The sequence below is a fragment of the Mycobacterium attenuatum genome, assembly GCF_900566085.1.
In the GTDB taxonomy this organism is placed as follows: Bacteria; Actinomycetota; Actinomycetes; order Mycobacteriales; family Mycobacteriaceae; genus Mycobacterium; species Mycobacterium attenuatum.
In genome coordinates this window covers 1-57,671 of record NZ_UPHT01000138.1, presented here as the reverse complement: position 1 = coordinate 57,671, position 57,671 = coordinate 1, and the positions used below count along the sequence as shown (strand labels likewise).

The window sequence follows — 57,671 nt, the reverse complement described above, 5'->3', positions numbered from 1 at the left end:
TCGCGTCGTGACGGTCATGGTGCAGGCCGAGGTCGCCGAGCGGCTTGCCGCCGAGCCAGGAGGCAAGGAGTACGGCGTGCCCAGTGTCAAGGTGCGTTTCTACGGACGGGTGCGTCGTTGCGGCATGGTGTCGCCGACCGTCTTTTGGCCCATTCCGCGCGTCTACTCGGGGTTGGTCCGCATCGATCGGTACGAGGCGTCGCCGTGGCCCACCGACGCAGCCTTTCGGCAGCAGGTATTCGAACTGGTGGACATTGCCTTCGCCCAGCGGCGCAAGACGTCCCGCAACGCGTTTGCCCAGTGGGCGGGCTCCGGCAGCGAATCGGCGAATAGGTTGCTTGCGGCCAGCATCGACCCGGCTCGCCGTGGCGAGACCTTGTCCATCGCCGATTTCGTGCGATTGCTGCAGCGCTGTGGGCAGTCGCCCGGCGAGGTGGCGCGCACCGGCGGCGCAGCCGGCGAACGCCAGGTCTCGGCGGGTTGATGGCGAGCCGCCGGGCGCCATTGCGTGTGGTTCGCCGGTTACAGCGATAGTCTGCTGCGGTGGTCAGGGCGTCGGACGGCAACGCCGCTGAGTTGTGGGTGCCCACCGGGTCGGTCACCGTACGGGTGCCCGGCAAGGTCAATCTGTACCTTGCGGTCGGTGATCGCCGCGATGACGGCTACCACGAGCTGACGACGGTGTTTCATGCCGTCTCGCTGGCCGACGAGGTGACGGTGCGCAACGCCGACGTGCTGTCGCTGGAGCTGGTCGGTGAGGGGGCGGCCGAACTGCCCGTTGACGAACGCAATCTCGCCTGGCAGGCCGCCGAGATGATGGCCGAACATGTGGGCCGGGCGCCTGATGTGTCGATTCTCATCGAGAAATCCATCCCGGTGGCCGGGGGAATGGCGGGCGGTAGTGCCGACGCGGCCGCCGTACTGGTCGCGATGAACGCCCTGTGGGAGCTCAGCCTGCCGCGCCGCGATCTGCGGCTGCTCGCCGAGCGGCTGGGTAGCGATGTCCCGTTTGCACTGCACGGGGGCACCGCGCTGGGCACCGGCCGCGGCGAGGAGCTAGCCACGGTGCTGTCCCGCAACACCTTCCACTGGGTGCTGACGTTCGCACACAGCGGGCTGTCCACGCCGGCGGTGTTCACCGAGCTCGACCGGCTCCGGGAGGCAGGTGACCCGCCGCGGCTGGGCGAACCCGGACCGGTGCTAGCAGCGTTGGCGGCGGGCGATCCGGAGCAGCTGGCGCCGCTGCTAGGTAACGAAATGCAAGCGGCCGCGGTAAGCCTGGATCCGGCGCTGCGTCGGGCGCTGCGCGCAGGCGTCGAGGCCGGCGCGCTGGCCGGCATCGTCTCGGGTTCCGGTCCGACGTGCGCCTTCCTGTGCACCTCGGCGGAGTCCGCGATCGACGTCGGCGCGCAGCTGTCGGGGGCGGGCGTGTGCCGGACAGTGCGGGTGGCCACCGGGCCGGTGCCCGGGGCCCGGGTAGTCCCGGCTCCGATAACGCCCGACTAACGGGTGTGACTTGGCTGTGAAATCCGCCTCAAATGCCGATAGAGTTTGGCAGTTACTTAAGAGTTGCTTAAGATAATCGGCGGTGACGGCTAGCGGTAAGCAAGCGAATGCGATTTCGTCGTCCGCCGGGCAGCACGCCGGGCGGTCCGCGAACCGCCTTCGGTCCAGGCAGGTCCAGATATCGGGCCAGGTTCTTGCGCATCGTGCGGTCCGGCGTTGGATCGTCAGCTCATCACCGAACCGAGACGTAACTGCTCCCCAACTGTGTGCGCGCGCCTGCTACCAAGTGCCGTCCAGCAGGCGGAACATAAGAACCCGGACCCCCGGCCCGGAACCGAGGAGGATGCTTTGAGCAGGTTTACCGACAAGATGTTCCGCAACGCCCGTCAGAGCGCGAAGGGCATGGTGACCGGTGAACCCCACACCCCGGTTCGGCACACTTGGGGTGAAGTCCACGAACGGGCGCGGCGGATAGCCGGCGGCTTGGCGGCCGTCGGCGTCGGCCACGGCGACGCGGTCGGTGTCCTGGCCGGCGCGCCGGTGGAGATCGCCCCGACCGCCCAGGGGCTGTGGATGCGCGGTGCGAGCCTGACCATGCTGCATCAGCCGACCCCCCGCACCGACCTCGCCTTGTGGGCCGAGGACACCACCACTGTGGTCGACATGATCGAGGCCAAGGCGGTCATCATCTCCGATCCGTTCATGGCCGCCGCTCCGGTGCTGCAAGAGCGGGGCATCAAGGTGCTCACCGTCGAGCAACTGCTGGCGTCGGAGCCTGTCGACCCGATTCCGACCGACGAGGACGATCTGGCGTTGATGCAGTTGACGTCGGGGTCTACAGGTTCACCCAAAGCTGTCCAGATCACCCACCGCAATCTGTTCGCCAATCTCGAGGCGATGTACATCAGCGCCGAGTACAACGAAGACACCGACGTCATGGTCAGCTGGTTGCCGTTGTTCCACGACATGGGGATGATCGGCTTCTTGACCGTGCCGATGTACTTCGGCGGCGAGCTGGTCAAAGTCACCCCGATGGACTTCATGCGCGACACGCTGCTGTGGGCCAAGCTGATCGACAAGTACGGCGGCACCATGACCGCGGCCCCCAACTTTGCTTATTCGCTGTTCGCCAAGCGGCTGCGCAAGCAGGCCAAGCCCGGCCAGTTCGACCTGTCCTCGTTACGCTTCGCGCTGTCGGGTGCCGAGCCCGTCGAGCCGGCCGACGTCGAGGACCTGTGCGAGGCCGGCGCACCGTTCGGGCTCAAGCCGCAGGCGATCCTGCCGGCCTACGGGATGGCCGAGATCACGCTGGCGGTGGCGTTCTCCGAGTGCGGCGCCGGCCTGGTGGTCGACGAAGTGGACGCCGACCTGCTGGCTGCCCTGCGCCGCGCGGTGCCGGCCGCCAAGGGCAATACCCGCCGGCTGGCTTCGCTGGGCCCGCTGCTGCAGGGGATCGAGGCCCGCATCGTCGACGAGGACGGCAACATCCTGCCGCCGCGCGGCGTCGGGGTGATCGAGCTGCGGGGCGAGTCGGTGACACCCGGCTACATCACGATGGGCGGGTTCATCCCGGCGCAGGACGCCCAGGGCTGGTATGACACCGGCGACCTCGGCTACCGGATGGAGAACGGACACGTCGTCGTCTGTGGCCGCGTCAAGGACGTCATCATCATGGCTGGCCGCAATATCTATCCGACCGACATCGAGCGGGCCGCCGGCCGGGTCGAGGGGGTGCGTCCGGGCTGCGCGGTGGCGGTGCGGCTTGACGCCGGCCACTCCCGCGAGACTTTCGCGGTGGCGGTCGAGTCGAACGCCTTCGAGGACCCCGCCGAGGTTCGCCGCATCGAGCACCAGGTGGCCCACGAGGTGGTCGCCGAGGTGGACGTGCGTCCGCGCAACGTCGTGGTGCTCGGGCCGGGCACCATCCCGAAGACGCCGTCGGGCAAGCTGCGACGGGCGAATTCGGTCACCCTCGTCACCTAGCTTTCAGTCCGCGAGCAGACACAAAATCGCCCATTTCCCAAGGAAATTGGGCGATTTTGTGTCTGCTCGCGGATGCCAGTGGTGGAATGGTCTTGCCAACCGATCGTGGGTGGCCCGAATGATGTGTGACCGCTGCGGAGTGCTGCGTGCCGAACAGCCGGCCCCATCGAAAACCGAAGGGAGCAGTGCCCATGTTGTTCGCCTCGCAATCACTGATGACGCGAGTTGCCGCTGGCCTTTCCGTCGTGGCGCTGACCGCGGCGGCGTGCAGCAGCACCAAGAACAGCGCTCCGCAATCAACGAATTCGCCTGCTACGAGCAGTGTTTCAAGCCAGCCGCGCACCGTGTCGACAAGCTTCATCAGCTATACCTCGAACCAGAAATTCGAAGCTACCGTCGATGCACTGCAGAAGGCGGCCGCCGACAACGGGATGATGATCGTCGGCGACCTCAACCAGGATGCGGTGCTGGCGGCTACCGGGCTGCAACTGCCGGGGGCGCATAGCTTCTTTGTCGGCAATCCGCGCATCGGTAAGACGTTTTTCGACGCCACGCAAGCGATCGGCGCGGTCATCCCGGTACGTGTGCACGTCTGGGTGGACGGCGACGGTCCGGCCCATATCAGCTACTTCGACCCGGCCCCGGAGTTCACCGCCGTCGACCCGGCTCTCGGCGATGCCGGTCGGCAGGTATCCCAGTCGATCCGCACCATCGCCGAAGCCGCGGTGGGCGCCGGCGCCGCACCTCAGGCAACCCCTCAGGTAACCCCTCAGGTAACCAAAGTCGACACCACATTCATCACCGTCGACACGTCGAGTTCGTTCGAGGGGACCATCGGCGCGTTACACACGGCTGCCGATCAGAACGGCATGACCGTCCTCGGCGACGTGAACCAGGCCAGCAGGCTCGAGGCGATCGGATTGCAGTTGCAGCGGTCGCATAGCTTCTTCGTCGGTAATCCGCAGATCGGCAAGACGCTCTTCGGCGCCACACAGGCGATCGGCGCGGTGGTTCCGGTACGCATGCAGGTCTGGGCGGAAAGCCGCGGACCGGCGCACATCAGCTACTTCGATCCGGCGCCGCTGTTCAGCGTGGTCGACCCGGGTCGCGCCGACGTCGGCCAGCAGGTGTCGCAGGCAATCCGTGCCGTCGCCGACGCCGCGGCGGCGACACACTAAAAGCGATCCGCCCGACGCGGATCACCCCTGCCAGGCATGGACCCGATTCTGCGCGGACTCGAGCCCCATGTCGATGAGCAACTCGGTGGCGTCTGCCGCCTGCTCGCAGATGGTCGGGACTTCGGCGCGTTCGGCGGCGGTGAAGTTCTCCAAGACGAACGCTGCGGGGTCCTTGCGTCCGGGCGGACGGCCGATGCCGATACGCACCCGCTGAAAGTCCTTGGTGCCCAACGCCGCCGCCACCGAGCGCAGCCCGTTGTGGCCGCCCTCGCCGCCACCGAGTTTGAGCCGGATACGACCGAAGTCCAGGTCGAGGTCGTCGTGGATGACGACGATGTCGGCCGGCGCCACCGAGTAGAACGTGGCCAGCGGGCCCACCTGGCGGCCCGACTCGTTCATGTAGCAGCGCGGCTTGGCCAGTACCGCGGCGTGCCCCGCCAGCCGGCCGGTGACGACGTCGGCCCCGGAACGCTTGTGCCCCTTAAATTTTGAGCCCAACCGCGCAGCCAACAGGTCGGCAACCATGAACCCGAGATTGTGCCGGGTGCGCGCGTAGGTGTCTCCGGGGTTTCCGAGGCCGACGACCAGAAACGGCTCGGCCACGTCGCGATCCGCCTACTCTGCTGCCGCGGATTCGGCTTCTGCGGTCTCTTTCTGGGCCTCGTCTTCGGCCGCTAGGCCTTCGGCGGCCTCGCCCGCGCCCTCTTCGGCCAGATCTTCGGCCGTCGGCGCGGTCACGACGTTGACCACCAGCAGCTCCGGGTCGGAGATCAAGTTGATGCCGCGCGGCAGTTCGATCCGTCCGGCGGTGAACTGGGTGCCGGCTTCTGCATCCTCCACCGACACTGTCAGGTGTTCGGGAATCGACAGCGCCTCCGCCTCGATCTCGATGGTGCTGGCTTCCTGGGTCACCAGGGTGCCCGACGCGGCCTCGCCCTCCACCATGACGGCGACCTCGACGACAACCTTCTCGCCACGCCGGACCACCAGCAGGTCGGCGTGCTGAATGGTGCGGCGGATCGGGTGGATGTCCAGCGCTTTGGTCAGTGCGAGCTGCTCTTTGCCGGCGATATCCAGGGTCAGGACCGCGTTGGTGCCCGAGTGCCGCAGCACCGCGGCGAAGTCGTGCCCGGGTAACTCCAAGTGCTGAGGCTCGGCGCCGTGGCCGTACAGAACGGCCGGGATCTTGCCGTCGCGGCGGGCTCGCCGGGACGCGCCCTTGCCGGTCTCGGTCCGCACCGTGACCTTCAGTTGGTTGACTGCAGCCTTAGCCATTGTGTCGCTCCTGTGTGCTCGAAAACCCTGGTCATAGGGGGCACGGCAAGGATCGCGACGAAACTGTCGGTCTCCGTCGATAACGGTGCTGGACCTTCTGCACCCTCGCCGTGACGCCCGGACAGGTTAGCGCATCCGCCTCACTGAGGCGAAATTGCTAGCCAGCCGTCATGACTCGGGTCTGGTCACCGCGACTTCGTCGCAACGGTGAAGCCGCGAATGATCGCCTCGATGTCGGGCGCATTCGCGGCGGCGTCGGTGGCCAGGCTGGTGATCGTGAGCTGAACCAGATACCGCTGATTGTCCGGCGGTGGGCCGGTGGGAATGACGACCCGGTTCCAGCTGTGCAGTCGGGTGCCGTCGAGGTCGTAGCTGCCTTGCATCATCGACGACGGAAAGCCGTTGAAATCCGCCGTGGAGGCGTCCAGCTGCTTGAAGTTCTCGAACAGTTGGGCGTCTTCGTTGCCGCGCCTGGCCACGTCGGCGGGGTTGAAATCGCCCTTGAGCTTGAACACCACCAGCCTGGCGGTCGGGTACTTGCCGCCTTTGGAGATGATCACCGTCTCCGGGGTGACCTTCGGACCGCTGTACGGTGACCAGCCTGGGGGCGTCGGAATGGACACCGTCAGACCGCTCAGTTGGCTCGGCGCTACCTGTTGGCCACTGACACCGATGCTTTCCAGGTACTTCGACAGCGGGACGGGCGGGGTCGTGGTAGCCGGGGTACTGGCGGTCGACCCCGTCGTCAAGATGGATTGAAAGTCCGGCGGCTTGGCCGGGGAGCAGGCGGCCGAGGACAGCGTCACCGCGATAGCGACGACGGCCGCGTTGCGCCGGCCAGCGATCACAAAATCTCGCGAACGGCGTCGAGCGGCCGAGCCAGCCGGGTGCCCTTCGAGGTGACCACAAAGGGCCGTTCGATCAGGATGGGATGCTCGATCATGGCGTCCAGCAGTTCGTCGTCGGTGGCGTCGGCGAGGTTGAGTTGGGTGTAGAGCGGTTCGCGTTGACGCACCGCGGTTCGCACCTCGATTCCGGCGTCGCGGATCAGTTGCACCAGGTGATCCCGCGACGGCGGTGTTTTCAGATACTCGACGATGGCCGGCTCAAAGCCATTGTCGCGCAACAACTCCAGCGTCTTGCGCGAGGTACTGCACCTGGGGTTGTGGTAGATGACGCTCTCATCGGCGGACGCGGCCATCTACGCGTCTCCGTCGAAAAGCCCTGTGACTGAGCCGTTTTCGAAGACCGCGCGGATGGTGCTGGCCAGCAACGGCGCGATGGACAGGACGGTGAGCTGGGGGAAACGCTTGCTCTCGGTGATGGGAAGCGTGTTGGTGACGATCACCTCGCGGGCGCCGCATGCCGCCAGCCGCTCGGCGGCCGGGTCGGACAGCACGCCGTGGGTGGCCGCGATGATCACGTCGGCGGCGCCGTCGTTGTGCAACAGCTGTACGGCGCCGGCGATGGTGCCGCCGGTGTCGATCATGTCGTCGATGAGCACGCAGGTGCGGCCGGAGACTTCACCCACGACGCGGTTGGACACCACCTGGTTGGAGACGCGTGGGTCACGGGTCTTGTGGATGAAGGCCAGTGGGACACCGCCCAATGCGTCGGCCCACTTCTCGGCGATGCGCACCCGGCCCGAGTCGGGGGATACCACCACCATGTTGCCGTCGGGGTAGTTGTCCCTGATGTAGCCGGTCAACAGGTTCTGGCCGCGCATGTGGTCGACCGGTCCGTCGAAGAAGCCCTGGATCTGGTCGGTGTGCAAGTCGACGGTCACAATGCGGTCGGCGCCGGCGGTCTTGAGCAGGTCGGCAACCAGCCGCGCGGAGATCGGCTCGCGGCCCCGGTGTTTCTTGTCCTGGCGGGCGTAGGGGTAGAACGGCATGACCGCGGTGATCCGCTTGGCGCTGCCCCGTTTGAGCGCGTCGATCATGATCAGCTGTTCCATCAGCCAGGTGTTGACCGGTAGCGGACAGGACTGCAGGACGAAGGCGTCGCAGCCGCGCACCGATTCGTTGAAGCGCACGAAAATTTCGCCGTTGGCGAACTCCCGCGCGTCCTGCGCGGTGACGTGGACGTCGAGTTCCTTGGCGACCTGCTCGGCCAGCTCCGGATGGGCTCGGCCGCTGAAGAGCATCAGGTTTTTGCGGTTATCGGTCCAGTCGTGGCTCAACGCGCTGCCCTCGCCGTATCGGGATCGAAATGGATTACCCATCGTACGGGGCCGGTAGGTGTTGCCGGGAAGCCGGGATCCTTATTCACGGTGTCTGGTTGCCTTCGGCTTTCTGCTGGGCACTTTCGGCAGCTTCTGCGGCCTGAGCCGCCGCTGTACCGGGGCGTTTGCGCTGTACCCAGTTCTCGATATTGCGTTGCGGGCCCGCGGACACCGCCAGCGCGCCCGGCGGGACGTCCGCGCGGACGACCGTGCCCGCCCCGGTGTAGGCGCCGTCGCCGACCGTCACGGGCGCCACGAACATGGTGTCGGAACCGGTGCGGACGTGCGAGCCGATGGTGGTCCGCTGCTTGGCGGTGCCGTCGTAGTTGACGAAGACACTGGATGCCCCGATATTGCTGTGGTCGCCTATGTCGGCGTCGCCGACATAGGTCAGGTGCGGAACTTTGGTGCCGGTGCCGATGGTGGAGTTCTTGACTTCGACGAACGCGCCCAATTTGCCGTCGGCTCCGAGCACGGTCCCGGGCCGCAGATAGGTGAAGGGGCCGACCGTGGCCTCGTCGCCGATCGACGAGGATGCGCCGTGGGTGCGGATCACCGTGGCGCCGTTGCCGACAGTCACGTCGGTCAAGGTGGTGTCCGGACCGATGACGCAGTGTCCGCCGATCTGGGTCCGGCCTAGCAACTGGGTGCCGGGGTGGATGACGGTATCGCGCCCGATCGCGACGTCGACGTCGATCCACGTGGTGGCGGGGTCGACAACGGTGACGCCGGCCATTTGGTGCGCGGCGACGATTCGGCGGTTGAGCTCGGCGCCCAGTTGAGCCAGTTGGACGCGGTTGTTGACGCCGGCCACTAGTGCGCTGTCATCGACGTGGCGGGCACTGACGGTGTGCCCGTCGCGGCGCAGGATGGCGATGACGTCGGTCAGGTACAGCTCTTGCTGAGCATTGTTGGAGCTCAGTCGGCTCAGGGCAGACCGCAGAGCGGTGATGTCGAAGGCGTAGACACCGGTGTTGACCTCGCGGATGCCGCGCTGAGACGGGGTCGCATCGGTTTGTTCGACGATCGCCATCACTTCGTTGTCCTGGGTCCGCAGGATGCGACCGTAGCCGTGCGGGTCGCCCAGCGTCGTGGTCAGGACGGTGACCGCGGCCTTGCCCTGGGGGGTCGTCGCGCTGTGGGTGGCGATCAGATCTGCCAGGGTATCCGCGTCCAGCAGCGGCGTATCGCCGGCGGCGACGACCACAATGCCGGCGTAATCGTCGGGCAGCGCCGACAGGCCGCACTGCACCGCATGACCGGTGCCCAGTGGCCGGTCCTGTAATGCCACATCGATGGTGCGACCGAGCGTCTGGGCCAGCTCGGCGACCAGCGGAGAGATGCGCTGGTGATCATGGCCGAGCACCACGACCAGATGCTGCGGGGCCAGTTTGGTCATCGCGTGCAGGGAGTGTGCCAGCATGCTGCGCCCGCCCAGGCTGTGCAGCACTTTGGGGGTGTTCGACCGCATCCGGGTGCCCGGTCCGGCCGCGAGGACCAGGACGGCGGTGTCGCCACGAAACGTCATCGACCCTCCTTACGTTTCGCGCTCGCGAACGCGCCCGCTCGCGGCAACGATCTCGGGAAGATCCCGGGAGCCACGCTCCGTCGCCAGGACTCGAACCTGAACTCTCAGAACCAAAATCTGATGTGCTGCCGATTACACCACGACGGATTGCCGGTCGATGGCGAGCATTTTGCCCGCTCACCACCATGAGACTCTAACGTTAAGCGGATCGACTCCGGAGCCCCCGGCGACGATTGTGGAAACGATTGTGAAGTTGTGGCTTCGGTTGTGCACATTGGGCGGCAGAATCACGGCTTCGTCGGCCCCTGATGCGCACTCGGCGCCGTCGGCTCACACTCGGCACCCTCGACGCACGCTCAAAGCCCTCAGCGCACAGTAGAAGCCCTGAGTGCCCGCGGCTAACCCCCGCGCAACCGGATACCCTAATTGACGTGGCTGTTCCCGATAAGGAGCCGGAAAGGGAAACGCGGGCGCCGCGCGCCCGGATGACCGGCAGCGAACGCCGGCACCAACTTATCGGCATCGCCCGAACGTTGTTCGCCGAACGCGGCTACGACGGAACCTCGATCGAGGAAATCGCGCAACGCGCCAACGTCTCCAAACCGGTTGTCTACGAGCATTTCGGCGGCAAGGAAGGCCTGTATGCGGTGGTCGTCGACCGGGAGATGCAGGCGCTGCTGGACGGCATCACCTCGTCGCTGACCAACAATCGTTCCCGGGTGCGCGTCGAGCGGGTCGCGTTGGCCCTGCTGACTTATGTCGAGGAACGTACCGACGGCTTCCGCATCATGATCCGCGACTCGCCGGCTTCGATCAGCTCGGGCACCTATTCCAGTCTGCTCAACGACGCCGTCAGCCAGGTCAGCTCCATCCTGGCCGGCGATTTCGCCCGCCGCGGACTCGACCCCGACCTGGCGCCGCTATACGCCCAGGCGCTGGTGGGTTCGGTGTCGATGACCGCGCAATGGTGGCTCGACGCGCGGGAACCCAAGAAGGAGGTCGTCGCCGCCCACCTGGTCAACCTGGTCTGGAACGGCCTGACCCATCTCGAGGCCGATCCTCAGCTGCAGGGGGAGTAGGCCGCTACCCGCAATCGCGCGACATCATGTCGGCGATCGTTTCGCGGCGAACCAGCTGCCGGACCCGGCCGCCGTCGACTGCCATCAGCGGCGGCCGCCCGACCATGGTGTAGTTCGACGCCATGCTGTGGTGATAGGAGCCGGTACCCGCCACCGCGAGCAGGTCGCCCGCATGGATATCCGACGGCAGCGCGACATTGCGGGCGATCCCGTCGCCCGTGCCGCACTGCCGGCCCGCCACGGTGACGGACCGCTTGACACCCAGGCCATGTCGGTTGGCCAGGGCGACCGTGTAGTGTGCACCGTCCAGCGCCACGCGCGGATTGTCGCTCATTCCGCCGTCCACTGCGACCACGGTGTGGCCATTCGGCCGGGTCTTCACCGAACAGACGCGATAGAGGGTGACGCCGGCTCGCGCGCTGATAGCGCGACCGGGCTCGACGATGACGGCCGGACGCGGGAAGTGTTCGGCGGCGCAGGCCTCATCCAGCGCGTCTTCGATGCCGCCGGCCAACTCGGCGAGTTCGAGTTCGGGGTCCCCGCGCAGGTAGGGGACGGCATGGCCGCCGCCGATATTGAGTTCGGTGAGGATGACTCCGTGGTGTGCCCGGATGTCGGCCATGGCCGCGATCAGGCGGCGGATCGCTTCGCCGTAGCGGGCCGGGTCGCTGACCTGTGGGCCTAGGTGGCAATGCAGTCCGATCAGGTCGAGGACGGGGTGCGCCAGGACCGCCTTTACCGCCTCGGCGGCATGGCCTCCGGTCAGAGTGAACCCGCCGGGCCGATCGCTGACCCCGGTGGCGACCTCCCGGTGGCCGTGAACATCGACATCAGGGGTTACCCGGACGAGCACCCGCTGGCGTCGGCGTGCCAGGCCGGCCAGATAGGCGATGTCGAGGCTCGAATCCAGGACCAGGCGCCCGACACCGACGGCCACGGCGTCGCGTAGCTCGTCGGGCGAGGTGGCATTGCCGTGCATGATCATGCGTGACGGGTCCACGCCACCGGCCAGGGCGACGGCCAGCTCGCCGGGTGAGCAGACGCCGATGCCGAGTCCCTCTTCGCGGGCCCAGCGTGCCACCGCGGTGGTCAGCAACGACTTCCCGGCATAGATGACCTCGACGTCCCGCAACACCGCGCGGTAGCGACGGGCGCGGCGGCGGAAGTCGCTCTCGTCGATCACGTAGGCGGGGGTGCCGAACTCGTCGGCGATGTCGGTGAGTGGCACGCCGCCGACGCACAGCCGGCCGTCCTCGTCGGAACTGGCAGTGGTCGGCCAGATCGCGGGGTCGAACCGCCGCGGCGCCGCGTGGCCGATGGATGGCAGCAGGTTGAGCAGGGTCATGGCTCCACGATGTGCCGGCGCCGGGGCTGGCATTGGGGTCCTTACGCATTCTTGACGGCGGCAGGCTCGATATTGACGAATCGGCTGCGCCCTAGAATGGCCGCATCATGACCGCACCGGGGGCTGCTAGCCCAGATACCCCGATCGCGGGGCTCGTCGAATTGGCGCTGGCCGCGCCAACCTTCCAACAGCTGATTGCGCGCGCCTCCGATCGACCCGATGACTTGACGCTGGTAGGGCCGGCCAGCGCACGCCTTTTCGTCACCAGCGCGCTGGCGCGGCAGGGGCTGTTGCTGGTGGTCACTGCCACCGGTCGCGAGGCCGACGACCTGACTGCGGAGCTGCAGGGTGTTTTCGGCGGCGCGGTCGCGGTGTTTCCGTCGTGGGAGACGCTGCCGCATGAGCGGCTCTCCCCGGGTGTGGACACCGTCGGGGCCCGGCTATTGGTGCTGCGCCGGCTGGCTTATCCCGCCGACGCCAGGCTGGGCCCGCCGTTACGGGTGGTGGTGACCGCGGTGCGCTCATTGCTGCAGCCGATGACGCCGCAGCTGGGTCGTCAAGAACCGCTCGCCTTGAGTGTGGGTCAGGAGATCGACTTCGACGGGGTGATCGCGCGGTTGGTCGAGTTGGCCTACACCCGGGTGGACATGGTGGGCCGCCGCGGCGAGTTCGCCGTACGCGGCGGGATTCTCGACGTCTTCGCTCCGACCGCCGAGCATCCGGTGCGCGTCGAATTCTGGGGCGACGAGATCACCGAAATGCGGATGTTCTCGGTGGCCGATCAGCGTTCCATTCCGGAGATCGAGGTTGACACGCTGGTCGCGGTCGCCTGCCGTGAGCTGCTGCTGACCGACGACGTGCGGGCGCGGGCCGCCGAATTGGCCGCGCAGCACCCGCCCGCCGAGAACGCGGTGACCGGCAGCGTCTCCGACATGCTGGCCAAGCTGGCTGAGGGTATCCCGGTCGACGGGATGGAGGCGCTGCTGCCGGTGCTGCATCCCACGCAAGACGGGGCAAACGCGACCCACGCGCTACTCACCGACCAGCTGCCCGAAGGCACTCCGGTGTTGCTGTGCGACCCGGAGAAAATCCGGACCCGGGCGGCCGATCTGATCAAGACCGGGCGTGAATTTCTGGAGGCGTCATGGTCGGTGGCCGCGCTGGGATCCGGTCCGCAAAATCAGGCTCCGGTCGACGTCGAACAACTTGGCGGATCGGGTTTTGCTGAGCTGGACGAGGTGCACACGGCGGCCACCGGGTCCGGCCACCCGTGGTGGACGCTGAGCCAGCTGTCCGGCGAGGCCGTTCTCGAACTGGACGTCCGGCCGTCACCGTCGGCGCGTGGGCATCAGCGTGATATCGACGGCATCTTTGCGATGCTGCGTGCGCACGTGTCAACCGGCGGGTTTGCGGTGATGGTCGCGCCGGGGACCGGTACCGCGCATCGGATGGTCGAGCGGCTGACCGAATCCGACATCCCCGCCACCATGCTCGTCCCGGGCGCCACACCCAAACTCGGCCTGGTCGGGGTCTTCAAGGGTCCGCTGCGTGACGGCATCGTGGTACCGGGCGTCGTCCCCGGCGCCGACCTGGTCGTGGTCACCGAATCCGATCTCACCGGCAGCCGGGTCGCCGCGGCCGAGGGTAAGCGGCTGGCCGCCAAGCGTCGCAACACGGTGGACCCGCTGGCGCTGACGGCCGGCGACCTGGTTGTGCACGATCAGCACGGCATCGGCCGGTTCGTCGAGATGGTCGAACGCACGGTCGGCGGCGCCCGGCGCGAGTACCTGGTGCTCGAGTACGCGTCGAGCAAGCGCGGTGGCCAAAACAGCACAGACAAGCTGTATGTCCCGATGGATTCGCTGGACCAGCTGTCACGATATGTCGGCGGACAGGCGCCGGCGCTGAGCCGGCTGGGCGGCAGCGACTGGGCCAACACCAAGACCAAGGCGCGCCGGGCGGTGCGCGAGATCGCTGGCGAACTCGTCTCGCTGTACGCCAAACGGCAGGCCAGCCCTGGGCATGCGTTCGCGCCCGATACGCCATGGCAGGCCGAGATGGAGGACGCGTTCGGGTTCACCGAGACCGTCGACCAGCTCACCGCGATCCAAGAGGTCAAGTCCGACATGGAAAAGCCGATCCCGATGGACCGGGTGATCTGCGGTGACGTCGGCTACGGCAAGACCGAGATCGCGGTGCGGGCGGCGTTCAAGGCCGTCCAGGACGGCAAACAGGTGGCGGTGCTGGTGCCCACCACGCTGCTGGCCGACCAGCATCTGCAAACCTTCGCGCAGCGAATGTCCGGGTTCCCGGTCACCGTCAAGGGTCTGTCTCGGTTCACCGACACCGCCGAATCGCGCACCGTGATCGATGGCCTGGCCGACGGCTCGGTGGACATCGTGATCGGCACTCACCGGCTGCTGCAGACCGGCATGCGCTGGAAGGACCTGGGCCTGGTGGTGGTCGACGAAGAGCAGCGCTTCGGCGTCGAGCACAAGGAGCACATCAAGTCGATGCGCACTCACGTCGACGTGCTGACCATGAGCGCCACCCCGATCCCGCGCACCCTGGAGATGAGCCTGGCCGGCATCCGCGAGATGTCGACCATTCTGACCCCGCCCGAAGAGCGCTATCCGGTGCTGACCTACGTCGGACCGCACGACGACAAACAGGTTGCGGCGGCGCTGCGGCGTGAGCTGCTTCGCGACGGGCAGGCTTTCTACGTGCACAACCGGGTCAGCTCCATCGACCGCGCCGCGGCCCACGTCCGCGAGCTGGTGCCCGAGGCGCGGGTGGTGGTGGCGCATGGACAAATGCCCGAGGAGCTGCTGGAGCGCACCGTGCAGGGCTTCTGGAACCGCGAGTACGACATCCTGGTGTGCACGACGATCGTGGAGACCGGCCTGGACATCTCCAACGCCAACACGCTCATTGTCGAGCGCGCCGACACCTTCGGCCTGTCCCAGCTGCACCAGCTGCGCGGCCGGGTCGGCCGCAGCCGGGAGCGCGGCTACGCCTACTTCCTCTATCCGCCGCAGGCACCGCTGACCGAGACGGCCTACGACCGGCTGGCCACCATCGCCCAGAACAACGAGCTCGGCGCGGGCATGGCGGTGGCTTTGAAGGACCTCGAGATCCGGGGTGCGGGCAATGTGCTGGGCGTCGAGCAGTCCGGGCATGTCGCCGGCGTCGGGTTCGACCTGTACGTGCGGTTGGTCGGTGAGGCCGTCGAAGCGTACCGGGCCGCTGCCGACGGCAAGACGGTTACCACCGCCGAGGAGCCCAAGGACCTGCGGATCGACCTGCCGGTCGACGCGCACCTGCCGCCGGACTACATCGGCAGCGACCGCCTGCGTTTGGAGGCCTATCGGCGGCTGGCCGCCGCCTCGTCCGACAACGAGGTCGCGGCCGTCGTCGAAGAGCTCAACGACCGCTACGGGCCGCTGCCCGAACCCGCCCGCCGACTGGTGGCGGTGGCGCGGTTGCGCCTGCTGTGCCGCGATTCGGGCATCACCGAGGTGTCGGCCCCGTCGGCGGCAACCGTGCGCCTCTCACCGATGACGCTGCCCGATTCCGCCCAGGTTCGGCTCAAACGGATGTACCCGGGGGCGCATTACCGGGCGACGACGGCTACCGTGCAGGTCCCGATTCCACGGGCCGGCGGTATCGGTGCGCCGCGCATCCGGGATGTCGAATTGGTGCAGATGGTGGCCGACCTGGTGACGGCGTTGGCCGGCATACCGCAGAAAGATATTGGTATAACGAGTTCGTCCGGCGACGACGCGGGCCGCCCCGTGTCGAGTAAGGAGCGACGAGCGCGATGATTGTCGTCCTGGTCGACCCCCGCCGCCCGTCGCTGGTACCCGTCGAAGCCATCGAGTTGCTCGGTGGTCCGGTGCAATACACCGAGGAGATGCCGGTCGCGGTACCGTGGTCGCTGCCCGACGCGCACCCGGCGCACATGGGAGCCGACGCACCGGTGTTGTTGTCATCCGATCCCAACCATCCGGCCGTGGTGGCACGACTGGCTGCCGGGGCGCGGCTGCTCTCGGTACCGGATCGCCGGCGCGGGGAACGACTGCTCGACGCCGTGGCCATGATGGACAAACTTCGCACCGACGGACCGTGGGAAAGCGAGCAGACCCACAACTCGCTGCGCCGCTACCTGTTGGAGGAGACCTACGAGCTGCTCGACGCGGTGCACAGCGGCGATGTGAACCAGCTGCGCGAGGAACTCGGTGACTTGCTGCTGCAGGTGCTGTTCCATGCCCGCATCGCCGAAGACGCGGCGTTGCTTCCCTTCACCATCGACGACGTCGCCGACACGCTGATTCGTAAGTTGACCAATCGTGCGCCGGGAGTTCTTGCCGGGCAAGAGATTTCGCTGCTGGAGCAGATGGCTCAGTGGGAAGAGCGGAAGGCGGCCGAAAAGTCCCGAAACTCCGTTTTGGACGAAGTCCACACCGGTCAGCCGGCACTAGCTTTGGCGCAGAAGGTTATTCGGCGGGTCATGACGGCAGGCCTGCCTGCGCAACTGATCCCGTCCAGCATCGCTTCGATCCGTGTTTCAGCGGAGATTGATGCCGAAAATTCCTTGCGCGCAGCTGTTTTGGACTTTATCGACAAGGTCCGCAGCGCGGAGAAGGCGATTGCGGCTGCCCGCCGTGGCGACAGTGTCGCCGAGGAACTCGACGTGACGCCGATCGGCACGATCACCGCAGAGGAGTGGCTGGCCCACTGGCCATCCGGTGCCTCGCCGGTCGATGCGGCGTCAGCCGCGGTGGCGTTCGAGACGGACGAGCCGGCTTTGGGCTCCGAACCTGTCTTCGAAACTGTGGATGTGCCCGGCGAGACGGACTATCCACTAGAAGCCAGCCCCGAAACCGACACGGCGACGGGTAAAGAAACCCGCGGCGCCTCGAAGAAGCGCAAAGGCAGGCGCTGAGCCGCCTGTCGCGGGTGCACCGGAGTTTTGGCCACGCCGGGCCGGTTTGTTCGGTCGTTGTGAGCACTCAGAGCCCGGCCGCGGCAAGCGATCACCGCAAAGTTTGCGACAGATGCGTTTGCTGCCAACAAAACCGGGAACAGCGATAGCCAAACATGCTCCCAGCTAACCGATATCTACGTGATAACAACGGCATGCCCGGGTGCTGAGCCGTGAATCAGAAGGGGCACGCCCCGAACCCGTGGGACGATGATCATGACCACAGCAGTAGCAGACCGGAACAGGACGTAAGGGAAGCGGCGGCCGGGCCAGGGCACATCGGCAAACGCAGCCCCAAACGCAGCCCGCGACGGAGCCCTCAACAGAGCCCCCAAGGAGCCACGAAGGAGCAGTGTGACGCCGAGACGTTGGTTGCGCGCGGTCGCCGTGATAGGGGCGACCGCGATGCTGTTGGCGTCCAGTTGCACCTGGCAACTCAGCTTGTTCATCCCCGAAGGTGTGCCGCCGCCGCCGGGCGATCCCGTCCCGCCCGTGGACACCTATGCCAGCGGCCGGCCCGCCGATCAGCTGCGAGAGTGGGCCGAGCAACGTGCTCCGGCCCTGGAAATGCCGGTCATCGCTCTCGAGGCGTACGCGTACGCCGCCCGCGTCGCGCAGGTCGAGAACCCGAAGTGCCACATCGCGTGGACCACGCTGGCCGGTATCGGGCAGGTCGAGAGCCATAACGGCACCTATCGCGGCGCGACCATATTGCCCAACGGGGACGTGACCCCGCCCATTCGCGGCGTTCGCCTCGACGGCACCGGTGGGACGCTGCGCATCGTGGACAGTGACCGCGGCGCTGCCGACGGCGCGTCCGACGGAGACGGGGTGCAGCGCGCGATGGGGCCGATGCAGTTCATCGCCGAGACCTGGCGACTCTACGGGGTAGACGCTAACAACGACGGCATTGTCAGCCCCGACAACATCGATGATGCCGCGCTCTCGGCGGCAGGTTACTTGTGCTGGCGCGGAAAAGATCTCGCGACACCCCGCGGCTGGATCACCGCGCTGCGCGCCTATAACAACTCCGGTGTCTATGCGCGGGCAGTACGGGACTGGGCGACCGCTTACGCGGCGGGTCATCCGCTGTAGCAGGATTAGGCGCTGAGCCAGGCTTTACGCTAATGGGCGGTCCGGGACCATAAGCGAACCAGAGCGCGAAGGAGAATCCAGTGCCGATTATCGAGCAGGTCGGAGCCCGCGAGATTCTGGATTCCCGCGGCAACCCGACGGTCGAGGTCGAGGTCGCTCTGATGGATGGTACGTTTGCCCGCGCCGCGGTGCCGTCGGGCGCGTCGACGGGCGAACACGAGGCCGTCGAACTGCGCGACGGCGGCGATCGCTACGGCGGCAAGGGAGTGAAAAAGGCGGTGCAAGCCGTCCTCGACGAGATCGGCCCGGCCGTCATCGGCCTCAGCGCAGACGACCAGCGGCTGGTCGACCAGGCACTGGTGGACCTGGACGGCACGCCCGACAAGTCCCGGCTGGGCGGCAACGCGATCCTCGGTGTGTCGCTGGCCGTTGCCAAGGCCGCCGCGGAGTCGGCGGAATTGCCGTTGTTCCGCTACATCGGCGGACCCAACGCGCACATCCTGCCGGTGCCCATGATGAACATCCTCAACGGCGGCGCACACGCCGACACCGCCGTCGATATCCAGGAATTCATGGTGGCACCGATCGGCGCGCCGAGTTTCGCCGAGGCGCTGCGCTGGGGTGCCGAGGTGTACCACGCGCTCAAATCGGTGCTGAAGAAGGAGGGGCTGTCCACCGGCCTGGGCGACGAAGGCGGGTTCGCCCCGGATGTGCCCGGCACCACCGCGGCGCTGGATCTGATCAGCCGGGCCATCGGGTCGGCGGGCTTCGTGCTCGGATCGGACGTGGCCCTGGCCCTGGACGCCGCGGCCACCGAGTTTTACACCGACGGCACCGGCTATATCTTCGAGGGTTCGACCCGCACCGCCGAGCAAATGGCCGAGTTCTACGCCGGGCTGTTGGCGTCCTACCCGCTGGTGTCCATCGAAGACCCGCTGTCCGAAGACGATTGGGACGGCTGGGCCGCGCTGACGGCGTCGATCGGTGAGCGGGTACAAATCGTCGGTGACGACATCTTCGTCACCAATCCCGAGCGACTCGAAGAGGGCATCGAACGAGGCGTGGCAAACGCCTTGCTGGTCAAGGTGAATCAGATCGGCACGCTGACCGAGACGCTCGATGCGGTGGCGCTGGCGCACCACAGCGGATACCGCACGATGATGAGCCACCGCAGCGGCGAAACTGAGGACACCATGATCGCCGACCTGGCGGTGGCCGTCGGCAGCGGACAGATCAAGACCGGCGCACCGGCGCGCAGTGAACGCGTCGCCAAATACAACCAGCTGTTGCGGATCGAAGACGCCCTCGGCGACGCCGCCCGTTACGCGGGCGATCTGGCGTTCCCGCGATTCCTTGTGGACCAAAAATAGATTGCGCCAGGTTGACCGCCAACCTGAAGCGCGGCTGAAGCGACATGCCCGACGCGAAACGACCCGATTCGAAACGCCGCCGGCCTTCCCCGGCCTCGCGGCCGGGGAAGGCCGGCGATTCGTCCCGGGCTCGTCGTTCCGCGTCGCCGTCCCGGCCCGCGTCGTCGCCGGCCACCGCCCAGACGACCCGGAGCCTGCGCGAGCACGTCGTCGAGCCCATCAGGCGCTCGTTCACCGAATCGCTGGAACAGCGGTCCGACCAGCGGCTGGGGTTTACCGCGCGCCGGGCGGCGGTCCTGGCCGCGGTGGTGTGTGTGTTGACGCTGACCATCGCCGGGCCGGTACGTATCTACTTCGCGCAGCGCACCGAGATGGAACAGCTGTCCGCGACCGAAGCCGCGCTGCGCCGCCAGATTGCCGATCTGGAGCGGCAGAAGAACCAGCTGGGGGACCCGGCGTATATCGCGGCGCAGGCGCGCGAGCGACTCGGCTTCGTGATGCCGGGCGACATCCCATTTCAGGTCCAGCTTCCGCCCACGGCGGCGGTGTCGCCGCAGCCTCGCGGCGATGCGCCGGCCGCGGCCAGAAACGAGCCCTGGTACACCTCGCTGTGGCACACCATTGCCGACGCGCCACACCTGCCGCCTGCCGCCGCTCCCGAGCCCGCCCCCGAGCCTGGTCCGCCCGGTGAAGTGCCGCCCAACCCGACGGCGCCCGGTGGTTGACCGCGCCGACCTCCAGGTGGTGGCGGGTCAGCTGGGCCGGGAGCCTCGCGGCGTGCTCGAGGTCGCCTACCGATGCCCCAACGGTGAACCCGGCGTGGTGAAAACCGCCCCGAAACTGCCTGACGGCACGCCGTTTCCAACGCTGTACTACCTGACGCATCCGGTGCTCACGGCGGCGGCGAGCAGGCTGGAGACCACTGGGCTGATGCGTGAGATGACTGATCGGTTGCGATGTGACTGCGGCCTGGCCGCGGCGTACCGGCGCGCGCACCAGTCGTATCTGGCCGATCGTGACGCCGTCGAACCGCTGGGGACGTCCGTGTCGGCCGGCGGTATGCCCGACCGGGTCAAGTGCCTGCACGTGCTGATCGCGCATTCGCTCGCCAAGGGTCCCGGGGTGAATCCACTCGGCGATGAGGCGGTGGCGCTGTTGGCCGCCGATCCCGCGGCAGCCGGTTTGATTGTGGGGGAGCAGTGGCGATGAGTGGATCGGGAAGACGGATTGCGGCAATCGACTGTGGTACCAACTCGATTCGCCTGTTGATCGCCGAGGCGACCGGCGCCCGCCTGCACGATGTGCACCGCGAAACGCGGATTGTGCGGTTGGGTCAGGGAGTCGACGCGACCGGTGAATTGGCCCCGGATGCCATTTCGCGCACCCGGGCAGCGTTGACCGACTATGCCGCATTGCTGAGGCTGCACCGTGTGGAGCGGGTGCGAATGGTTGCCACGTCGGCCACTCGGGACGCCGCCAACCGAGACGCCTTTTTCGCGATGACGGCCGAGGTGCTGGGCGCCGTCATCCCCGGTTCGGTGGCCGAGGTGATCAGCGGCGCCGAGGAGGCCGAGCTGTCGTTTCGCGGCGCTGTCGGTGAATTGGACAGCGCCGGAGCGCCTTTCGTGGTTGTGGATTTGGGCGGCGGCTCCACCGAGATTGTGCTCGGGAAGGCCGGTAACGAGGTGGTCGCGAGTTATTCGGCCGACATCGGCTGTGTCCGGCTGACCGAACGCTGTTTGCACTCCGATCCGCCCACGGCGCCGGAAGTCGCCGCGGCCCGCGAAGTGGTGCGCGAACGGTTGGCGGTCGCATTGCAGGTGGTACCCGTCGAGGCGGCCCGAACCTGGGTCGGTCTGGCCGGAACGATGACCACGTTGTCCGCGCTGGCTCACAACATGACGACCTATGATGCTGCGGCCATTCACCTTTCACGGGTGCCGGGGAATGAGCTGCTGGCCGTGTGTGAGCGACTGGTGAAAATGACCCGCAAACAGCGGGCCGCCCTGCCGCCGATGCACGAGGGCCGGGTGGACGTGATCGCCGGCGGGGCGATCGTGGCCGAGGAGTTGGCGCACGAGCTCCGTGACCGGGCCGGTATCGACGAGCTGACGGTCAGTGAGTACGACATCCTGGACGGCATTGTGCTGTCGCTGTGCCGCTGAGTCACATCACTGCGCCCAGCGTGGCCTGGGCCGCCCGGACCACCGCGGGCACCCGGTTTTGTTGATGCGCCGACACGATCGCAGATATCCGTTCGACTCGGCGTCTTTGCATATCATGCGAACGCCACCGAGCCGAAGCTACGTCAGATAATCTTCACACCGCATCTGGGATGCCACCGTGGCCCACGGGATGGCTGCTCCCAAGACCGAACGGGACATGCACTCGTGCGCAGCATCGAATCAACGTATGACGCAATTGTCGTCGGCTCCGGGGCGGCTGGCTCGTGGGCGGCCAAGGAGCTGACCGAAGGTGGCCTAAACGTTGTCCTGCTCGAGGCGGGCAGGAATCTGGACACTGTGCGCGACTTTCCTGCCCACGCGGCGGCGAAATCCCTCGGGATCGTGCCGCGCGTCAAATCGGCGATTCGGGGCCAACACGTTCAGGCGCGATCCGTAGCTTTTTCCGACGCGACCAGGAATTTTTACGTCAACGACCGGGAGAATCCATACACCACGGCACCGGGAAGCACATTTCGCTGGTATCGGGGCCGACAACTCGGTGGCCGCCTCCACACGTGGTATCGGCATGCGCCGCGCATGTCGAACTTTGAATTCAAAGCTGCAAGTATCCGTGGTGACGGCATCGATTGGCCGTTGTCGTACGAAGACGTGATGCCGTTCTACGACATCGTCGAACAGACCCTTGGCGTCTACGGGGTATCCGCGGGAATTCCCAACTGCCCAGACGGTCAGTTCCTCGGGCCGGCGAAAACGACAAAGATCGAGGAAGCGTTTCTCAGCCAGGTCGAGCGGCGTCTCCCGAGGGTTCGCACGACATACGCCAGGAAGGTCAGATACGACAAAGAGCGGATCGCGCTTCCCGTCCGGCTTGCTTTGGCAACCGGTCGCCTCGACATACGAACGGATGCTGTCGTGAGCCGATTGCTCATCGATGAGCGGTCGGGGAAAGCCGCCGGCGTTGAATATATCGAACGACTGACGGGAAACCTCCGGGCGGTTCATGGGAAAGTGGTGGTCCTCTGCGCGTCGACGATCGAAAGCGTGCGGATCCTGCAGAACTCGGCGTGCGCGCGGCATCCATCGGGTGTCGGCGGATCGTCGGGCCATCTCGGTCGGTATCTGTGCGACCACGTGGTGTGCACGCTTGTCGGTAAAGTGCCTCAGAGCGAAGTCGAGCTGGGCCTGGACGAGGATGGGTTCGACTTCGGAAATGTGGGACTCTACATTCCGAGCTTCTGCGAGAAGGAATCGAAGAACTTTCCGGGCGGCTACGGCATACAAATATCGATCGGCCGTGGGCGTTCGCGGTGGGCTATGACCGCTTTTGGCGAAATGCAACCTCGATACGAAAATCGTGTATCGCTCGACCCGATCGTCAAAGACGCGTGGGGGATCCCCGTAGCTCAGATCGATTGTCGCTATTCTCAGGCCGAGACTAATATGGTCGCCCACATGCGGCAGCGGCTTCCAGAAATTGCGGCCGCCGGCGGCCTACGAGTCGACCCGGTGCTCAATCGCATTCTCCACTCCGGGTTGCCCTACCCGCCGGGAGTCGCCATCCACGAGACCGGCGGCGCGCGCATGGGCGATAACCCGAATAACTCAGTGGTGAACTCATATGGTCAGTGCTGGGACGCCGACAACGTTTTCGTGACGGACGGCGCCTGCTTTGTCCACTCGGGATTCCAGAATCCCACGCTCACGATAATGGCTCTTACGGTTCGAACGTGCCGATACATCGTGCACGATTTCGCGAAATGGTGAGCGGTATGGACTACGGGAAGGTCGCCGGAGTTGATAAACCAGTTTCCCGAATTGTCTTCGGCACCGATCGATTGCGGGGCCGGCTACTGCCGTGGCTGCCCTATCGGGCCCGCGAGCAACACGCCTTCTCGCTACTAGATCAGGCATTCGAACTCGGATGCAATACATTCGATACGGCCCGCTTATATTGGGACAGCGAGAGAACACTGGGGGCGTGGCTTCGGGAACGCCGCAATCGCGACAATGTGGTGATCATCAGCAAAGGGTGTCATCCCAGCCTGCTATCGGGATCGCCGCGGCTCTCTCCGGCTGACGTTACGCACGACCTGCACGCTTCTCTTCAGGCTCTCGGCACCGATTCCATCGATCTTTATCTGCTCCACTACGACCACCCCGCTGCGCAGATCGAACCGATCATGGAACGGCTCAACCGCCACATCGATGAAGGCAAGATCAGCGCCATTGGCGCGTCCAACTGGTCTCATGAGCGAATTGCCAAGGCCAACACGATTGCTGCCGGCAGGGGCCTGCATCCGGTCAGCGCCTCGAGCGTTCAATTCAGCCTCGTCGACTGGACGCGATCGCTGTGGCCCGGTGCCGTCACGCTTGGTGGGGCTGGTCAGCGGGCCGCACGGGAGTGGTATGCGATGCACGGGCTGCCGGTGTTCGCGTGGTCCAGCCTTGCCCGCGGATTCTTTTCACCTCACTACGAGCCGGCCAAGCCCGACCGTAACCGCATCAGCCGTCGGTGTAGCACCTACTTCGGCACCGAAGCGAACATCCAGCGGCGACAGCGCGCAACGACGTTCGCGCGCGAGCACCGATTGACCGTCGCGCAGGTTGCGCTGGCGTATGTGCTGTGCCAGCCGCTCGATGTGTTCGCCGTGGTCGGCTGCAAGACCGTTGAGAAGTTCGCCGAGAACGTGGGCGCGTTGTCTTTGACCCTGGATGAGGCGACACTGCACTGGCTCGCCACCGGCCATGGTCGGTGAAGTGGTCACACCCTTCGATAACGCCCTGGCCGCGGCCGCTCGAAAACATATTCAAGACGAGTCCCCAAACCGGCAACGTTAACAATTGGGGTCGACGACGGCCGCGGGCATCAAACTCTGAACCGGCCGAGTTCATTTTGTGCATTGTTCAACCTATGGCCACGGGTAGAACATAGAATCTCGACGCGCTCCTCCACATTCGTACCGAGGGCGAACCGAAGTTGGTGGGAACGAAGGTATTCCAACCCTAAGCAGAGGGAGGCGACGATTACAGATGGCTCGTCCAGCTTCTTTGTCGGAATTGCTGCAGGACCGAGCGAGTCGGCAGCCCGAAGATGTTGCATACAATTTCATCGACTACGAGGCTGACCCGACCGGCATTTCCGAAACCCTGACCTGGAGTCAGGTTTATCAAAGAGTGCAGGTCATTGCCGAAGAACTCTCGACGTGCGGATCGATCGGTGACCGGGCCGCTATAGTCGCGCCGCAGGGACTTGAATACATCATGGCTTTCCTGGGGGCATTGCACGCCGGGTTCATCGCCGTTCCGCTGCCGCTCCCACAGTTCGGTGTTCACGAAGAGCGGGTCCACTCAGCGCTGCGAGATTGCGCTCCGTCCGTGATTCTCACGACGGCCAGCGCGGCCGGCGAAGTCGCCAAATACGCAGACGGTTGCCACGACGGTGCCGCCGCAGCGGTCATCGAGATCGACTCGCTGGACCCCGAAGCTCAGTGCCGACTGGAGCCCGCGCGCTGCAGACCTGCCCAGCCCGCCTATCTGCAGTACACGTCTGGATCGACCCGTCGGCCCACCGGAGTCATGATCTCGCACCGCAACGTCATGGCGAATTTTCAACAGTGGTCTCGCGACTTGTTCCCGGCGGACACGCAAATGACTGTCGTGTCGTGGCTGCCGTTCTACCACGACTTGGGTTTGATGATGGGGGTTTGTCAGTCGGTGCTGACCGGATTTCCCGCTGTGCTCATGAGTCCGATCGCGTTCGTGCAACAGCCGGCCCGCTGGATCCGGTTATTGGCCACAAATAGAGGCGTTTTCACGGCGGCGCCGAATTTTGCTTTCGAACTGGCGGCCCGGAAAACGACTGACGAAGACATGGCCGGGCTCGACCTTGGCAATTTGCTGATCTTCTGCAGCGGCGGCGAACGAGTGCAGCCAGCGACGCTGCAGCGCTTCACGCGGCGCTTCGCACCGTTCAACTTGCCCGAAGCGGTGATACGGCCGACCTACGGGCTCGCGGAGACAGTGGTGTACGTGTCGACCCGCACACCGGCCCAGCCGCCCGAAGTCGTCGATTTCGGTTCGGAGGAACTGTCCGCGGGCCTTGCGGAGCGGCGCCGGGATGGCGGTACCGCTCTGGTCAGTTACGGATTTCCGGTCTCACCGATGGTGCGAATCGTCGACCCGGACACCCGGACCGAACGGCCGGCAGGGACCACCGGCGAGATTTGGGTGCACGGCGAAAACGTGGCCATGGGTTACTGGCGTAAGGCTGAACAGACAGAGCAAACTTTCCGGGCCAGCCTCGTTGATCCACCAGCCGGCACGCCGGTCGGGCCATGGCTGCGAACCGGCGATCTTGGAGTCATGTCCGAAGGCGAGTTATTCATCATCGGCCGCATCGAGGATCTGCTGATCGTGGACGGTTCCAATCATTATCCGGACGATATCGAAGCAACCATTCACGAAATCACCAAAGGCCGTGCCGCGGCTGTGGCGGTCCCGAATGAAGGGACAGAGCAAGTAGTCGCCATTGCCGAGATTAAGACAACAAACGGTTCCGGCGAAGATCAGCAGGAAAAACTGCGTTCGATCAAATATGAGGTGACCTCAGCGATTTCAAATTCCCATGGCCTCCGCCTCGCGGATCTGGTTTTTGTGGGGCTTGGCGCGATTCCGACCACGACCAGCGGGAAGGTTCGACGTTCCGCCTGTGCCGAGCGTTACCGGCGAGGTGAATTCGAACGTGTCGAGGTCACGCCGTGACGGCGACCTTTACTGATGGTGTCGAACTGAGAAAGTGGTTGATCGGTTACGTCGTTGCCAACATTGATTGCAGCCCCGATGAGATCGACCCCGACCTGTCGCTGAAGGACCTCGGGCTGGGTTCCCGGGATGTCATCAACATGTCAGGAGAACTGGCCAAGCTGCTGGGTCGTGCGGTCTCGCCGGTGGACTGTTGGCAGCACCCGACAATTAACGCTCTCGTAGCTTTTCTCACCGCGCCGGAACCCGATTCTGGAGCCGAAGAGACACATTCGGCGCATCCTCGGGTCAGCGAACCGATCGCAGTTATCGGCATGGGGTGCCGGTTTCCGGGTGAAATATCTGAACCCGAGGCATTGTGGCGGTTCCTCTGGGAAGGCCACTGCGCGATAGGGGAGGTCCCTGCCGAACGCTGGCGGCCCTTCGACGATGGTTCACCAGAGGTATCGGCAACCCTCGCCCGGACAACCCGGTGGGGTTCGTTCCTGGGCGATATCGACGGCTTCGATGCCGAGTTCTTCGAGATCTCGCCAAGCGAAGCCGCGAAGATGGACCCCCAGCAGCGGTTATTGCTGGAGGTGGCCTGGGAGGCCCTCGAACATGCCGGGATTCCGGCGACGTCGTTGCGTCGCTCGCAGACCGGAGTGTTCGCCGGGGCTTGCGGCAGCGAGTACGGGTATTTGGCGGCTGCCGATTTGCCCGCGGTCGATGCGTGGAACAACACCGGCGGCGCGCTGAGCATCATCGCCAATCGGCTTTCGTATTTCCTGGATTTGCGTGGCCCCTCCGTCGCGGTGGACACGGCCTGCTCGTCGTCCTTGGTGGCGATCCATCTGGCATGTCAAAGCCTGCGGATGGGTGACTCCGACCTGGCGATTGCCGCCGGAGTGAACCTGCTGCTGGCACCGGCGGTTTTCCATGGTTTCGATCAAGCCGGTGTCTTGTCCCAGAGCGGTCTGTGTCATGCCTTCGACGCTGCTGCCGACGGCTTTGTGCGCGGCGAGGGCTGCGGGGTCGTGGTGCTCAAACGGCTCAGTAATGCCCTGCACGACGGCGATCGGGTGCTGGCGGTGGTGCGGGGTTCGGCGGTCAATCAAGATGGCCGGTCCAACGGGCTGATGGCTCCCAACCCGGCGGCGCAGATGGCGGTGCTGCGGGCGGCTTATGCCAACGCGGGTGTACAGCCACGCGAGGTGGACTATGTCGAGGCCCATGGGACCGGGACCTTGCTGGGCGATCCGATCGAGGCGCGCGCGCTGGGCAAGGTATTGGGTCGCGGACGGGCGGCAACGTCGCCGCTGCTCATCGGAGCGGTCAAGACGAATCTGGGTCACTTGGAGGCCGCAGCGGGGATCACGGGGTTCATCAAGGCGGTGCTGGCGGTACAGCGAGGACAGATCCCGGCGAGCCTGCACTTCGAGAACCCCAATCCGCATATTCCTTTCGATCAGCTGCGCCTTAAAGTCGTTGCTGAGCAACAGGAATGGCCCGCAGTAGCACGGGCACGGCGCGCCGGTGTGTCATCGTTTGGGTTCGGCGGCACGAATGCGCATGTGGTGCTGGAGCAAGCTCCTGAACCGGCTGCCCCCGTAGGGGACCCGGTTCCCGCGGTGAGCACGCTGGTGGTCTCGGGCAAGACGCCAGAGCGGATCGCCTCAGCCGCAGGCGTTCTAGCGGAATGGATGGCCGGTGCGGGTGCCGAGGTGGAAGTGGCAGAAGTGGCCCACACACTCGCTCATCACCGGGTGCGTCATCCCTTGGTTGCCACGGTATGTGCGCGGGAACGGGCCCAGGCGCTGGTCGGCTTGCAGGCGCTGGCAGCCGGACGGGCGGCGACTGGAGTGGTGGGCCCGCACGAGGGGGAATGCGGGCCGGGCACGGTGTTTGTGTATTCGGGTCAGGGCTCGCAATGGGCGGGAATGGGCCAGCAGCTGCTGACCGACGAACCGGCGTTTGCGGCAGCGGTGGCCGAACTGGAGCCCAGCTTCGTTGAACAGGTGGGCTTTTCACTGCAGCAAGTACTGGCCGAGGGACAACCGGTGGCCGGCGACGCGCGGGTGCAGCCGGTGATTGTGGGCCTGCAGCTGGCGTTGACGCGGCTGTGGCGGGTCTACGGGGTCGAACCGGATGCGGTGATTGGCCATTCGATGGGGGAGGTTTCCGCGGCGGTGGTCGCCGGGGCGTTGACACCCGCCGAGGGATTGCGGGTAATCGCGATTCGATCGCGGTTGATGGCGCGGATGGCCGGCCAGGGCGCGGTGGCCCTGCTGGAGCTCGACGCTGATGCCGCGGCCAGGTTGCTGCACACCCTTCCCGGGGTCAGCGTGGCGGGTTTGCTCTCGCCGCGCCAAACCGTGATCGCCGGACCCCCCGCTCAGGTGGCTGCGGCGATCACCGCTGTGCAGCAGCAAAACCGGTTCGCCCGCCGGGTCAACATGCAGGTAGCCTCGCATACTGCGTCGATGGATCCGATCCTTGCCGAATTACGTTCGTCCCTAGCCGGTTTGGCGCCGAAGCTGCCCGTGATTCCGTTGCTGTCCACCGTCACCGACACCGGCACACCACGGTTGGACGCCGACTACTGGGTGGCCAATGTGCGCCAGCCGGTGCGGCTGAGCCAAGCCGTTGCCGCTGCCGGGCAAGACCACACGACCTTCGTCGAAATCAGCCCCCACCCGATGCTGACGCAGGCGATCACCGAGACGCTGGGCACGGCAACCCACCACCACAGCATCGGCACACTGCGGCGCGACGCTGATGACACACTGAGCTTCCACACCAACCTCAACGCCGCCACCACAAATCACCCACCACGCATGCCGCACCCGCCCGGGCCGCACCAGGTGCTGCCGGCCGCCCCGTGGCGGCACCGTCGGCACTGGATTTCCGCCAAGCCGACGGCCGCTGCTGCGGTGGCTGGTCATCCGTTGTTGGGCACTGGTGTCACTGATCCCACGACCGGGATTCGGGTGTGGGAGCGCACGCTGGGTCCCGACTCCTTATGGCTTGACCATCACCGTATTGATGGCGCGTGTGTGCTGCCGGGCGCGGCGTATGTCGAGTTGGCACTGGCTGCGGCGACGGAGGCGTTCGGCGCCGAGGTCGATAGGCCGTGGGCGGTTGCCGAGTTGCTGCTGCACCAGCTGATGCCGATTCGCGAAGGCACGGTTGTCGTCACCAGGCTGAGCGGTGCCGCATCGGGGCCAAGTGTGGAAATCCGTTCGGGCAGTGCTGATTCAGGCTGGACGTTACATGCCAGCGCGGCGCTGGAGCGCCTTGCGGCCACCGCCGCTGAGCCGATCGATGTTGACGAGTCATCGGTGAGGATGCTGGATGCCGACGATCTCTATCGACGGTTACGCAGTGCAGGTCAGCAGCACGGTCCTGCCTTTCAGGGAGTCGTCGGGCTGCGCGTTTTCGGCTGCGGCGCGGCGCGCGCCGAGGTGCGGTTGCCGGTGCAGGCCAGTCAGGGCGCGCGACGGTTCCTTGCGCATCCGGTGATGCTGGATGTTGCGGTGCAAGCCCTTGGTGCGACGCGGCTGGCCACCGAGCTCGCCGGTGCCGGGGACGCGGGAACGGTGGCGGTGCCGGCGCGGTTTTCCGGAGTACGCGTCTACGGGGATGTGACGGAGGGTGTTACCGCGCACGCAGTGTTGCGGCCCACGCCGGATCCGGATCGGTTCGTGGGCCGGGTGGTGCTTAGCGGCGCCCAGGGTCAGACGCTGATGGTGATTGATGAGATCGACATGGCGGTGCTGCGGGCGGCAGCCGAGACCGCGCTGGCCAGTCACGCGTTCGACTTGCGTTGGGAGCCGATCGATTCGGGTCATCCGGCCGCGGAAACGGGCCCGGTGTTGCTGGTCGATGAACAAGGCGTCGGCAACCGCGGCTCGGATGAGCTGTGGGAAGCAGTATGTGCCGGCCTTTCGCGGCGGGCGTCGCGGTATCGCGTGGTAAGGGCACGGGATCAGGCCGGGCTGCTCGACGCGCTGACTCATGAGTCGTGGCACGCAGTCGTTCTGGTATGCCCGCCACGGTCGGCAGATGAGGCGTTGGCCGATGGCGAGCAGTTGGAGTTGGCTCAGTCGCGCACATTATTTGTCGCTGGCATGGTGAAGACCTTGTCGCAGCGCGATGTTGGCAGCGGTCCGCGGTTGTGGATCGTGACGCGCGGTGCTCAGCAGGTAAGTTTCGGTGAGTCGGTGACGTTGGCGCAGGGCACGCTTCGGGGAATCGCTCGGGTGTTGGCGTTTGAGCATCCGGAGCTGGCGACCACCATTATTGATGTCGAGGCCGAGGGCAGCGGGTCAGCCGGCGCGCTGGTTGACGAGTTGTGTGCCGAAAGCAGCCATGACGAGGTGGCTTTGCGCGATGGGCAACGATATGTGCATCGCCTTGTGCCGGTGGCTGTTTCGGCGCAGGGTGAATTTCCGGTTGAGCGGCGTCCGGTGCGTGTCGATCTCGATAGCGGCGGCGCGGTGAGGTTGCAGATCGACCAACCCGGACGGCTTGACGCGTTGGCGGTACATGCGATGAGACATGTTCCACCGGCCGCGGATCAGGTCGAGATCCGGGTGGTGGCCGCGGGGGTCAGCGCCGGCGACGTGCTCAAGGCGACGGGTGGGTATCCCACGGGGGCCGACGGCGCGGCGGTCCTGGGCAGTGAATGCGTGGGATACGTGACCAGGCTGGGCGCGGCAGTGGATTCAGTGCGGATTGGGCAGCGTGTCATCGCGTTCGGGCCCGGCACCGTCGCTTCGCATGTCACGACGTCGGCCGATTTTGTCGTGCCGGCGCCGGAAGCGCTATCGGATCACGAAGCCGCCGCGGTGGGAATTGCCTATCTGACGGCATGGCACGGGTTGTGCGAGGTGGGGCGGCTGTCGGCTGGTGAGCGGGTACTGATTCATTCGGCCGCCGGCGACGTCGGGTTGGCGGCGCTTTGGATCGCCAAGGCGACGGGGGCTCGCATCTATGCCACCGCCAGTTCGGCGGTCCAGCGAAAGATGTTGGCGCAGTTGGATGTCGAGTATGTCGGCGATTCGAGCAGCAGGGAGTTCGCCGACGAGATTCGTGTGGCCACCGACGGTCAGGGTGTCGATGTCATTCTCAATTCGCTTGCTGGCGAAGCAATTCGACGCGGCCTGCAGATGCTGGCGCCGGGTGGGCGGTTTGTGGACCTGGGCAGAAGCGACGTCTGCGCCGACGCTCAGTTGGGGCTGGCGTTGTTGGCCAGGAGCGCGTCATTTGCGGTGGTCGACCTGGATTTGAACCTGCGCCTGCGGCCGCGGCGTTACCGCGAGTTGCTGCAGAAGCTTCTGCACCAACTGGTGGCCGGCCAGCTGCGGATGCTCCCGGTCACCGCGTTCAGCCTCGATCACGCCATTGACGCCTTCGAGCTGATGGCTTCGGACGCTCATGTCGGAAAAGTCGTCATCTCGATGCCGAGCACGGGCCGCATCGCCGCGCTCGCGCAGCCGCCGGCGCAACCGCTGGTCCGTCGTGACGGTGGCTACATCGTGGTGGGCGGCATGGGCGGGTTGGGGCTTGTCGTGGCGCGTTGGCTGGTGGCGCAGGGCGCGGGTCTCGTTGTGCTCAACGGACGTTCGGTGCCCAACGCCGACGTTGGCGCGGCGATCGCAGCGATGAACGCCGCGGGTATCCGGGTGCAGGTCATCACCGGCGACATCGCCCAACCCGATACGGCGGCGCGGTTGGTGGCGGCGGTCGAGCAGGCCGGAGCGCGACCGGCCGGTGTGGTGCACAGCGCGATGGTGTTGGCCGACGAGATCGTGTCGAACATGTCGGAGTCGGCGGCGCAGCGGGTATTCGCCCCGAAGGTGGCCGGCCACTGGTGGTTGCACACGGCCACCGCGCACCTCGATCTGGATTGGTGGCTGAGCTTTTCGTCGGCTGCGTCGATGCTGGGTTCACCCGGGCAGGGGGCCTACGCGGCCGCCAACTCATGGGTGGACGGGCTGGTGGCCTACCGGCGCGCCCACGGCCTGCCCGCGATTGGCATCAACTGGGGCCCGTGGGCGCAGGTGGGTCGTGCCCAGTTCCTGGCCGATCGGGGGCTCTCGATGCTGCGCCCCGAGCTGGGGCTGGCCGCCATGCAACAGCTGCTCATCGCCGATCGGGGCCGCACCGGGGTGTTTAGCCTCGACGCCGGCGAATGGTTCCGGTCCTTTCCGGCCGCGCAAGCATCTTCACTGTTCGCCGGGCTGGCCGACACGAGCGTGGGAGAGACGAGCCTCATCGACACGCTGCGCCGCGCGGACCGGCAGCAGCGCCGGCGGCTGCTCGAGTCATACCTGTGCGAGTTAGCGGCCAGCAAACTGGGCCTGACGCCGTCGCGCCTGGACACTCAGGCGGCTCTGGACCGCCTCGGAATCGATTCGCTCACCGCGCTGACGCTGCGCAACCAGATTCAGCATGACCTGGGCATCGCTGTTCCGGCCGTCCAGTTGCTCGACGGCGGCAGCATCGCGGGCCTCACCGACTGGCTCACCGAGCAGCTGTGCGGCGCAGGCCCCGATCACCCCAACCCGGTCGCGGCAGTCGACAGCGCGGCGCAGCCCAAGGAGGACGCGACGGCCGATGTGGCCGGCTCACCGTGGATCGACCTGCTGACCCAGGTGCCGCAGGTTTCAGACGACGACGTCGACGAACTACTTCGTCAGCTCATAGCCGCCAAGGGAGAACCAGGATGACAGATAGTTCCAGGGACCCGTCGATTGACATCGCCGGACTGTCCGCGCAGGAGAAGCGGGCGCTGTTGTCTCGACTGCTGATGGAGCGCGCGGCGGCTTCGGCGTCGGCGCATCCGCTGTCCTACGGGCAGCGCTCCCTGTGGTTTCTCTATCAACTCGCGCCCGACAATCCCGCCTACACCCTCACCTATGCCGGTCGGGTCAGCGGCGACCTCGACGTGGCGGCGCTGGAACGCGCCGCCCAAGCCCTTGTTGAACGCCATGCGATTCTGCGCACCACCTTCGCCGTGCGCGACGGGCAGCCGGTGCAACTGGTCCATCCGCACTGGCCGGTGCGCATCGCCCGACAGGACGTCGGACCGCACGACATTGACGAATGGATACGCCGGGAATCCGATGGCGCGTTCGACCTGCAAACCGGACCGGTTTTCCGTTTGACGCTGCTGCGCCAATCACCGCACGAGCATGTCCTGGTGCTGGCCGTCCACCACATCGCCGCCGATTTCTGGTCCATTGACGTCATCCTGGACGAGCTGTGCAAACTGTATGCCGCACAGCGTGGTTCGGACGTACCTCCGGTTTGCCCGGAGCGTTACGTCGGCTACGCGGATCGGCAGCTGCAGCTGATGTCGGGCGCCGAGGGGGATCGCCTCTGGCAGTATTGGCGTGACCAGCTGGCCGGCGAGCTGCCCAAACTCGGTCTGGCTACCGACCGGCCGCGATCGGCGTCGCCGACGTATCACAGTGCGCTGCAACGTTTCAGTGTTGACGGCCGCCTGGCGTCGGGACTCAGGGAGGTGGCCCGCGGTGCCGGCGCGACACCGTACATGACCTTTCTGGCTGCCTACGCCACGCTGTTGCACCGCTACACCGGCCAGGACGACCTCCTCGTCGGCTCACCATTCGCATGCCGCGATCGGGTCGGGATGGAGGGTCTGGTCGGCTACGTCGCCAACACCGTCGTCTTGCGTACCGACTTGCATGGTGATCCGGCCTTCTCGTCGCTGCTGGGACGGGTCAAGAAAACGGTTCTGGGTGCGCTCGCGCATCAGGATTACCCCTTTGCGTTGCTCGTCGAGCGGCTCCGCCCGTCCCGCGACTTGAGCTACACACCGCTCGTCCAGGTTTCGTTTGCGTGGGAACAGGCCCGCCGGTTCCAGGGCGGTGCCGCGGATCCGGAAGCGCTTGAACTGAACACGATTCACGTCGGGCAGGGCGGTGCGGCGTTTGACCTGATGATTCAGGTGGCCGATGTGGACGGGAAGTTCAGCTGCGATCTGCACTACAACGCGGACCTTTTCGACGCCGCGACAATAGCGCGGATGATCGGGCACTTCACCACGCTGCTCGACGGCATCGTCACCGATCCGGCCCGCCGCTTGTCGCAGCTGCCGCTCCTCACCGAGTCGAAGCGCCGTCAACAGGCTGCGTGGAACGACACCCGCGTCTGCTACGACGCCCCCGACTGCCTGCACGACATGGTGGCCGAAACCGCCCGGCGCACCCCAGACGCCGTCGCCCTCGCGTTCGGCAACCAGGAGATGACCTACGCCGAGCTCGATGGGCGAGCCAACGCGCTGGCCGCTCAGTTGCAGCGCCTCGGAGTGGGCGCCGACGGCATCGTTCCGGTCCTCCTGGACCGGTCAACGGAGCTGGTCGTGGCTCTGCTAGGGGTACTGAAGGCCGGTGGTGCCTTCATGCCGCTCGATCCCGCGCAACCCGTCAGCCGCATCGCGGCCATGATCGGCAACGTGCCCGACGCGCCCGTGTGCGTCACGCACCAGCGGCATTCGGACAAACTGCGGGGGTTCACCGGTCACCGCCTGTGCCTGGACCTGTCGTCGGCGCCCGCGCCATCGAACGGGTTCGTGGCGCTCGACCGCCGCGGCCGGTCGGTCGGCCTTGCCTACGTCGTCCACACCTCCGGTTCCACCGGGACGCCGAAGGGTGCGCTCAATACCCACGCCGGGATCCGCAACCGCCTGTTGTGGATGCAGGCGGCCTACCAGCTCACGCCGGCTGACCGGGTGCTGCACAAGACTCCGATAACCTTCGACCCGTCGATCTGGGAGATCTTCTGGCCGCTGATCGTCGGCGCGCGGCTTGTCATCGCCGAACCGGAAGCGCACAAGGACCCCGCGGGCCTGGTTCGCACCATCGTCGATCAGGCCGTCACGACGGTGCATTTCGTGCCGTCGATGTTGCGTTCCTTCCTCGCCGAGCCCCGGGTGACCGACTGTTCCGGGTTGCGCCGGGTGTTCTGCAGCGGCGAGGTGCTGCCGTATGACGTGCAGGAGCGCTTCCTGGCGACGTTGGACGCCGAGCTGTACAACCTGTACGGCCCCACCGAAGCGGCGATCGACGTCACCCATTTCCATTGCAGGCGAGGTGAATCCCGCTGTCCCGTTCCGATCGGGCGACCCATCGCCAACATTCGCATTCACCTGCTCGACGCTCATCTGCAACCGGTGCCGGTCGGAGTGCCGGGCGAGCTGTTCATCGGCGGGGTCGGGGTGGCGCGCGGCTACCTCAACCAGCCCGACGCGACGGCGGCTGCCTTCCTTACCGATCCGTTCGCCGCGGATCCGGATCAGCTGCTGTATCGGACCGGCGATCGGGCACGCTACTTGCCCGACGGCAACATCGAATACCTGGGACGCCGCGACGACCAGGTGAAGATCCGCGGCGTGCGGATCGAACCGGCCGAGGTGGAGGTCGCGCTGCAACGGCACCCCGGGATCGTGGAGAACGCGGTGGTGGCCGACAACGACGGCCGCGGCAACACCCGGCTGGTCGCGCACATCGTGGCGGCGCGCGGGGCTGCGCCCAGTGCTGCTGAGCTGCGCCGCTTTCTGCTCCAGCAACTGCCCGCTGCCATGGTGCCCGCTGTCTTCGCGGTTACCGAGTCGCTGCCGCACACGTCGAGCGGAAAGGTGGACCGCCGCGCGCTCCAGGAACGGGGCGAATTGGATTGTCGCGCAACGGATTTCGTTGCTCCACGGACACCCACCGAACAGCTCCTCGCCGGCATCTGGTGTGATGTGCTCGACCTGGAAACCGTTGGGGTGCATGACGACTTCTTCGCTCTGGGCGGCTCCTCGAGCCACAGCCTGGAGGTGGCGGCGAAAGCCAATGCGGCCAACCTGCCGCTGCGGCCGGAGTCGGTGTTCGCATTCGGCACCATCGCCGAGCTGGCCGCCGAGTACGGCCAGGCCGTGCAAGGCTCCGAAGATTTTGCTGCGCGGGCGGATACCGAACCCTTCGGCGGCTCGGGCGGGTCCGGCAAGGAGCTTGCCGCCTCGGCACCCGAGGCTACCGAGGCTCCCGAGGCTACCGAGGCTCCCGCGGCTCCCGGGACCAGCCGGCGGCGACGTAACACCGTGATCGAAAGCATCGGTGTGTATCTGCCGGCGGGAGTGCTGTCGACCGAAACCGTGCTGGCCGGGTGCGTCAACGAGATCGGCATACCGCTGGAACGCCTGACCGGCATCAGCAGCCGGCGGGTGGTGGCGCCCGGCGAATTCTCGATCGACCTCGCGCGAAACGCGGTGGCCGACTGTCTGGCTCGGTCGAGCTATGCGCCGGAGGAGATCGAATTGGTAATCTGCTGCAACATCTCCCGCTACGACCAACCTGGCAAGGTCATGTTCGAGCCCAGCACGGCGGCGCGGTTGCGGGAGCAGTGCGGCCTTACCGATGCCATTGCCTTCGATGTCTCCAACGCATGCGCCGGCATGTTCACCGGTGTCGCCGTGGCCGACGCGTTTCTGCAAGCGGGACTGGTCGAGCGCGCCATGGTGGTCAGCGGCGAATACACCACCCACGTCACCGAGACCGCGCAGCGGGAGATCGAAGGGCCGATGGATCCGCGGCTGGCCTGCTTGACCATTGGTGACGCCGGCGCCGCGGTGATCCTCGAGCGCGGTCCCAACGACCGCGCCGGTTTCCACGATATCGACATGGCGACCTTGAGCCGGTACAGCACCCTATGCATGGCCAAGGTAAGCAGTGCCGCCCACGGCGGCGCGATCATGACCGTCGACTCGATCAACTTGACCGCCACGGTGGTCAAGCGTTTGGTGCCGTACACCGCCGCCGTGATGAACCGACACGGGTGGCGCGCCGAGCACTGCGACCACTTCGTCATACACCAGACCTCGAAGGCATCGCTGAACGACGCGGTGGTCGCCATGAACCAGGTGTTCGGACCCGGCGCCGCCAACTCGGCTAACGTCATCAACAACCTGACGGAACGGGGAAACACCGCCAGCACCACCCATTTCGTAGCGCTGAGCGACCAGATCCAGGCCAATCGGATCAACCCTGGAGACAATGTGGTCTTCGGCATCAGCGGCACCGGACAGACGATCGGCACCGCGCTGTACACCTTCGACGATCTGCCGGCCCGGATGCGCAGGGCGCCCGACAACGGGCGCAACCGCACCTTCGTCAGCCGCCGGAGACCCGCGGAGCTATCGGCTGCGCCTGGGGTGCGAATCGAATCGATCGGTACGGCGCCGGCCCAGCAGCACGCTCCCCGCAGTGCGGTCGATCTGGCCGCGCAGGCGGCCAGACGTTGCCTGGACCGCAGCGGGCTCGACCCGGCAGAGCTCGGATTGGTGATTTACGCCGGGGTATATCGGGAAGACTTCATGGCCGAACCGGCCATTGCGGCGCTTGTCGCCCACGAACTTGGTGCGAACGAAGACATTGACTCTCCTTACGGGCCCAAGACGTTCGCTTTCGATGTGCTCAACGGCGCCGTCGGGTTCCTCAACGCGTGCCAGGTGGGAGTGCAGATGATCGGCGCCGGAAAGGCTGAGCACGTGATGATCGTGGCTGCCGAAATAGAGAACAACAGCGCCGGCAGCGGGCACCCGTTGTACGGCGTCCTCGAGACGGGTTCCGCACTGATTTTGGGTAGGGACGCAGGTCATTGCGGTTTCGGCCGGTTTGTCTTTCACCACCATCCCGAATACGGCGCGGCGTTGGAAACCTACTTACAGCAACGCGACGGAAAGAGCTGGCTGCAGATCGACCGCGATCCGCACCTGGCCGCACGCTATCTGGACTGTATCCCCGCCGCCGTCGAGGAACTGCTGAAGCTCGAGGAGCTCGACTGCTCCCAGATCGCTGCCGTGTTCCCGCCGCACCTGTCGCTGGCGGGTCGTGCTGAACTTGCTGCGCGCCTTGACATTCCGGTGTCACGATTCGTTGACCTGCCGACTGGATCCGACGCGTTCTCGTCGTGTCTGCCGTACGGACTGGAGTGCGCCTCGCGGAATCAGCTGGTAGGTCCGGGTGATATCGGGTTGATCGTGAGTGTCGGGTCGGGCATTGAGGTCGGTTGCACCACCTACCGCTTCTGACGCCGATGCTCATAAATGCCAGCCCCTCGTGCATCTTTGCCATGTTGTCCACGCTGCGGCGCGAAAGGTGACAATCCATCGTGAAATTCGCAATGGTCTGCTATGGAACCCGGGGTGATGTGGAGCCCTGCACCGCGGTAGCGCAGGAGCTGCTGCGGCGCGGGCATGAGGTGTGCATGGGCGCGCCGCCCAACCTGCTCGGCTTTGTCGAGTCGTCCGGGCTCACCGCGGTTCCCTACGGACCGGATTCACGCAAGCAGCAGGACGACAATTTCGCCAGGGATTTCTGGAAGATGTTGCGGACTCCAAAGGCGTTTCTGCGCAGCGGCAGCGACTTCATCACCAGGGGCTGGGCAGAAAAGAGCGCAACTTTGACATCGCTGGCAGCAGGGGCCGACCTCATACTGTCGAGCTGGATGTATCCCGGACTCGCCGCCAATGTCGGCGAGTACTATGGCATTCCCGTTGCCGCGCTGAATTTCGTTCCGCTGCAAGTAAATAGCCAACTGCTTCCGAAGCTGCCAGCCCCGTTGAGCCGCAATGCGCTTGCGACGGCGTGGTGGATGTACTGGCGCATGACGAAGGAGGCCGAGGCGGCCCAGCGCCGTAGCTTGGGCTTGCCAACGGTGCCGGCCTCGACGTGGCGACGGCACGGCGACCGCGGATCGCTCGAGATCCAGGCCTACGACGAGCTGCTATTCCCCGGGCTGGCAACGGAATGGGCCGGGCGATGGCCGTTTGTTGGCTCGCTGACCATGGAATTGCCCACGGATGCCGACGATGAAGTCACGTCGTGGATTGCGGCCGGGACGCCGCCGATCTACTTCGGGTTCGGCAGTCGACCGATCAAGTCGCCCGCCGAGATGATCACCATGATCGGCGGGGCCTGCGAGCAGTTGGGCGAGCGGGCGCTAATCTGCACCGCTGACAACGATTTCGCTCCCGCGCCGCATTTCGACCATGTCAAGGTCGTCAGCGCGGTCAACCATGCGGCGGTTTTCCCGGCTTGCCGCGCCGTCGTGCATCACGGCGGCGCAGGTACCACGGCCGCGGGCCTGCGAGCCGGAATTCCCACGTTGATCCTCTGGTTCACGTCCGATCAGCCGATCTTCGGGGCCGCGGTGAAGCGACTCAAAGTCGGTGCGGCCCGGAGTTTTGCGGCCACCACGCAGGAATCGCTGGCCGCAGATTTGAAATCCATCCTCACACCAGAACATGACGCCAGGGCCCGCGAGATCGCCAGCCTGATGAGCAAACCCGCCGAAAGCGTCGCCACCACCGCGGACATCGTGGAAAAAGCGGCCCCCCCTAAGGGGTTTGGCTGATGGCCGCGCCGAACCCAGGACGACTGGACGCCCGCATTGAGACGGAGCAAGGAGGATTCGATGCCTGAAGACAGCGGGATCGCGGCGCCACCGAGTTTGTTGGACGTTCTGGTCCGAAACGCCGAGCGCTATGCAGACAAGGTTGCGTTCGACTACTGCCGGTATTTGCCTGGCGGGGAGGAACATAGCCGCCTCACCTATCGCGAACTGGACATCAAGGCTCGCGCCATCGCGGCCGTTCTGCAGCAACACGGCCTTGCGGGCGAGCGGGTGTTGGTCCTGTGCCCGTCGGGTTTGGATTTCCTGGCGGGCTTTTTCGGGTGCGTCTACGCCGGGGCCGCCGCCGTGCCGGTGCATCCGCCGGTTCGCGACCGGGTGATCGGGCGCGTGTCGTCGATCATCGCGGATGTGCGAGCGCGCTTTGTGCTCACCACCGCCGAAGTGCAAGCCAAGGTCAAGGGTGTCGTAGACGGCTTGGCGGAAGGAAGTTCCCTGCAGTGGTGTGCCGTAGACGCCGTGCGCCCGGAGGGTGCCACGGACTGGATCGCGCCCGACGTAGACCCGGACGCAATGGCACTCGTGCAGTACACCTCGGGCTCGACGAGCACGCCAAAAGGCGTGATGGTCACCCATCGCAACCTGCTGTCCAACCTGGAGACCATCCGCAGGGCCACCGGGTGGGTGGATTCCTACGTCGCCGTGTCCTGGCTGCCGCCGCACCACGACATGGGCCTTATCAGCATGATTCTCGGAACGGTTTCCTTCGGCGGTAGTTGCCATTTCATGCCGCCCGAAGCTTTCATCGAACGCCCGATGCGGTGGCTGGAAGCGCTTTCCCGCTATGGCGGCACGATCACCGCCGCGCCGAACTTCGCCTACGACCTGTGTGTCGAACGCAGCAGCGCGGCCGAACGTGCCGCCCTCGACCTCTCCAAGTGGCTATTGGCCGTGTGTGCGGCCGAGCCGGTGCGCGCCGCTACCTTGGACAGGTTCGCGGACGCGTTCGGCCCCAGCGGTTTTGCGCCCGAGGCGTTCAAACCAGCGTACGGGTTGGCCGAAGCGACCCTATTGGCGTCCGGTCAGGGGGATTGGATCGTGCCACTGGTGCGCCACGTTGATCCGGTGGCGCTGCGCGAGCACCACGTGGTCGGCGTCGCGGCGGAACACTCGTCCGCCGTCACGCTCGTAGGCTGTGGCCCCGCGCTGTACGGCGTAGAAGTTTTCATCGTCGATCCGGATACCCGGATGCGCCGTGCGGGCGGCGGAGTCGGGGAGATCTGGCTCGGCGGCGGCGGAGTCGCGCAGGGGTACTGGGGCGAGCCGAGCAAGACACAAGAGACGTTCTCGGCGTTCCTCGCGGATTCCGGTCGTGGACCGTTCCTGCGCACAGGGGATCTGGGGTTCTTTCTTGACGGCGAGTTGTTCGTCACGGGGCGACTCAAGGATCTGATCATCATCCGCGGTCGCAACTACTATCCCGAAGACATCGAAGCCGCGGCGCAGGACAGCCATTCGGCGCTGCTGCGGGGCCGTGGGGCCGCCTTCTCGGTCACACCGTCATCGGATGACGCCGAACAGCTCGTCGTGGTGCAGGAGGTGGACCGTGAGCGGATCCGTGAAGCCGACGTCGGCGCGGTTATCGCCGCGATCCGCACCGCGATCACCGAGCGTCATGAGATCGCGCCGCACGCCGTCGTTTTGGCCGAACCGCTACGCATCCCGACAACCTCGAGCGGAAAGATCCGGCGCAACGCCTGCCGGCAACGGTTCCTCGACGGCAGCCTCGAGGTGTTCGCCGAGTGGCATGCGCCGGCCCCGCGCGATCCGGGCCCTGCCCCATCGCCTGTCGAACAGTGGCCAGCACGCACCGGGCGCAGCACCGCCGAGATTGCGGCGTGGTTGATCTCCCGGTTCGCGCAGGAACTCGGCCTGCCAGCAACGGAAATCGACACGTCGGTGCCGTTCGCGCACTACGGTCTCGACTCCGTCCGTGCCATCCGGCTGACCTCGGCATTGGAAACGTGGCTCGGGTGCGAACTCTCGCCGACGGTCACCTACGAGCACCCCACGATCGATCTCCTCTCCAAATATATGGCTGCGCAACAATGTTCGGACGCACCCACCGACATACCGGCGACGGTAGCCGAGGACGGTGCGACGGGCATAGCCGAGCCGATCGCCGTCATCGGGATCGGTTGCCGCTTCCCGGGCGCCGACGGGCCGGCGGCATTCTGGCAGCTGCTCTGCGATGGCGTGGACGCCGTCACCGAGACACCGCCGGACCGCAGGGACCCGGACGCCTCGGGCAACGGCGGCACCCGTCGCGGTGGGTTCCTGGACCAGATCGACCGGTTCGACGCTCACTTTTTCGGCATCTCGCCGTACGAGGCGGGCCGTATGGACCCCCGGCAACGCCTGCTTCTCGAAGTGGCTTGGGAGGCTTTGGAAGACGCCGGGCAGGTGCCGGAGCGGCTCGCCGGCAGTCGCACCGGCGTGTTCATCGGCATCTCGGCCAACGACTACGGCAGCCTGCAGCATGGCGGGCCTGTGCTGATCGAGGCCTACACCGGAAGCGCGTCGAGCATTGCCGCCAACCGCCTTTCCTATGCGTTCGACTTCCGCGGACCAAGCATGGCGATCGACACCGCCTGCTCGTCGTCGCTGGTCGCCGTTCACCAGGCGTGCCGCAGCCTGTACGACGGCGAGTCCACGATGGCGTTGGCCGGCGGCGTGAACGTCATCCTCTCGCCGGCCATCGGCGCCAAGCTCGAGCAGGCTGGGATGATGGCGGCGGATGCCCGCTGCAAGGCCTTCGACGCCCGCGCAGACGGATACGTCCAGGGCGAAGGTGCCGGGATCGTCGTGCTCAAACCGCTGAGTCGAGCGTTAGCGGACGCTGACCCGGTTTACGCGGTGATCCGGGGCAGCGCCGTCAACCACGATGGGCGCACGAACGGATTGACGGCACCCAGTCGCGGATCACAGGAAGCGGTGCTGGCCGACGCCTACCGCCGGGCGGGTCTGTCGCCCGGTGTGGTGCAGTACGTCGAGACACACGGCACGGCAACGTTTTTGGGCGACGCGATCGAGGCGGCGGCTCTCGGTGCGATCCTGGCGAGGGGCCGCATGCCGGACAGCCGGTGCCTGATCGGCTCGGTCAAGACCAACATCGGTCATCTGGAGGCAGCTGCCGGAGTGGCAGGGCTCATCAAAGTTGTTCTGGCGCTTCGCCATCAGGCTATCCCGCCGAGCTTGAACTTTGCGGAGCCCAACCCGCATATCCCCTTCGACACCTTGCCGCTGCGCGTCGGGCAGACCCTAGTTCCATGGCCCGAGGACGGTCGACGAGCAGTCGCCGGCGTCAGCTCGTTCGGCTTGGGCGGTACCAACGCACATGTGGTTGTGACGGAGGCTCCACAGGTTCGGGCCGCCCGGCCGGAGGATGACACGGCACAGCGTCGCGCTGAGCTGCTACCGCTGTCGGCGCGCTCACCCGAGGCCCTGGCCGAACTGGCGCTGCGCTATGAGACGGCCCTAGCGGCAGGAGCGCCGCTCGCCGACCTCTGCCATACGGCCGGCGCGCGCCGTGGCCATTACGACTATCGGCTGGCCGCTGTGGGCGATTCGGCCGCGGAGCTGTCGGCGGCTCTTGCCGCCTACCGGAAGGGAACGTCTCACCTCGGACTGTCAACCGGACGTTGCCGGGCCGGCCGGCCCGGGGTTGTCTTCGTGTTCTCAGGCCGGGGCTCGCAATGGTCTGGCATGGGCCATCGGCTGTTTTCCGAAGAGCCGGCTTTCCGGGAAGCGCTGGGTGCCTGCGACGTCGCCCTGCAAGCGCATATGCAGGAGCCGTTGCTGACGCAACTTTTCGATGGGTCGGCCGGGGCGCGGCCGTGGCTTGCCGGCGCCGCCGAGCCTGCGATCTTCGCGATACAGGTTGGGCTGGTTGCGCTGTGGCGTTCGTGGGGGGTGGAACCCGAAGCCGTGCTCGGCCACGGAAGCGGTGCGGTGGCGGCGGCTTACGTTGCGGGCGCCTTGACCCTCGACGATGCCGCGCAGGTGATCTGTGGGGTCGGCCATGGCTTCGAGGCGGAGGCGCTTCGCGATAGCCTGGCCGGGATCCGGCCAGGGCAGCCGGCTGTAGCCATGTACTCGACCGTGACGGGCGACCGGTTGGTCGACCGGGTGCCGGACGCGGCCTACTGGGTTGAGAATTTCTGTGCGCCAGCGCTTTCCGCTACCGCAATCGGGTGTCTCCTTGACGCCGGTCACGACACGTTCCTGGAGATCAGTCCGCACCCCATTCTGTTGAGCGAGGTGCGCGCAAGCGCCGACGAGCGAGGTATCCCCAGCACGCTCCTGCCATCTATGCGCCCCGACGAACCGGAACGCGCCACCATGCTGGCGTCACTCGGAGCTCTCTACACCCGCGGGCAAACCGTTGCCTGGGAGCAATTGCATTGCGGGAGCGGCCGATGCGTGCCGGCGCCCACATATCCGTGGCGGCGGCAGCGTTTCTGGCTGGACGAGCGCAACGCTGCCGAGGTCGGCATCAACGACGGAGAGGCGCCGTCCCCTGGCGGCGTTGAGTCCGCGGCCGGCGGCGTGCCTGCCGAGGGAGCCAGCCTCAACGAAACGCTGCGCCGCGCTGGCCGGCAGGAGCGTCAACGGTTGCTGGAGTCATACCTGGGCGCTCAAGCCGCCGGCAAGCTCGGTCTGACCGCCGCTCGGCTGGACACTCAGTCGCCGCTGAAGCACCTGGGGCTCGGCTCACTCACGGCTACCAAGTTGCGCAGCGAGATTGAGCGCGACCTGGGCATCGATATCCCGGTCATCAAGCTGCTTGATGGCGGAAGCGTTGCGGGTCTGGCTGATTGGCTCGCCGACCAGCTGTCCGGTAGGGGCTCGGCCCAACCCGATCCGGCCGTGGCGGCGGACCCGGGCGCGACGCAGCCTAACGCGCAGGCCGAGGCGACCCATGTCGCCGGTCCACCGTGGATCGACCTGCTGGCCCAGGTGCCCCAGGTTTCAGACGACGACGTCGACGAATTGCTTCGCCAGGTCATGGCCGGCCAGGACAATCAGGACGAGGGGCGGTGTTGAGCAGATGCTCGTAGCTGTCGGCAACGGTGTGCGGGCACACCGCGGGAGGGATCGCCTCGGCGCCGAGCGGATCGGACTCGGCGCGACGGCGGCGATCCCGAAGCCGGGACTGCGACCACATCCGGGCCACTACGGCCCCAAGGGCGGCACCGCGGTGCAAGCGGCGCCTGTCAGTCAAGCTTCGAAGCGGTAGCCCATTCCGGACTCGGTCAGCAGGTGCTTGGGGTGTGATGGGTCGCCTTCCAGTTTGCGCCGCAGCTGCGCCAGATACACCCGCAGGTAATGGGTTTCGGTGGCGTAGGCGGGTCCCCATACCTCCTTGAGCAGCTCCTCGCGGCCGACCAGCTTGCCGCGGTTGCGCACCAGGACCTCGAGCATGCCCCATTCGGTCGGGGTCAGATGCACTTCGGCACCGTTCTTCGTGACCTTCTTCGCGGCCAAATCGACCGTGAACGCGTCGGTTTCGACAACCGGCTGATCCACCTCCGACGCCGCGGCGTTGCGGCGCACCGCCGCGCGTAGCCTGGCCAGAAACTCGTCCATGCCAAAGGGTTTCGTGACGTAGTCGTCGGCGCCCGCGTCCAGGGCCTCGACCTTGTCGGACGAATCGGTCCGCGCCGACAACACGATCACCGGCGCCGTGAGCCAGCCGCGGAGCCCGGCCAGCACGTCGATGCCCGAGATGTCGGGCAGGCCGAGGTCCAGGATTACCACGTCGGGTGGGTGCTCGGCGGCGGCGCGCAGCGCGCCGGCACCCGTCGAAGCGGTGATCACCTCGTAGCCGCGCACAGTCAGGTTGATGCGCAGCGCCCGCAGGATGTGCGGCTCGTCGTCGATCACCAGCACGCGGGTCATCGGCGCCGCTCCTGTTCATCGCTTCGCTCTGCATCGTCGTCGGCGCGGGTCATAAGTCACCGTCTTCGTGCGGCGCGGCCAGGTCGACGACGACGGTCAGGCCGCCGCCCGGGGTATCTCCCGCGGCGACGGTGCCGCCCATTGCCTCGACGAAACCTCGCGCCACCGACATTCCCAGACCGACACCGGTGGTGTTGTCGTTATCGCCAAGGCGCTGAAAGGGTTCGAAGATCTGCCCTTGGGTTCCCGGCGGGACCCCGGGGCCCTCGTCGATGACGTTGATCAGCACGCGCTCGCCCACCCGGCCGGCGTTGACCCGCACGACGCAGTCCGGCGCATAGCGCAGCGCGTTGTCGATGAGGTTGGCCAAGACCCGTTCCAGCAGACCGGCGTCGGCCATGACCACGGCGCCTCCGACGTCGACCTTGACGCGGTCGATGGCCGATCGGTAAAAGCCGGTGGCGCCCTTGCCGATGCTGACCAACGCGTGCTGGACCTCTTCTTCCAAGTACACCCTCCGCAGATCCGGGCGCAGCACGCCGGCGGCAAGCCGCGACGAATCGAGCAGGTTTCCGACCAATGCGGTGAGCGCGTCGATGGATTCTTCGATGGTGGCCAGTAATTCGGCGGTGTCCGCCGGGGAGAACGCGATGTCCTGGGCGCGCAAGCTGGACACCGCGACCTTGGCCGCGGCCAGCGGGGTGCGCAGATCGTGGCTGACCGCCGACAGCAGTGAGCGTCGCAGTTCGTCGGCACGCACGATCGCTTCGGTGCGGCTGGCTTCTTCGGCCATCTCGCGCTGCCTGACCAGACCCGCGGCCTGTCTGGCCACCGCATTGAGCACTCGGCGGTCCCGCGCGGAAAGTTTCTTTCCGCCCATCAGCATCCAGAATTCGTCGTCACCGACCTCGATGGCGGTGTCGGCGGAATCGACTGTGGCACAGGGCTCTTTGCCGACGGAGGCTACCACCTCACTGCGTGGGCGGTCTTCGTCGGCATACTCGCGCAGCATGCTGACCGCGCGCTGCGAATAGGTTTCGCGCACTCGCTCCAGCAGTGTTTCCAGGTCTGCGCCGCGCAGCACCGATCCGGCGAACAACGTCAGCAGCTCGGCCTCTTGTGATGCGCGGCGGGCCTCCCGCGCTCGTTTGGCCGCACCGTCGACAAGGACCGCGACCGCGACCGCCACCAGGAGCAGGACCGCTTCGGTCACGGCGGCCGAGGGTTCTGCGATGGTGAACGTGTGACGCGGATCGGTCAGATAGTAATTCAGCAACAGGCTGGATAACACCGCCGAAAGGGCGGCCGGGGCAACGCCTCCCAGCAGTGCCACCACGAGGACCCCGACGAAGAACAACGCGCTTTCACCGCTGGTGTCCAGATAGCGGTCCAGCACGGCCACGGTGATCGCGCAGATCAGCGACGGGACGATGACCGCCGCGAGCCACGACGCGACCCGTCGCTCCCGGGGCGCGATCGGCGTGGTTCGCAGGCCGCGCCGGGACTCCTCATGAGTGACCAAATGCACGTCGATCTTGCCCGACCGCTCGACGATGGCCTGGCCGATACCCTCCTCGAACAGCCGCGCCCACCGGGTCCGGCGCGAGGTGCCGATCACCAGCTGAGTGGCGTTGATTTCGCGGGCGAAATCCAGCAGGGCGTCGGCGACGTCGTCACCGACCACGGTGTGCAGCGAGGCGTCCAGGCTGCCGGCCAGTTCGCGGATCTTGCTCATCCGCGCCTCCGACAGACCCGCCAGCCCGTCGCCGCGGATGACGTGCACCACCATCAGCTCGGCACTGGATTTCGATGCGATCCGCGATGCCCGCCGCACCAACGTCTCTGACTCCGGGCCGCCAGTGACGGCCACGACGACGCGTTCACGCGCTTCCCAGAGCTCGGTGATCTGGTTCTCCGCGCGGTATTTGGCCAGCGCGGTGTCCACCTGGTCGGCCAGCCACAGCAGCGCCAGTTCCCTTAGCGCGGTCAGGTTTCCGCGGCGGAAGTAGTTGGACAATGCGGCGTCGATCTTGTCGGACGCATAGACATTGCCGTGGGAAAGCCTGCGGCGCAACGCCTCCGGTGTGATGTCGATGAGTTCCACCTGAGCCGCCTGGCGCACCACGGAATCGGGCAGGGTTTCCTTCTGTTCGATGCCGGTGATCTGGGCGACGACGTCGTTGAGGCTTTCCAGATGCTGGATGTTCACCGTGGAGATCACGGTGATTCCGGCGTCGAGCAATTCCTCGACGTCTTGCCAGCGTTTGTGGTTTTTGCTACCTGGGGTATTGGTATGGGCCAGCTCGTCGACCAGTACCACCTGCGGGTGGCGCGCCAGCACGGCGGGCACGTCGAGTTCGGGGAACGTGGTGCCGCGGTATTCGACGTAGTGCGACGGAATGATTTCGATGCCCTCAAGCAGCGCAGCGGTTTTCATGCGCCCATGGGTCTCGACCACGGCGGCCACCAGGTCGGTGCCGCGTTCCAGCCGGCGGTGCGCTTCACCGAGCATCGCGTACGTCTTGCCGACTCCCGGCGCCGCCCCCAGATAGATGCGGAGCTCTCCGCGTTTGCGAGGGGGGTCGACGGCGCTCACACAACCATCATCCACCCGCAACGTTAGGCCGGGTATCTGCGGTCGAGTTCCAGATTGAGCTGCAGCACATTGACGCACGCCTGGCCGAATATGTCCAGGGTGCGGCCGCTTCGCGTCTGCGCTACCACGGCTCGGATCTGATCCGGTGTGGCGTGCCGGGCCCGGGCTACCCGGGGAATCTGCAGCTCGGCGTAGGCCGGCGAGATGTCCGGGTCCAGCCCGCTGCCACTGGCCGTGACGGCATCGGCCGGAATCAGCGGGACCTCCGGTGCCGCGCCACGAATGGGCACGATCTGGCCGAGCGAGTAGTTCTCACCGAACACGGCGCACTGGACCGCTACGCCCTCGTAGCGGTCCAGGAAGGGCTGTTTGACGTCCGGGCAGGGCTCGTTGACGCTGACCACCCTGGTTGGACGCGAGACATTGCCGCGCGCATCGCGCGGACCGATCACCGACAGCACCGCCCCCACACCGCCGGGCGTGCAAAACGGACGTGATCCCGCCGCCACGTCGAGGCCCTCGAATCGCGCCACCGCCGCACTGCGCGAACACACCTGGGTCAGCAGACCCGGCCGGAACCCGGCCTCGGCCGGAGTTGCGCCGGCAGCCAGCTTTGCCGGGTCGGCGGGCACATCCACGATGCTTTCCGGCCCCAGATTGCTGCCGCCGCTGGACAACGGGTCGTATCCGGCGCCGGCGGCCGACGGCCGGCCCTGGAAATACTGCGGCAACGGGCGGCCGGCGGCATCGATGTAGGACTGCCCGATCAGCCTGCTGCCCACCGGCTTGCCGCCGGCGTCGACAATGGAACCTTGCGCCTTGTCATGCAGCCCGGGAAGCCCCGCCACCAACCAGATGAGCATCGGGTAGCCGACGCCGAGGAGAACGGTGAAAACGAGCAGGGCGCGCAGCGCGGCCCAATGTTGGCGAACCATCTACGACATCCCCGGCAGTAGTTGGACGACCAAGTCGATGACCTTGATCCCGATGAACGGCGCTATGAGGCCACCGACGCCGTAGCGGTAGAGGTTGCGGCTGAGCAGCTTCGAGGCGCGGCTGGGCGTGTAGCGGACCCCGCGCAATGCCAGTGGAATCAGCGCGATGATGATGACGGCATTGAAGATCACCGCGGACAGGATGGCCGATTGCGGGCTGTGTAGCCGCATCACGTTGAGCAGATCCAGGCCGGGGAACAGGGCTACGAACATCGCCGGGATGATGGCGAAATACTTGGCGATGTCGTTGGCGATCGAAAATGTGGTCAGCGCACCGCGGGTGATCAGCAATTGCTTACCGATTTCGACGATCTCGATGAGCTTGGTGGGATCGGAATCCAGATCCACCATGTTGCCGGCTTCCTTGGCGGCAGCGGTGCCGGTGTTCATCGCCACCCCGACATCGGCCTGGGCCAGTGCCGGCGCGTCGTTGGTGCCGTCGCCGGTCATCGCAACCAGGCGCCCGCCGTGCTGCTCGTGCTTGATCAGCATCAGCTTGTCCTCGGGTGTGGCCTCGGCCAGAAAGTCGTCGACACCGGCTTCATCGGCAATTACTTTGGCGGTCAACGGGTTATCACCGGTGATCATCACGGTGCGAATTCCCATCTGGCGCATCGCGTCGAAGCGCGCCCGCATGCCCTGCTTGACCACGTCTTTGAGGTGAATGACCCCGAGCACCTGCGCTTTTCGGTGATCCACCCGGCCCACCACCAGCGGCGTGCCCCCGGCGGCGGAAATGCCGTCGACAATCTGTCCGAGTTCGGCCGGAACATCGCCGCCGTTGCCGCGTACCCATTCGGCGACCGAGCTGGCCGCTCCCTTCCGCAGCTTTCGCCCGTCCAGGTCGACACCCGACATCCGGGTCACCGCAGTGAATTCCACCCAGGAGGCGTCGTCGAGGTCGCCCGGGGTGTGGGCGCGCAATCCGTACGCCTGTTTGGCATAGACCACGATGGAGCGCCCCTCCGGTGTTTCGTCGGCCAGGCTGGACAGCTGTGCGGCGTCGGCGAGCTCCTCGGCGCTGATCCCGTGCACCGGAATGAATTCCGACGCCTCCCGATTGCCGAGGGTGATGGTCCCGGTCTTGTCCAGCAGCAGCGTGTTGACGTCCCCGGCGGCCTCGACCGCCCGTCCGGACATGGCCAGCACGTTGCGTTGCACCAGCCGGTCCATGCCCGCGATCCCGATTGCCGACAACAGCGCCCCAATTGTGGTGGGAATCAAGCACACCAGCAGCGCGACCGCCACGATGCCGCTGATGCCGCCGGCGCCAAGCGCCTGGGTATCGGGCACACCCGGGTTGTTGGCTTTGGAGTAGATCGCCAGCGGCTGCAGCGTGGCGACCGCGAATACGAAGATGATGGTCAGCGCCGCGAGCAGGATGTTGAGCGCGATCTCGTTGGGGGTCTTCTGCCGGTTGGCGCCCTCCACCAGCGCGATCATCCGGTCCACGAAGCTCTCGCCCGGTTTTTGGGTGATTCTGATGACGATGCGATCCGACAGCACGGTCGTACCACCGGTCACCGATGAGCGGTCGCCGCCGGATTCGCGGATCACCGGTGCCGACTCTCCGGTGATGGCCGATTCGTCAACGGAGGCAATGCCTTCCACCACGTCACCGTCGCCGGGAATGACCTCGCCCGCCGCGACGACGACGATGTCGCCCGGCTGCAGCAGTGGCGCGGCAACGTCTTCGGGGTCTTCGGGTGTGCCTGCAGTTCCCGGTGACCAATTCCGCAGCCGGTGTGCGACGGTGTCGGCCTTCGCCCGCCGCAAGGTGTCGGCCTGCGCTTTGCCGCGTCCCTCGGCTACCGCTTCGGCAAGGTTGGCGAAAATGACGGTGAGCCAAAGCCAGAACACGACCAGCCAGCTGAACCAGGTGCTGTCGCCGATCGCCAGGATCGCTGCCCACGTGGCACCGATCTCGACGATGAACATCACGGGATTGCGCCACAAGGTGCGCGGGTCGAGCTTGCGCAGCGCGTCGGGCAGCGACCGCAGCAGCAACGCCGGATCGAGCAGGTGTCTAGCCGAAGTGGTGGTACGCGTCACGGTTTCAGTGGATCCCTTCGGCGAGCGGCCCGAGCGCCAGCGCGGGCAGGAACGTCAGGGCCACCAGGATGACGGTCACACCGACCACCAGGCCGACGAACTGCGGCCGGTGGGTGGGTAAGGTCCCGGCCGATTCCGGGGTGGTGCCCTGCCGGGCCAGCGAACCGGCCAGTGCCAGCACCAGAATCATCGGCAGGAAGCGACCGAAGAGCATCGCCAAGCCCAAGGCGGTGTTGTACCAGACCGTGTTGACCGCCAGACCCGCAAACGCCGAACCATTGTTGTTGGCCGCCGAGGTGAACGCATAGAGCACCTCCGACAGGCCGTGTGGCCCGGTGTTGGCCATGCCGTCCCGCTCGCCGGGCAGGGCCATTGCTACGGCGGTGCCCACCAGCACGATCAGCGGAGTCACCAGAAAATATCCGGCCGCCAGTTTCATTTCCCGGGGTCTGATCTTCTTGCCGAGGTATTCCGGGGTCCGCCCGACCATCAACCCGGCGACGAACACGGTGATGACGGCCAGGATCAGGAGGCCGTATAGGCCGGAGCCGGTGCCGCCGGGTGCGACCTCGCCCAGTTGCATGTTGAACAGCGTCATCATGCCGCCCAGGCTGGTGTAGGAGTCGTGCGTCGAGTCGACGGCTCCGGTGGATGTCAGCGTGGTGGCGTCGGCGAAGACCGCTGAGTCGGCAACGCCGAAGCGCTGCTCGACTCCTTCGGTCGACGCACCCACCGCGCTGGGCACGGTGCCGTGGTGCTGCAGCTGTAACAACATCATCGTGGTGACGCTGAAGACGGCGATCACCGCGACGATCGCCGCAATCGCGTAGCCCTGCCGCTTGCTGCCCACCAGCCGGCCGAACGTCCGGGGCAGCGCGGAGCTGATGACCAGCAGCAGGAAGATTTCCACCCAGTTGGTCCAGGCGGTCGGGTTCTCAAACGGGTGTGCCGAGTTGGCGTTGTAGAAGCCGCCGCCGTTGGTGCCGAGTTCCTTGATCACCTCCTGGCTGGCGACCGGGCCGCCCGGGATGGTCTGCGGTGTTCCGGCCAGCGTGGTGACAACCTGATCGTTGAGATGGAAGTTCTGGACCACGCCGCCCATGACGAGCACCACCGCGCCCAGCACGGCTATCGGCAGGAGGATGCGCAGCGTGCCGCGCACCAGGTCCACCCAGAAGTTGCCGAGTTCACCGGTGCGGTTGCGGGCAAATCCCCGGACGAGGGCCACGGCAACGGCCATGCCCACCGCTGCGGACACGAAGTTCTGCACCGCCAAACCGGCCATCTGTACCAGGTGCCCCTGGGTGGATTCTCCGGAATATGCCTGCCAATTGGTGTTGGTGACGAAGCTGACCGCCGTGTTCCAGGCAAGTGCCGGTGTCATCGGTGTAGCCGGATGGGCAAGGTGCAGCGGCAGCTTGTCCTGCACCAGCTGCAGGGCGAACAGGAATATGACGCTCACTGCCGAAAAAGCCAGCACGCTACGGGCATACGCCGCCCACGTCTGTTCGGCATCGGGATCCGCGCCGATCAATCGGTAAATGAAACGTTCTGTGCGCCAGTGTGTTTCGGAGCTGTACACGCGAAACATGTAGTCGCCGAGCGGGACGTGTACCGCCGTCAGTGCGGCGACCAGCAGCCCGAGGAACAACACGGCCGCTGTGGTGTCGCTCATCAGAACTTCTCCGGATACACCAGGGCGGCCACCAGCAACAGCGCCACGAGCACCGCAAGGGCCAGACCGACGGCGTTGGCGGCGCTCATAGGTCCAACCTCAGCAGTGCGCTGAGCGCGGCAAAGACGGCCACGGTCAGCGCCAGGTAAACCACCACGGACATATCTGTCTTTCTCGACACGAAACGACGAACCGCCCTCCGGTAGCGGGCCAGACAGAGGCTAGGCGCCGCCGACGCCGAGCGGGAGCCGCCTTAACGGTTTCTTTACGGCGGCCCCGGCGAGTTTTACGGCCGTACTGGCTATCCGGTGGCCGTGCTCGCCCGGTCGATCATCGGCAGTCTGACCCGAAAAACCGTCCGGCCTTGTGCGGACTCGGCGGTGACCGAGCCGTGGTGCGCCTTGACGATCGAGTTGACAATGGCCAGGCCCAATCCGTGGCCAGCCGGATCCGAGCGCGATGTGTTGGCGCGTACGAACCGCTCGAACAGATGGGGCACGACGTCGGGGTCGATGCCGGGCCCGTCGTCGGTCACCGTCAGCTCGACGTATGACCCCTCAGGTGCATCGAAATGACGGGTGATCCCGGTGGTCACGGTGACGCCGGGCGGAGTGTGCACCCAGGCGTTGGTGAGCAGGTTGCTGACGAGCTGGTGCAGCCGGGCATGATCGCCGTTGACCAACACCGGTTCGTCGGGCAGCTCTTTGACCCACTGGTGGCTCGGCGCTGCCACCGTCGCGTCGTTCACGGCGTTCATGACCAGATCGGTCAAGTCGAGGTCTTCGGTTTGGAGGTCTTCTCCCTCGCCCAGGCGGGACAGCAGCAGCAGCTCGTCCACCAGTGAGGCCATTCGACGTGCCTCGGACTCGATGCGCGCCAACGCATATTCGGTGGTGGGTGGCAGGGCCGAACTGTCTTGACGGGTCAGTTCCGCGTAGCCCTGGATGGCGGCGAGTGGGGTCCGCAGCTCGTGGCTGGCGTCGGTGATGAACTGCCGCATCCGCAGATCGGAGTCGACACGGTGCTGCAATGCGCTATCCACGTTGTCCAGCAACCGATTCAACGTATTCCCGACAATTCCGACTTCGTTGTCCGGGTCGGTGTCCTCCGGCCGGACCCGCACGCTGATCCGGTGGTCCTCGCCGGCAAGCGGCAATGCGGCGACTTCGGCGGCGGTTGCGGCGAGCCGACGCAGCGGCCGAAGGGCGTATCCGACCACCCAGACCGTGAGTACCGCCGTGATCACCAGTGCAGTCGCGACAAGCACGGTGGTGGTGATGTTCTTGCGGGCGATGATCTGGTCGGCGAGATTGAGCGAGACGCCGACAATGAGACGGTCGGTTCCGGCCGCGCGGCTGGCAACCTGATAGGAACCCAAGCTGCCCAGGGTTTCGACACGGGATGGGCCGTCGTCCCAGGATTGTGCTTCGATGGCGCGGATCACGTCGGGCGGCGCAGGTTGTGGCTCGTCCTCGGAGAAGACGGCCGAGCCGATCACCACACCGTCGCGCACCACGGCAATGAGGTTCCCCGGGGTTTGCCCCGTGAACTCCAGCAGCGCCTGGGATACCGGGGGAGTGCCGCTGTGAACCGACGTGTGTTCGCCATTGCGGTATCTGGCGTAGGAGTGGCTCAGCGCATGTAGGGACTCCGCGACCTCGGCGTCGTTCATCGCGGTGACGTAACCACGCAGGCTGAGTACCGAGACGGCGCCCACGGCCACCAGCACCACCGTCACGACGGCCAGTACGCCGAGCAACAACTGCCCGCGTAATGAACGGGGAAACCAGCGAGGAGTGTTGCGGTCCCCGGTCACTGCCGGCTCATTCGGCTGGTCGCAGCATGTATCCAATCCCGCGGACGGTGTGAATCATCGGCTCGCGGTCAGCGTCGATCTTCTTCCTCAGATACGAGATATAGAGGTCGACAATGCTGGTGCGTCCGGCGAAGTCGTAGTTCCAGACGCGGTCGAGGATCTCGGTGCGGCTCAGCGCGCGACGCGGATTGCGCATCAGGAACCTCAGCAACTCGAACTCGGTCGACGACAGCGATATCGGTGTGCCGCCCCGGGTGACTTCGCGGCTGGCGGCGTCCAGCTTGAGGTCGCCCACCTTGAGGGATTCATCAGCCGGGGGCGCCAGATGACTGGAACGGCGCAGCAGTCCGCGCAGCCGGGCGACCAGTTCCTCGAGGCTGAACGGTTTGGTCATGTAATCGTCGGCGCCGGCGGTCAGACCGGTAACCCGATCCATCACCGAGTCCCGGGCGGTCAGGAACAGGGTCGGCGTGTAGTCCTCGGACTCGCGGACCCGCTGCAGAATCTGCAGCCCGTCCACATCGGGCAACATGATGTCCAGGACCAGAACGTCGGGGCCGATTCTTTCGAACTTGGCGATGGCCTCCCGACCGTTGTGTGCTATCTCGACGTCCCAGCCTTCGTAATGCAGCGCCATCTTGACCAGGTTGGTCAGCGCGGGCTCGTCGTCGACCAGTAAGACGCGGATCGGTGAACCGTCGGCACGATGAATGCGGGGCAGCTGCCCCAGAATGGCTTGGCGCGGACGTTGAGTGCGAGGTTGTCCGGTCATTGCGGTCATGGTTCCCCATACTGTCAAGCTCACATGGGATCGTCACAGAGCTCATAGCAACCTCAAATGTAGCCGTGTCCGGCGGCTTCCGGCGCTTCCCGCGGCGACGGGCGTATATGTGTTATATGCAAGTGTTTGATGTGCATTTTGTTGGCGTCAGCTATTGGGGAGCGGATGCCGCAACACCCGCCGGCAACTAGCCGAAGGCTCCACCGGGTCGGGCCGTATTGACGAAGTTCTGCAGCCGCTGCGCGGTTTGGTGGCTTTGATGCAGTGCTCGGGACGGGGGGCTGACCTCGAGCCGGTACGGCGGCCTGTCTCCCGCCGGGGGTACCAAAGCCGCAGGTGAGCCACGACAAATAACACGCAGCAGGGAGGGATGCGCGATGGATTTTGGGGGACTGCCGCCGGAAGTCAATTCCGGTCGCTTGTATGCGGGCCCGGGGCCGGGGACGATGCTGGCCGCGGCCACAGGATGGCAGGATCTGGCAACCGAATTGCATTCCGTGGCAAGCGGTTACGAGTCAGTAGTGTCAAGCGTGACGGTGCAGTCGTGGGCGGGGCCGGCGTCGATGTCCATGGCGGCCGCCGCCGCGCCCTACCTGGCGTGGATGCGGGCCACCGCCGTAGGCTGCGAGCAAGCGGCCGCTCAGGCCGCAGCCGCAGTAACCGCCTATGAATCGGCCTTCGTCATGACGGTGCCGCCGCCGGTGATCGCGGCGAACCGGGCCGAGCTGGCGGCGCTCGTGGCGACCAACATTCTGGGTCAGAACACACCGGCGATCGCGGCCACCGAGGCGCACTACAGCGAAATGTGGGCACGGGACGCCGCGGCGATGTACGCCTATGCCGACAGCTCCGCGGCGGTGACGAGTCTGGCGCCGTTCGAGTGCCCGCCGCAGACCACCAATCCGGGTGGCCTGGCCAGCCAAGCGGCCGCGATGAGCAACGCGGTCGGGGGCTCGGCCGGTGCCGATGCGCAGACCATGACGTCGTCGCTGTCCGCGGTTCCCCAGGTTCTGCAGGCGATGGCCGCCCCGGGGCCCTCCACCGGGGCGCTGTCATCGGCGGCGACGGGCAACGCAGCAACCGTGGCGTCGTCCGGGGCCAGTGCGCCGATCACCGCCTTGTCGAGTCTGACCGGCATTTCCGGCAAGGGCGCGCTCAAGGGGGCCGGTAACAGCGTGGACGTTCTGGAGGGGGCGGCGACGGGGTTGACCGGCCTCAGCGGGAGCCAGCTGGGGCTGGTTGAAGATACGACCGGGCTGGGGATGGACGCGGTCGGGCTGGTCGGTTTGGACGGCGGTGGTGTTGGGCTCGACTTCTTCGGCGTGGGACTGGACTACCTGGGCGCCGACGAGCTGACCCAATCGGGCGGCTTGGGCCCGCTAGGGGCGGCGGGGGTGCCGGCGATCACCAGTCCTGCAGCATCGGCCAGCCTGGGCCAGGCGTCCTCGCTGGGAACGTTGTCGGTGCCACCAAGCTGGGCGGAGGCGCTGTCGACGGCACCCGTGACCCCGGCCGGGGCCGTTGCGCTACCGGAAGGCCAATTCGGCGCGGTCCCGGCTGCGGCGCATGGCGCCACGGTTTCCAAGCTGCCGCTCGGGGGCATGGTCGGGCGCGAAGCCGACGGTGCGGTTCAGCGGGTCGGGGTCCGGTCGTCGGTGATTCCCCGTTCGCCGATGGGCGGCTGATCTGCCGGCGCACAAGTGTGGCCGCACACCCACCGGTGTGCGGCCACACTTATTGCTGTCGGTTCAGGCCCAGCTGGAGCCGACGGCGCTGTCGGTTTGCGCCATGTTGCTGCCGGCGGCCTGGACCTTCTGGCCGTGGGCGTTGGCCTGCTCGTAGATCACCTGGAAGTTGCGACCCAACTGGGTGATGAA

General features: G+C 66.2%; 36 protein-coding genes, 1 tRNA gene and 1 pseudogene (1 of these 38 running past the window's edge). 20 read left to right on the top strand and 18 right to left on the bottom strand.

The annotated features are described in order from the left end of the window. The 3 genes from rsmA to EET13_RS22380 all read left to right on the top strand — a co-directional run. A protein-coding gene (gene rsmA / locus EET13_RS22390; protein ID WP_122444322.1) for a 16S rRNA (adenine(1518)-N(6)/adenine(1519)-N(6))-dimethyltransferase RsmA crosses the window boundary here: on the top strand, positions 1 to 484 show its 3' portion. It extends 461 nt beyond the left edge of the window; the window shows 484 of its 945 coding nt (coding positions 462–945); the start codon falls outside the window, past its left edge; it ends in the stop codon at positions 482 to 484. A gap of 59 nt (positions 485 to 543) precedes the next feature. Continuing rightward, on the top strand, positions 544 to 1,506 hold the full coding sequence (locus EET13_RS22385) for a 4-(cytidine 5'-diphospho)-2-C-methyl-D-erythritol kinase (protein WP_211189119.1): 963 nt from the start codon (positions 544 to 546) through the stop codon (positions 1,504 to 1,506). A gap of 348 nt (positions 1,507 to 1,854) precedes the next feature. Beyond that, the gene (locus EET13_RS22380) at positions 1,855 to 3,489 is read left to right on the top strand and encodes a fatty acyl-AMP ligase (protein WP_122444357.1); all 1,635 of its coding nucleotides are present in this window, start codon (positions 1,855 to 1,857) and stop codon (positions 3,487 to 3,489) included. Here EET13_RS22380 and EET13_RS31850 read toward each other — a convergent pair. Next, on the bottom strand, positions 3,482 to 3,850 hold the full coding sequence (locus EET13_RS31850; protein WP_244604049.1) for a hypothetical protein: 369 nt from the start codon (positions 3,848 to 3,850) through the stop codon (positions 3,482 to 3,484). The two genes, EET13_RS22380 and EET13_RS31850, sit on opposite strands and share 8 nt — an antisense overlap. Here EET13_RS31850 and EET13_RS22375 point away from each other — a divergent pair. Continuing rightward, the gene (locus EET13_RS22375; protein ID WP_244604048.1) at positions 3,834 to 4,667 is read left to right on the top strand and encodes a DUF302 domain-containing protein; all 834 of its coding nucleotides are present in this window, start codon (positions 3,834 to 3,836) and stop codon (positions 4,665 to 4,667) included. The two genes, EET13_RS31850 and EET13_RS22375, sit on opposite strands and share 17 nt — an antisense overlap. Positions 4,668 to 4,688: 21 nt before the next feature. Here EET13_RS22375 and pth read toward each other — a convergent pair whose 3' ends face one another. The 7 genes from pth to EET13_RS22340 form a co-directional block, all read right to left on the bottom strand. Beyond that, positions 4,689 to 5,270 (bottom strand): aminoacyl-tRNA hydrolase, encoded by a 582-nt coding sequence (pth, locus tag EET13_RS22370; protein ID WP_122444320.1) that lies wholly within the window; start codon positions 5,268 to 5,270, stop codon positions 4,689 to 4,691. A 12-nt stretch (positions 5,271 to 5,282) separates the two neighbouring features. After that, complete coding sequence (locus EET13_RS22365; RefSeq protein ID WP_122444319.1) at positions 5,283 to 5,942, bottom strand: 50S ribosomal protein L25/general stress protein Ctc; 660 nt, start codon at positions 5,940 to 5,942, stop codon at positions 5,283 to 5,285. Positions 5,943 to 6,127: 185 nt separating this feature from the next. Further along, positions 6,128 to 6,754: an LpqN/LpqT family lipoprotein gene (locus tag EET13_RS22360; RefSeq protein ID WP_425293715.1), complete on the bottom strand. Its 627-nt coding sequence runs from the start codon at positions 6,752 to 6,754 to the stop codon at positions 6,128 to 6,130. A 32-nt stretch (positions 6,755 to 6,786) separates the two neighbouring features. Beyond that, entirely contained in the window at positions 6,787 to 7,143 is a 357-nt protein-coding gene (gene arsC, locus EET13_RS22355) for an arsenate reductase (glutaredoxin) (protein ID WP_122444318.1), read from the bottom strand. After that, on the bottom strand, positions 7,144 to 8,124 hold the full coding sequence (locus tag EET13_RS22350; protein ID WP_122444317.1) for a ribose-phosphate diphosphokinase: 981 nt from the start codon (positions 8,122 to 8,124) through the stop codon (positions 7,144 to 7,146). An 85-nt stretch (positions 8,125 to 8,209) separates the two neighbouring features. Then, positions 8,210 to 9,694: a bifunctional UDP-N-acetylglucosamine diphosphorylase/glucosamine-1-phosphate N-acetyltransferase GlmU gene (gene glmU / locus EET13_RS22345; protein ID WP_122444316.1), complete on the bottom strand. Its 1,485-nt coding sequence runs from the start codon at positions 9,692 to 9,694 to the stop codon at positions 8,210 to 8,212. 75 nt (positions 9,695 to 9,769) lie between these two features. Then, positions 9,770 to 9,841, bottom strand: a tRNA-Gln gene (locus EET13_RS22340). Positions 9,842 to 10,179: 338 nt separating this feature from the next. Here EET13_RS22340 and EET13_RS22335 point away from each other — a divergent pair. Beyond that, positions 10,180 to 10,773, top strand: coding sequence for a TetR/AcrR family transcriptional regulator (locus tag EET13_RS22335; protein WP_023367088.1), 594 nt, complete (start codon positions 10,180 to 10,182; stop codon positions 10,771 to 10,773). Positions 10,774 to 10,777: 4 nt separating this feature from the next. Here the strand turns inward: EET13_RS22335 and lysA are convergent, their stop codons facing one another. Further along, positions 10,778 to 12,118 carry a diaminopimelate decarboxylase gene (gene lysA, locus EET13_RS22330; protein WP_122444315.1) on the bottom strand — a complete coding sequence of 447 codons (1,341 nt, stop codon included), beginning with the start codon at positions 12,116 to 12,118 and terminating at the stop codon, positions 10,778 to 10,780. A gap of 107 nt (positions 12,119 to 12,225) precedes the next feature. On the opposite strand from lysA, the gene mfd reads away from it, so the two are divergent. The 14 genes from mfd to EET13_RS22260 all read left to right on the top strand — a co-directional run bounded on the left by mfd (position 12,226) and on the right by EET13_RS22260 (position 45,024). Continuing rightward, entirely contained in the window at positions 12,226 to 15,942 is a 3,717-nt protein-coding gene (mfd, locus tag EET13_RS22325) for a transcription-repair coupling factor (RefSeq protein ID WP_122444314.1), read from the top strand. Next, the gene (locus EET13_RS22320) at positions 15,939 to 17,063 is read left to right on the top strand and encodes a nucleoside triphosphate pyrophosphohydrolase (RefSeq protein ID WP_122444313.1); all 1,125 of its coding nucleotides are present in this window, start codon (positions 15,939 to 15,941) and stop codon (positions 17,061 to 17,063) included. The genes mfd and EET13_RS22320 overlap by 4 nt, the downstream gene beginning before the upstream one ends. A 393-nt stretch (positions 17,064 to 17,456) precedes the next feature. Continuing rightward, complete coding sequence (locus tag EET13_RS22315; RefSeq protein ID WP_122444312.1) at positions 17,457 to 18,197, top strand: lytic transglycosylase domain-containing protein; 741 nt, start codon at positions 17,457 to 17,459, stop codon at positions 18,195 to 18,197. Positions 18,198 to 18,277: 80 nt separating this feature from the next. Further along, positions 18,278 to 19,567 carry a phosphopyruvate hydratase gene (gene eno / locus EET13_RS22310; RefSeq protein ID WP_122444311.1) on the top strand — a complete coding sequence of 430 codons (1,290 nt, stop codon included), beginning with the start codon at positions 18,278 to 18,280 and terminating at the stop codon, positions 19,565 to 19,567. A gap of 44 nt (positions 19,568 to 19,611) precedes the next feature. Further along, positions 19,612 to 20,292, top strand: coding sequence for an FtsB family cell division protein (locus tag EET13_RS22305; RefSeq protein ID WP_122444310.1), 681 nt, complete (start codon positions 19,612 to 19,614; stop codon positions 20,290 to 20,292). Beyond that, positions 20,285 to 20,776, top strand: a complete 492-nt coding sequence (locus tag EET13_RS22300; protein WP_122444309.1) for a DUF501 domain-containing protein — start codon at positions 20,285 to 20,287, stop codon at positions 20,774 to 20,776. Before EET13_RS22305 ends, EET13_RS22300 begins: the two co-directional genes overlap by 8 nt. Beyond that, positions 20,773 to 21,732: a Ppx/GppA phosphatase family protein gene (locus tag EET13_RS22295; protein WP_425294265.1), complete on the top strand. Its 960-nt coding sequence runs from the start codon at positions 20,773 to 20,775 to the stop codon at positions 21,730 to 21,732. Before EET13_RS22300 ends, EET13_RS22295 begins: the two co-directional genes overlap by 4 nt. 225 nt (positions 21,733 to 21,957) lie before the next feature. After that, complete coding sequence (locus EET13_RS22290; protein WP_122444307.1) at positions 21,958 to 23,517, top strand: GMC oxidoreductase; 1,560 nt, start codon at positions 21,958 to 21,960, stop codon at positions 23,515 to 23,517. Between the two features lie 5 nt (positions 23,518 to 23,522). After that, positions 23,523 to 24,509: an aldo/keto reductase gene (locus EET13_RS22285; RefSeq protein ID WP_168991150.1), complete on the top strand. Its 987-nt coding sequence runs from the start codon at positions 23,523 to 23,525 to the stop codon at positions 24,507 to 24,509. Positions 24,510 to 24,783: 274 nt separating this feature from the next. After that, complete coding sequence (locus tag EET13_RS22280; RefSeq protein WP_122444305.1) at positions 24,784 to 26,514, top strand: AMP-binding protein; 1,731 nt, start codon at positions 24,784 to 24,786, stop codon at positions 26,512 to 26,514. Next, the gene (locus EET13_RS22275; protein WP_122444304.1) at positions 26,511 to 33,227 is read left to right on the top strand and encodes a type I polyketide synthase; all 6,717 of its coding nucleotides are present in this window, start codon (positions 26,511 to 26,513) and stop codon (positions 33,225 to 33,227) included. Before EET13_RS22280 ends, EET13_RS22275 begins: the two co-directional genes overlap by 4 nt. After that, entirely contained in the window at positions 33,224 to 38,596 is a 5,373-nt protein-coding gene (locus tag EET13_RS22270; RefSeq protein WP_122444303.1) for a non-ribosomal peptide synthetase, read from the top strand. Before EET13_RS22275 ends, EET13_RS22270 begins: the two co-directional genes overlap by 4 nt. An 80-nt stretch (positions 38,597 to 38,676) precedes the next feature. Beyond that, positions 38,677 to 39,921: a glycosyltransferase gene (locus tag EET13_RS22265; RefSeq protein WP_122444302.1), complete on the top strand. Its 1,245-nt coding sequence runs from the start codon at positions 38,677 to 38,679 to the stop codon at positions 39,919 to 39,921. 60 nt (positions 39,922 to 39,981) lie between these two features. Further along, complete coding sequence (locus tag EET13_RS22260; protein WP_122444301.1) at positions 39,982 to 45,024, top strand: type I polyketide synthase; 5,043 nt, start codon at positions 39,982 to 39,984, stop codon at positions 45,022 to 45,024. Between the two features lie 174 nt (positions 45,025 to 45,198). On the opposite strand, the gene EET13_RS22255 is transcribed toward EET13_RS22260, so the two are convergent. From EET13_RS22255 to EET13_RS22220, 8 genes are all read right to left on the bottom strand, one after another. Next, entirely contained in the window at positions 45,199 to 45,879 is a 681-nt protein-coding gene (locus EET13_RS22255) for a response regulator (protein ID WP_122444300.1), read from the bottom strand. Positions 45,880 to 45,928: 49 nt separating this feature from the next. Then, positions 45,929 to 48,511 carry a sensor histidine kinase gene (locus EET13_RS22250; RefSeq protein ID WP_244604055.1) on the bottom strand — a complete coding sequence of 861 codons (2,583 nt, stop codon included), beginning with the start codon at positions 48,509 to 48,511 and terminating at the stop codon, positions 45,929 to 45,931. Beyond that, positions 48,499 to 49,410 carry a potassium-transporting ATPase subunit C gene (locus EET13_RS22245; protein ID WP_122444298.1) on the bottom strand — a complete coding sequence of 304 codons (912 nt, stop codon included), beginning with the start codon at positions 49,408 to 49,410 and terminating at the stop codon, positions 48,499 to 48,501. Before EET13_RS22245 ends, EET13_RS22250 begins: the two co-directional genes overlap by 13 nt. Further along, positions 49,411 to 51,522, bottom strand: a complete 2,112-nt coding sequence (gene kdpB / locus EET13_RS22240) for a potassium-transporting ATPase subunit KdpB (protein WP_122444297.1) — start codon at positions 51,520 to 51,522, stop codon at positions 49,411 to 49,413. Positions 51,523 to 51,526: 4 nt separating this feature from the next. Then, positions 51,527 to 53,197 (bottom strand): potassium-transporting ATPase subunit KdpA, encoded by a 1,671-nt coding sequence (gene kdpA / locus EET13_RS22235; RefSeq protein WP_122444296.1) that lies wholly within the window; start codon positions 53,195 to 53,197, stop codon positions 51,527 to 51,529. Next, positions 53,197 to 53,286, bottom strand: coding sequence for a hypothetical protein (locus tag EET13_RS31845; protein WP_023367046.1), 90 nt, complete (start codon positions 53,284 to 53,286; stop codon positions 53,197 to 53,199). The genes kdpA and EET13_RS31845 overlap by 1 nt, the downstream gene beginning before the upstream one ends. Positions 53,287 to 53,498: 212 nt before the next feature. After that, positions 53,499 to 55,013, bottom strand: a complete 1,515-nt coding sequence (locus tag EET13_RS22225; protein WP_122444295.1) for a sensor histidine kinase — start codon at positions 55,011 to 55,013, stop codon at positions 53,499 to 53,501. A 7-nt stretch (positions 55,014 to 55,020) separates the two neighbouring features. Then, complete coding sequence (locus EET13_RS22220; RefSeq protein ID WP_122444294.1) at positions 55,021 to 55,794, bottom strand: response regulator transcription factor; 774 nt, start codon at positions 55,792 to 55,794, stop codon at positions 55,021 to 55,023. A gap of 377 nt (positions 55,795 to 56,171) precedes the next feature. Between EET13_RS22220 and EET13_RS22215 the strand changes: the two genes are divergently transcribed. Next, entirely contained in the window at positions 56,172 to 57,479 is a 1,308-nt protein-coding gene (locus EET13_RS22215) for a PPE family protein (protein WP_122444293.1), read from the top strand. Between the two features lie 63 nt (positions 57,480 to 57,542). Here EET13_RS22215 and esxL read toward each other — a convergent pair. After that, positions 57,543 to 57,671: pseudogene (gene esxL, locus EET13_RS22210) on the bottom strand (type VII secretion system ESX-5 protein EsxL); the annotation flags it as partial.

What these genes read in the sequence shown, in the direction of transcription:
- EET13_RS31850 (WP_244604049.1), bottom strand. Translation starts at nt 3,850, where the DNA reads ATGAAGCTTGTCGACACGGTGCGCGGCTGGCTTGAAACACTGCTCGTA.
- EET13_RS22365 (WP_122444319.1), bottom strand. Translation starts at nt 5,942, where the DNA reads ATGGCTAAGGCTGCAGTCAACCAACTGAAGGTCACGGTGCGGACCGAG.
- arsC (WP_122444318.1), bottom strand. Translation starts at nt 7,143, where the DNA reads ATGGCCGCGTCCGCCGATGAGAGCGTCATCTACCACAACCCCAGGTGC.
- glmU (WP_122444316.1), bottom strand. Translation starts at nt 9,694, where the DNA reads ATGACGTTTCGTGGCGACACCGCCGTCCTGGTCCTCGCGGCCGGACCG.
- EET13_RS22335 (WP_023367088.1), top strand. Translation starts at nt 10,180, where the DNA reads ATGACCGGCAGCGAACGCCGGCACCAACTTATCGGCATCGCCCGAACG.
- lysA (WP_122444315.1), bottom strand. Translation starts at nt 12,118, where the DNA reads ATGACCCTGCTCAACCTGCTGCCATCCATCGGCCACGCGGCGCCGCGG.
- mfd (WP_122444314.1), top strand. Translation starts at nt 12,226, where the DNA reads ATGACCGCACCGGGGGCTGCTAGCCCAGATACCCCGATCGCGGGGCTC.
- EET13_RS22320 (WP_122444313.1), top strand. Translation starts at nt 15,939, where the DNA reads ATGATTGTCGTCCTGGTCGACCCCCGCCGCCCGTCGCTGGTACCCGTC.
- EET13_RS22305 (WP_122444310.1), top strand. Translation starts at nt 19,612, where the DNA reads ATGCCCGACGCGAAACGACCCGATTCGAAACGCCGCCGGCCTTCCCCG.
- EET13_RS22295 (WP_425294265.1), top strand. Translation starts at nt 20,773, where the DNA reads ATGAGTGGATCGGGAAGACGGATTGCGGCAATCGACTGTGGTACCAAC.
- EET13_RS22285 (WP_168991150.1), top strand. Translation starts at nt 23,523, where the DNA reads ATGGACTACGGGAAGGTCGCCGGAGTTGATAAACCAGTTTCCCGAATT.
- EET13_RS22280 (WP_122444305.1), top strand. Translation starts at nt 24,784, where the DNA reads ATGGCTCGTCCAGCTTCTTTGTCGGAATTGCTGCAGGACCGAGCGAGT.
- EET13_RS22270 (WP_122444303.1), top strand. Translation starts at nt 33,224, where the DNA reads ATGACAGATAGTTCCAGGGACCCGTCGATTGACATCGCCGGACTGTCC.
- EET13_RS22260 (WP_122444301.1), top strand. Translation starts at nt 39,982, where the DNA reads ATGCCTGAAGACAGCGGGATCGCGGCGCCACCGAGTTTGTTGGACGTT.
- EET13_RS22255 (WP_122444300.1), bottom strand. Translation starts at nt 45,879, where the DNA reads ATGACCCGCGTGCTGGTGATCGACGACGAGCCGCACATCCTGCGGGCG.
- EET13_RS22245 (WP_122444298.1), bottom strand. Translation starts at nt 49,410, where the DNA reads ATGGTTCGCCAACATTGGGCCGCGCTGCGCGCCCTGCTCGTTTTCACC.
- kdpA (WP_122444296.1), bottom strand. Translation starts at nt 53,197, where the DNA reads ATGAGCGACACCACAGCGGCCGTGTTGTTCCTCGGGCTGCTGGTCGCC.
- EET13_RS31845 (WP_023367046.1), bottom strand. Translation starts at nt 53,286, where the DNA reads ATGAGCGCCGCCAACGCCGTCGGTCTGGCCCTTGCGGTGCTCGTGGCG.
- EET13_RS22220 (WP_122444294.1), bottom strand. Translation starts at nt 55,794, where the DNA reads ATGACCGCAATGACCGGACAACCTCGCACTCAACGTCCGCGCCAAGCC.
- EET13_RS22215 (WP_122444293.1), top strand. Translation starts at nt 56,172, where the DNA reads ATGGATTTTGGGGGACTGCCGCCGGAAGTCAATTCCGGTCGCTTGTAT.